At 72.8% G+C, this 57,097-nt stretch carries 46 protein-coding genes and 3 pseudogenes; 23 read left to right on the top strand and 26 right to left on the bottom strand.

The genetic code is table 11. The annotated features are described in order from the left end of the window. Positions 1-248: 248 nt before the first annotated feature. From WA762_RS30190 to WA762_RS30180, 3 genes are all read right to left on the bottom strand, one after another. Positions 249-1,505, bottom strand: a complete 1,257-nt coding sequence (locus WA762_RS30190) for an ABC transporter substrate-binding protein (protein WP_335939897.1) — start codon at positions 1,503-1,505, stop codon at positions 249-251. A 53-nt stretch (positions 1,506-1,558) separates the two neighbouring features. After that, positions 1,559-2,818, bottom strand: a complete 1,260-nt coding sequence (locus WA762_RS30185; RefSeq protein WP_335939895.1) for a Gfo/Idh/MocA family protein — start codon at positions 2,816-2,818, stop codon at positions 1,559-1,561. 256 nt (positions 2,819-3,074) lie between these two features. After that, entirely contained in the window at positions 3,075-4,238 is a 1,164-nt protein-coding gene (locus WA762_RS30180; protein WP_335939893.1) for an ROK family transcriptional regulator, read from the bottom strand. A 155-nt stretch (positions 4,239-4,393) separates the two neighbouring features. Between WA762_RS30180 and WA762_RS30175 the strand changes: the two genes are divergently transcribed. The 5 genes from WA762_RS30175 (at position 4,394) to WA762_RS30155 (ending at position 9,009) form a co-directional block, all read left to right on the top strand. Beyond that, a complete protein-coding gene (locus WA762_RS30175) occupies positions 4,394-6,976 on the top strand; it encodes a hypothetical protein (RefSeq protein WP_335939891.1) in 2,583 nt (860 codons plus the stop codon). A gap of 56 nt (positions 6,977-7,032) precedes the next feature. After that, the gene (locus WA762_RS30170) at positions 7,033-7,368 is read left to right on the top strand and encodes an SDR family oxidoreductase (protein WP_335939889.1); all 336 of its coding nucleotides are present in this window, start codon (positions 7,033-7,035) and stop codon (positions 7,366-7,368) included. 30 nt (positions 7,369-7,398) lie between these two features. Beyond that, on the top strand, positions 7,399-8,340 hold the full coding sequence (locus tag WA762_RS30165; protein ID WP_335939887.1) for a GNAT family N-acetyltransferase: 942 nt from the start codon (positions 7,399-7,401) through the stop codon (positions 8,338-8,340). Positions 8,341-8,440: 100 nt separating this feature from the next. Further along, a complete protein-coding gene (locus WA762_RS30160) occupies positions 8,441-8,776 on the top strand; it encodes a hypothetical protein (protein ID WP_335939885.1) in 336 nt (111 codons plus the stop codon). Further along, a complete protein-coding gene (locus WA762_RS30155; RefSeq protein WP_335939883.1) occupies positions 8,773-9,009 on the top strand; it encodes a hypothetical protein in 237 nt (78 codons plus the stop codon). Before WA762_RS30160 ends, WA762_RS30155 begins: the two co-directional genes overlap by 4 nt. Positions 9,010-9,098: 89 nt before the next feature. On the opposite strand, the gene WA762_RS30150 is transcribed toward WA762_RS30155, so the two are convergent. The 8 genes and pseudogenes from WA762_RS30150 to WA762_RS30115 form a co-directional block, all read right to left on the bottom strand. Then, positions 9,099-9,221 (bottom strand): hypothetical protein, encoded by a 123-nt coding sequence (locus WA762_RS30150; protein ID WP_335939881.1) that lies wholly within the window; start codon positions 9,219-9,221, stop codon positions 9,099-9,101. A gap of 47 nt (positions 9,222-9,268) precedes the next feature. Next, positions 9,269-9,610, bottom strand: a pseudogene (locus tag WA762_RS30145) (ATP-binding cassette domain-containing protein); the annotation flags it as partial. A 136-nt stretch (positions 9,611-9,746) separates the two neighbouring features. Beyond that, a complete protein-coding gene (locus WA762_RS30140; protein ID WP_335939879.1) occupies positions 9,747-10,676 on the bottom strand; it encodes a hypothetical protein in 930 nt (309 codons plus the stop codon). 85 nt (positions 10,677-10,761) lie between these two features. Next, complete coding sequence (locus tag WA762_RS30135) at positions 10,762-11,112, bottom strand: peptidase inhibitor family I36 protein (protein WP_335939877.1); 351 nt, start codon at positions 11,110-11,112, stop codon at positions 10,762-10,764. 515 nt (positions 11,113-11,627) lie between these two features. After that, positions 11,628-11,867: a hypothetical protein gene (locus tag WA762_RS30130; protein WP_335939875.1), complete on the bottom strand. Its 240-nt coding sequence runs from the start codon at positions 11,865-11,867 to the stop codon at positions 11,628-11,630. Between the two features lie 516 nt (positions 11,868-12,383). Further along, positions 12,384-12,794, bottom strand: coding sequence for an SDR family NAD(P)-dependent oxidoreductase (locus WA762_RS30125; protein WP_335939874.1), 411 nt, complete (start codon positions 12,792-12,794; stop codon positions 12,384-12,386). A 223-nt stretch (positions 12,795-13,017) separates the two neighbouring features. Beyond that, positions 13,018-15,543 carry an ABC transporter permease gene (locus WA762_RS30120; RefSeq protein ID WP_335939872.1) on the bottom strand — a complete coding sequence of 842 codons (2,526 nt, stop codon included), beginning with the start codon at positions 15,541-15,543 and terminating at the stop codon, positions 13,018-13,020. Between the two features lie 53 nt (positions 15,544-15,596). Then, positions 15,597-16,166: pseudogene (locus WA762_RS30115) on the bottom strand (hypothetical protein). Between the two features lie 410 nt (positions 16,167-16,576). On the opposite strand from WA762_RS30115, the gene WA762_RS30110 reads away from it, so the two are divergent. From WA762_RS30110 to WA762_RS30085, 6 genes are all read left to right on the top strand, one after another. Continuing rightward, the gene (locus WA762_RS30110; RefSeq protein WP_335939870.1) at positions 16,577-16,849 is read left to right on the top strand and encodes a hypothetical protein; all 273 of its coding nucleotides are present in this window, start codon (positions 16,577-16,579) and stop codon (positions 16,847-16,849) included. Positions 16,850-16,978: 129 nt separating this feature from the next. Beyond that, complete coding sequence (locus WA762_RS30105; RefSeq protein ID WP_335939868.1) at positions 16,979-17,323, top strand: hypothetical protein; 345 nt, start codon at positions 16,979-16,981, stop codon at positions 17,321-17,323. 656 nt (positions 17,324-17,979) lie between these two features. Then, complete coding sequence (locus tag WA762_RS30100; protein ID WP_335939866.1) at positions 17,980-18,696, top strand: LysR substrate-binding domain-containing protein; 717 nt, start codon at positions 17,980-17,982, stop codon at positions 18,694-18,696. A gap of 68 nt (positions 18,697-18,764) precedes the next feature. Then, positions 18,765-19,979 (top strand): MFS transporter, encoded by a 1,215-nt coding sequence (locus WA762_RS30095; RefSeq protein ID WP_335939865.1) that lies wholly within the window; start codon positions 18,765-18,767, stop codon positions 19,977-19,979. A gap of 504 nt (positions 19,980-20,483) precedes the next feature. Next, positions 20,484-20,996 (top strand): SigE family RNA polymerase sigma factor, encoded by a 513-nt coding sequence (locus WA762_RS30090; protein WP_335939864.1) that lies wholly within the window; start codon positions 20,484-20,486, stop codon positions 20,994-20,996. Positions 20,997-21,037: 41 nt separating this feature from the next. Then, entirely contained in the window at positions 21,038-22,312 is a 1,275-nt protein-coding gene (locus WA762_RS30085) for a hypothetical protein (protein WP_335939862.1), read from the top strand. A gap of 100 nt (positions 22,313-22,412) precedes the next feature. Here the strand turns inward: WA762_RS30085 and WA762_RS30080 are convergent, their stop codons facing one another. The 3 genes from WA762_RS30080 to WA762_RS30070 form a co-directional block, all read right to left on the bottom strand. Next, positions 22,413-23,156 carry a class I SAM-dependent methyltransferase gene (locus WA762_RS30080; protein ID WP_335939860.1) on the bottom strand — a complete coding sequence of 248 codons (744 nt, stop codon included), beginning with the start codon at positions 23,154-23,156 and terminating at the stop codon, positions 22,413-22,415. A 94-nt stretch (positions 23,157-23,250) separates the two neighbouring features. Continuing rightward, positions 23,251-23,580 (bottom strand): hypothetical protein, encoded by a 330-nt coding sequence (locus WA762_RS30075; protein WP_335939859.1) that lies wholly within the window; start codon positions 23,578-23,580, stop codon positions 23,251-23,253. 90 nt (positions 23,581-23,670) lie between these two features. After that, positions 23,671-24,042 carry a winged helix-turn-helix transcriptional regulator gene (locus WA762_RS30070; protein WP_335939858.1) on the bottom strand — a complete coding sequence of 124 codons (372 nt, stop codon included), beginning with the start codon at positions 24,040-24,042 and terminating at the stop codon, positions 23,671-23,673. A gap of 84 nt (positions 24,043-24,126) precedes the next feature. On the opposite strand from WA762_RS30070, the gene WA762_RS30065 reads away from it, so the two are divergent. Further along, positions 24,127-25,035, top strand: a complete 909-nt coding sequence (locus WA762_RS30065) for an NAD(P)-dependent oxidoreductase (RefSeq protein ID WP_335939856.1) — start codon at positions 24,127-24,129, stop codon at positions 25,033-25,035. A 284-nt stretch (positions 25,036-25,319) separates the two neighbouring features. Here WA762_RS30065 and WA762_RS30060 read toward each other — a convergent pair whose 3' ends face one another. The 8 genes from WA762_RS30060 to WA762_RS30025 form a co-directional block, all read right to left on the bottom strand. Continuing rightward, positions 25,320-26,387: a class I SAM-dependent methyltransferase gene (locus WA762_RS30060; RefSeq protein WP_335939855.1), complete on the bottom strand. Its 1,068-nt coding sequence runs from the start codon at positions 26,385-26,387 to the stop codon at positions 25,320-25,322. 100 nt (positions 26,388-26,487) lie between these two features. Next, positions 26,488-27,684 carry a glycosyltransferase gene (locus tag WA762_RS30055; protein WP_335939853.1) on the bottom strand — a complete coding sequence of 399 codons (1,197 nt, stop codon included), beginning with the start codon at positions 27,682-27,684 and terminating at the stop codon, positions 26,488-26,490. Next, positions 27,681-28,508, bottom strand: a complete 828-nt coding sequence (locus WA762_RS30050; RefSeq protein WP_335939851.1) for an alpha/beta fold hydrolase — start codon at positions 28,506-28,508, stop codon at positions 27,681-27,683. Before WA762_RS30050 ends, WA762_RS30055 begins: the two co-directional genes overlap by 4 nt. 3 nt (positions 28,509-28,511) lie before the next feature. After that, positions 28,512-28,838, bottom strand: coding sequence for an acyl carrier protein (locus WA762_RS30045; RefSeq protein WP_335939849.1), 327 nt, complete (start codon positions 28,836-28,838; stop codon positions 28,512-28,514). Continuing rightward, positions 28,835-33,286 carry a beta-ketoacyl synthase N-terminal-like domain-containing protein gene (locus WA762_RS30040; protein ID WP_443080718.1) on the bottom strand — a complete coding sequence of 1,484 codons (4,452 nt, stop codon included), beginning with the start codon at positions 33,284-33,286 and terminating at the stop codon, positions 28,835-28,837. Before WA762_RS30040 ends, WA762_RS30045 begins: the two co-directional genes overlap by 4 nt. Before the next feature lie 80 nt (positions 33,287-33,366). Beyond that, positions 33,367-40,287, bottom strand: coding sequence for an SDR family oxidoreductase (locus tag WA762_RS30035; protein WP_335939847.1), 6,921 nt, complete (start codon positions 40,285-40,287; stop codon positions 33,367-33,369). A 1,193-nt stretch (positions 40,288-41,480) separates the two neighbouring features. Beyond that, a complete protein-coding gene (locus tag WA762_RS30030) occupies positions 41,481-42,209 on the bottom strand; it encodes an alpha/beta hydrolase family protein (protein WP_335939844.1) in 729 nt (242 codons plus the stop codon). A gap of 379 nt (positions 42,210-42,588) precedes the next feature. Continuing rightward, on the bottom strand, positions 42,589-43,185 hold the full coding sequence (locus tag WA762_RS30025; RefSeq protein WP_335939843.1) for a CGNR zinc finger domain-containing protein: 597 nt from the start codon (positions 43,183-43,185) through the stop codon (positions 42,589-42,591). Between the two features lie 92 nt (positions 43,186-43,277). Here WA762_RS30025 and WA762_RS30020 point away from each other — a divergent pair, with 92 nt between their 5' ends. The 5 genes from WA762_RS30020 (at position 43,278) to WA762_RS30000 (ending at position 47,821) form a co-directional block, all read left to right on the top strand. Beyond that, positions 43,278-44,069 carry an MBL fold metallo-hydrolase gene (locus WA762_RS30020; RefSeq protein WP_335939842.1) on the top strand — a complete coding sequence of 264 codons (792 nt, stop codon included), beginning with the start codon at positions 43,278-43,280 and terminating at the stop codon, positions 44,067-44,069. Between the two features lie 179 nt (positions 44,070-44,248). After that, positions 44,249-45,259, top strand: a complete 1,011-nt coding sequence (locus WA762_RS30015; RefSeq protein WP_335939840.1) for an RNA polymerase subunit sigma-70 — start codon at positions 44,249-44,251, stop codon at positions 45,257-45,259. Positions 45,260-45,342: 83 nt separating this feature from the next. Further along, positions 45,343-45,864: a pyridoxamine 5'-phosphate oxidase family protein gene (locus WA762_RS30010; protein WP_335939838.1), complete on the top strand. Its 522-nt coding sequence runs from the start codon at positions 45,343-45,345 to the stop codon at positions 45,862-45,864. Beyond that, positions 45,864-46,553 carry an alpha/beta fold hydrolase gene (locus tag WA762_RS30005; protein WP_335939836.1) on the top strand — a complete coding sequence of 230 codons (690 nt, stop codon included), beginning with the start codon at positions 45,864-45,866 and terminating at the stop codon, positions 46,551-46,553. The genes WA762_RS30010 and WA762_RS30005 overlap by 1 nt, the downstream gene beginning before the upstream one ends. 473 nt (positions 46,554-47,026) lie before the next feature. Next, entirely contained in the window at positions 47,027-47,821 is a 795-nt protein-coding gene (locus tag WA762_RS30000; RefSeq protein WP_335939834.1) for a class I SAM-dependent methyltransferase, read from the top strand. Between the two features lie 123 nt (positions 47,822-47,944). On the opposite strand, the gene WA762_RS29995 is transcribed toward WA762_RS30000, so the two are convergent. After that, entirely contained in the window at positions 47,945-48,481 is a 537-nt protein-coding gene (locus tag WA762_RS29995) for a CGNR zinc finger domain-containing protein (RefSeq protein ID WP_335939833.1), read from the bottom strand. A 108-nt stretch (positions 48,482-48,589) separates the two neighbouring features. Between WA762_RS29995 and WA762_RS29990 the strand changes: the two genes are divergently transcribed. Then, positions 48,590-50,146, top strand: coding sequence for an FAD-dependent monooxygenase (locus WA762_RS29990; RefSeq protein WP_335939900.1), 1,557 nt, complete (start codon positions 48,590-48,592; stop codon positions 50,144-50,146). A 302-nt stretch (positions 50,147-50,448) separates the two neighbouring features. Here the strand turns inward: WA762_RS29990 and WA762_RS29985 are convergent, their stop codons facing one another. Then, positions 50,449-51,993, bottom strand: coding sequence for an FMN-binding glutamate synthase family protein (locus WA762_RS29985; protein WP_335939832.1), 1,545 nt, complete (start codon positions 51,991-51,993; stop codon positions 50,449-50,451). 398 nt (positions 51,994-52,391) lie between these two features. Here WA762_RS29985 and WA762_RS29980 point away from each other — a divergent pair. Continuing rightward, positions 52,392-52,556, top strand: a pseudogene (locus WA762_RS29980) (RNA polymerase subunit sigma-24); the annotation flags it as partial. Between the two features lie 161 nt (positions 52,557-52,717). On the opposite strand, the gene lpdA reads toward WA762_RS29980, so the two are convergent. Both lpdA and WA762_RS29970 read right to left on the bottom strand, forming a co-directional pair. Next, positions 52,718-54,130: a dihydrolipoyl dehydrogenase gene (gene lpdA / locus WA762_RS29975; protein ID WP_335939831.1), complete on the bottom strand. Its 1,413-nt coding sequence runs from the start codon at positions 54,128-54,130 to the stop codon at positions 52,718-52,720. Positions 54,131-54,324: 194 nt separating this feature from the next. After that, positions 54,325-54,735 carry a DMT family transporter gene (locus WA762_RS29970; RefSeq protein WP_443080717.1) on the bottom strand — a complete coding sequence of 137 codons (411 nt, stop codon included), beginning with the start codon at positions 54,733-54,735 and terminating at the stop codon, positions 54,325-54,327. Positions 54,736-54,797: 62 nt separating this feature from the next. On the opposite strand from WA762_RS29970, the gene WA762_RS29965 reads away from it, so the two are divergent. The 4 genes from WA762_RS29965 to WA762_RS35795 all read left to right on the top strand — a co-directional run bounded on the left by WA762_RS29965 (position 54,798) and on the right by WA762_RS35795 (position 57,088). After that, on the top strand, positions 54,798-55,520 hold the full coding sequence (locus WA762_RS29965) for a dienelactone hydrolase family protein (RefSeq protein WP_335939830.1): 723 nt from the start codon (positions 54,798-54,800) through the stop codon (positions 55,518-55,520). Between the two features lie 397 nt (positions 55,521-55,917). Further along, positions 55,918-56,430 carry a GNAT family N-acetyltransferase gene (locus WA762_RS29960; protein WP_335939898.1) on the top strand — a complete coding sequence of 171 codons (513 nt, stop codon included), beginning with the start codon at positions 55,918-55,920 and terminating at the stop codon, positions 56,428-56,430. Between the two features lie 160 nt (positions 56,431-56,590). Then, positions 56,591-56,806 carry a hypothetical protein gene (locus WA762_RS29955; protein ID WP_335939828.1) on the top strand — a complete coding sequence of 72 codons (216 nt, stop codon included), beginning with the start codon at positions 56,591-56,593 and terminating at the stop codon, positions 56,804-56,806. 6 nt (positions 56,807-56,812) lie between these two features. Then, positions 56,813-57,088 carry a DUF6796 family protein gene (locus WA762_RS35795; RefSeq protein WP_443080716.1) on the top strand — a complete coding sequence of 92 codons (276 nt, stop codon included), beginning with the start codon at positions 56,813-56,815 and terminating at the stop codon, positions 57,086-57,088. The last annotated feature ends 9 nt before the right edge of the window (positions 57,089-57,097 follow it).

Genomic DNA, 57,097 nt, shown 5'->3' with positions numbered 1-57,097 from the left:
TCCGGCCACGGCGGGGCCGAAGCGGAAGGCGAGGAAGAGCAGCAGGCAGGGGAGGACGAAGAGCAGACCTATACGGGCCTCGCGGCGCGCGTGCGGCCCGCTGCGACGGCCCCGGCGGGTGGGTTCCGCGACGACTGCCACGGTGACCTCCTCTGTGCGGGGTGCGGGGTGCGGGGTGTAGGGAATGGGAGCGGTGGTCCCCCGTCCGCCGGGTGTGTGGTTCGGCGGACGGGGCGGGGGTGCCGGTGTCAGCGGCCGAGCAGCGGGCCGGCCGCCTTGGCTGCGTCGTCGAGGGCCTGCTGGGGAGACTTCTTGCCGAGCATCGCGGCCTGGATCTCCGGGGCGAGGACGCCCATCACCTCACGGGACTTCTCTTCCAGCGGCCCGGCCGCCATGGCCGGGAGTGTGTCGGCGACGGCGGTGAGGATCTCGTCGTCGGGATAGAGGTTCCCGGCGGAGGTGCGGGCCGGGAAGTTACCGGACTGCTTCTGCAGTCCGGCGGCGTTCTTCGACTCGGCGACGAACGAGATCCACTCTCCGGCCGTCTTGACGTCGGCCCCCTTGAGCATGGACAGCGCCCCGACCGTGCCGTACCCGACCGATGCCGTCTCCTTGAGCGGCGGCTGGACGACGATGTTCTCCTTGCCCCAGAACGGCTCGACGTCGGCCGGGGTGTTCTGCCAGGTGCAGGCGATCTTGCCCCGGGCGACCGGGGTCTGCTCCAGCTTCGGCGTGGTGGTGATCAGGTCCTTGTCGGTGTAGCCGTGGTCGGCGAATTCCTTGAGGTAGGTCAGCGCCTTGACGCCGGCGGCGCTGTTGAAGGCGGGCTTCGAGCCGTCCTCGGAGAAGACGTCCCCGCCGGCCTGCCAGAGCAACGGGTAGAAGGTCATGTTGAGGGTCTGCTGGGTGTCACCGCTGTAGCTGGTGGCGTAGTACCCCTTCTTCTTCAGCTTCGGAGCGAGGTCGGCCAATTCGTCCCAGGTGGTGGGGTATTCGCGCTCGCCGATGGCCTTGAAGACGCGCTTGTCGCAGATGAGCGGGTTGGCGCTGGTGAGGACGGGGGTGCCGAGCACCTTGCCGTCGACGGTCACGGAGTCGAGGGCGAACTTGGTGTAGTCCGCCTTGGCCCTGGCCGGCATGTACTGGTCCGCGGGCACGATGCTCCGCTCGTACTTCGGCAGCTGGTCCGGGACCAGGTAGACGACGTCCGGGCCCTTGCCCGAGGCGATCGCGGTGGCCAGGGCGGTGTCGCGGTTGGCCCACGGGTAGGTCTCGACCTTCACCTTGGCGCCGGCGTGCTTCTTCTCGAACTCCTTGACCAGGCCGTCCCAGTACGCCTTGTTCTTGGCCTCGTCGAAGATGACCGGGTAGGTCCACATCGTGACGGTGCCGTCGTCCCCGGTCCCGGAACCGCAGCCGGCGAGGACGGTGGTGGCGAGGGCGGCTGAGAGCAGCGGCACGGTGACGGCACGGGGTCTCGGTCGGCGACGGGCGATACGGAACATGAGCGGAAGCCTCCTGGGGATGAGCGGGGAACGGTGTTGTTCGGGGACGTGAATCAGCGCGCCGGCACGCTCTGTACGGAGCCGGTGAGGCGGGCGCGTTCGGCGGCGAAGGCCGCCAGATGGCTGCCGAGCGTGGCTTTGGTGCCGGAGCGGACCGCGGCCGGGTCGCCGGTGGCGACGGCGTGGACGAAGGCATCGACCAACGCCGTGTCTCCGCCGCCGTGTCCCTCGGCGGCGTTGGAACCGCTCGTGTCGACCTCGTGGACGGTGACCTCGTCGGTGCGGAAGTCGTGGACGGTGACGCGCTTGCCGTCGCCGCGCAGCCAGCCGTGCGAGCCGAAGATCCGGGTCTGGCGGTCGGTCTGCTCGGTGAAGGCGACCATGGTGAACGTCGCGGTCATGCCGCCGGACAGCTGCATGGCGAGGACCTGGTGGTCGACCACGTCGTTGTCGCCGCGGTACGCGCACAGGCCGTACGGGCCTTCGCGCAGCGCGGTCAGCAGCTCGGTCTCGTCCGTGGAGTCCGTGACATGGGTGACCGGCCAGACGGAGCCGTGCTCGCGCAGCCTCGGCACGTACAGCTTGAGTGCGGAGTAGGGGCAGCCGTCCTCGACGGCGCAGTCCAGGCAGCGCTCCGCGGCACCGGCCGGGGCGTTCTCGGGCCGGAAGTGCTTGAGCCCACCGAAGCTGGCGACCTGTTCGATGCGCTCCCCGGTGACGTAGGAGATCCAGTCCAGGTCGTGGCAGGACTTGGCGAGCAGCATCGGCGAGGACGCCTGCTCGCTGCGCCAGGGCCCGCGGACGTAGGAGTGCGCGTAGTGCCACCAGCCGACGGGCTCCAGGTGATCGACGCTGACGAGTTCGCCCAGCACGCCCGAGCCGACGACCTCCTTCACCAGGTCGGTGTAGGGGGTGTAGCGCAGGACATGGCAGACGGCGAAGAGCACGCCCGCCTTCTCCACGCCCTCGATGAGGGTGCGGGTCTCGGCCTCGCTGGGCGCCAGTGGCTTCTCGGCGAGGATCGCGTACCCGGCCCGCGCCAGCGCCAGGACGGGCTCGACGTGATTGCGGTCCTGAGTGGCGACGATGACGGCGTCGGCGATGGCGTCCCCCTCGACGAGCGGCCGCCAGTCGTCGAACTCTAGCTCCGCCCCGGCCGCGGCGCGGGCCGCCGGCCGGGGATCGGCCACGGCCACGAGGCGGGCGCGTTCGGGGTGGGCCTTGATCCACGCGGCATAGGTGAGGCCGCGGTTGCCTGCGCCGACGAGTGCCACGCGGACGGGCCGATCGGATATCGGAAGGTGCATGGACATTTCCAAGAGCTCCCTGGAGGTGGAGGAGAGGCGGGCGACGGACAAGGCGTAGGTGGGGCCGGGAGGCGTCTCCGCGGCGATGCCTGGGCGCGGAGCGGTCAACGGTTGACGGGTGCGGAGGGCTGACAGGGGCCGGCTGCCGATGCATACGGCGCGTACCGGGGCCGTCTGAAAGCGGAAGGCGGACCGCGCAGCGGTCTCCGCGATCCGGGACGCGGACCGCGCGGGTCGATGACGGGAGGTCCGGAACGGCCGTTCACGGGCGCGCCGCCGTGGGCCGCCGGTTGTGCGCGAGATACGTCGTCTCGACGTGCTCGACGGCTCGCCAGATCGCACCGAGCGCGACCCGGTCGTCGCCGAGCGAGGACGGCTGGAGATCGGGGACCCGGATGCACAGCGGCTCCAGGCGGTCACGGAGGCGGGGGAGCAGGACGTCGGCGGACTGGGCCAGTCCCCCACCCAGCACGACCCGTTGCGGGTCGACGGTCAGCACCATGGCCGCGAGGCCGAGGGCCACGTCGCTGGCGTAGCGGTCGACGGCGCGCACGGCGGCGGTGTCGCCCCGGCGGGCGGCGGCCAGCACATGGGCGGCTGCGTTCCGCGGGGGTACGTCGGACGGGACGGCGGGACAACACGCCAGGCGGGTGGCGGCGGTCGCCCAGGGGGTGACGGGGAAGCTGCCGATCTCGCCCGCCGCGCCGCCGTATCCCCGGTGCACCCGGCCGCCGATGATCAGCGCCGCGCTGAGGCCGAGACCGGCGTGGATGTAGACGGCGTCCTCGATGTCCCGTGCCGCACCGAGGCGTTGCTCGGCGAGTGCGGCCAGCCGGGTGTCGTTGTCCACCAGGACCGCCCCGGCGCAGCGTTCGCCCAGGTGCTCGGCGAGCCGTACACCGGTCCAGTCGGCGGCCGCTCCCGCGAGCACGACGTCTCCCTCCGGGCCGACGACGCCGGTGGTGCCGGCGCTGATCGTCCAGATCCGGTGGGCGTCGATTCCCGCGTCGTCCAGGCACTCGGTCATCACGTCGCCGATGACGGCGAGCCGGTCGGCGCGCCGGATGTCCGGCGGCACCGTTCGGCGGGCCGTGGTGACGACCGTGCCGCAGAGGTCGGCGAGCACGGCGAGGACGCTGTGGGCGCCGATGTCCAGCCCGAAGACGTAACCGGACTCGGCCCGGAACCGGTAGCGGCGGGCCGGCCGCCCCACCGCGCCGGGCGCGGGCGGGACTTCGGCCGCCCACCCCTGGTCGGTCAGCTCGGTGGCGAGGTCCTCCGCCGAGGCGCGGGAGAGACCGGTGAGCGTGGCCAGCTCGGTCAGCGTCACCGGCGCGTCAGCGCTTCTCAGCGCCTGCAGCGCGCCGAACGCGTTGAGCCGACGGAGCTGCGCCAAGTCACCGCCGGCGGGTCGGGATGCGTCCATGAACTCCTCTTGACGTCGTTTCAGCCATAGGGATTAATCAGAGAGTCCACGAAAACATTGCGATGGTCAAGCGTCACGAGGACGCTGAGGTCGCTCAGGCCCGCACAAAAAGCGCCCACTTATTGGGAAGACTCTCATAATCCGGAGGGACCACGGTGGCTCGAAAACGCCCTAGACAGCTCCTCATCCTGCTGCTCACCTTGACCGTTCTGGTCGCGGGTCCCGCGCCCTTGGCCGCGGCCCGGGGAGGTGGCGGCACCAGTGGATCGGCACTGGACCGGACGTGGTTCGGCCCCGAGGCCGACCTCGGCGTCCAGCAGGAAACGGTCTCCATCAACGACGCCGTGGTGGGCACGGAGGACGGCCGGCCCACGATGTACGCGACGGTCTCCGCCGAGAACGCGATCTTCAACGTCATCGACATCCGGGACAACCGGCTGCTGCGCTCGTTCACGCTGCCTGGCGTGCAGCAGTCCTGGCGGCATGCGATCGGCCCCGACGGCATCGTCTACATCGCCGCCATCACCGGCGGCCAGACGGGACAGCTGTGGAGCTACAGCCCGGCCGACAAGGAGGTGCGCAAGCTCGGCACCGTTCCGGGCGAGAAGTCGCTGTGGTCGATGACCACGGACCCGCAGGGCAATGTCTGGATCGGCACCTTCCCCAACGGCAAGGTGTTCAGATACGACCCGCGGAGCAAGGACTTCCACGACTACGGCCAGATGGTGCCCGGCCAGCAGTACGTGCGCTCCATCGCCTACCACGACGGATCCGTCTACGCGGGCGTGGGCTCCGTCGGTGACGTCATCCGGCTCGACACCGCCACCGGTGCGAAGACCAAGATCTCCGGCCAGGTCCCGGCGCTCCTCGGAGTGGAGCCCCGGGAGGTGCCCTTCGCCTACGACATGGCGGTCGTCGACGGCTGGCTGTTCGTCAAGTTCGCCGACCCGCAGATGAAGCTGCTCTTCTACGACCTCGACGCCGGCAAGTGGAGCGACAAGTCCGTCGGCAAGAACACGCCTTCGGACGCGGGGGCCTTCTCCTTCAACCAGCTTCAGTCGCGGGACGGGAAGGTGTACGTCGTCAACAACCGCGAGCTGTACGAGATCGACACGGCGACGCTGGAGTCCCGCTCGACCGGAATCGCCTTCGGCACCTCGCTGCGCGGCGCCGCCTGGATACCGCTCAATGATCCGGACCTGCCCGGGACCTCGCTCGTCACCCTGCAGTCGGGCGGCACGATCACCGCTTTCGACATCGCGTCACGGCGGAGCAAGGCGCTGCCCTCGGTGGTGCAGGGCGCGCCGAACCCACTGCACAACCTGGAGGCGGCGCCGGACGGCACGCTGTTCATGAGCGGCTACCCCGGCGGCACCGGGTCCCGCTTCGACCCGCGCACCGGCCACACCACCCGCTTCCCGATGGGCCAGGCCGAGGGCATGGCGGGTCTGGGCGACACGATGTACTTCGGCATCTACCCCGGAGGCATCATCTCCTCGGCGAAGCTGGACGCCGCGACCCCGGCCGTCTCCGAGAAGTTCCGTCTCGGCTCCGAGCAGGACCGGCCGTACGTGATGAAGGCCCACGACGGCAAGCTGCTCATCGGCTCCGTCCCCGACTACGGAAAGCTCGGCGGCGCGCTGACCATCTACGACCCCGACGACGGGGAGAAGAAGACCTACCCCGACATCGTCCACAACCAGAGCGTCGCCGGGCTCGCCCAGCGCGGCGGACGGATCTACGGCTCCACCACCGTCCACGGCGGTCTGGGGACCGACGCCACCGAGCCCGAGGCCAAGATGTTCGTCTGGGACGTCGCCGGCGAACGCAAGGTCAAGGAGTTCACCCTCGACCTCCCCGGCCTCGACGGCCCGAAGATGATCAGCGGTCTCAGCTTCGGCCGCGACGGCCTGCTGTGGGGCGCGGCCGACGGATTCCTGTTCGCGATGAACCCGAGCACCCTCCGGGTCGTCAAGTACAAGAACGTCTACCCCGAGGTGAAGAACTACGGCATGTGGCGGCCCGTCTACCTCCGCTGGGGCGCCAACGGCCTGCTGTACACCACCCTGGCCGGCAAGCTCACCGTTGTGGACCCCAGGACCATGGACCACGTGACACTCGGCGACTACGACGAGGAGGTCTCCTTCATGACCCTGGCCCGGGACGCCGACGGCCACGAGAACATCTACTTCCTCGGCAAGGCGGCGGAGTCCCGGCTGCGGATGATCCCGGTGCGCCGCGGCCTGGCCCGCACCGTGGCCGTCGGCAACGCCGGCTTCGAGATGGCGCCGCGGAACGACGGCGCCGTCCCGGGGTGGCAGGGCGGCGGCGACCTGTTCACCCTCTCCCAGGAACGCGCGTACACCGGCAGACGCAGCATGAAGATCGTCGATGCGGCCCGGAGCGGCCCCGAGGCGTCGGCGGAGCTGACCGGTGAGCCGGTGCCGGCTGCCGCGGGGGCGTACTACCGGGCCCGTGCCAAGGTATACATCGAGGACGGAAGCGCCGACGGTTCGGTGCTGCTGCTGAGCTTCCTCGACGGGGCCGGCCGGCCGGTCGGACGGACGGCGAGCGCACCGCTCCGTGGCGCGGACCAGCGGCGCTGGCTCGACGCGCAGGCCAGTGGCACGGCTCCGCCTGGTACGGCGTCGGTCCGCGTCTCGCTGTACTCGTCCGCGTCGAACCTCATGACCGGATACGTCGACGCGGTGAGCCTTCAGCAGACCAGGCGCGGGTGACGCCCACGCGCGGACACCGGGCCACGGCGACCGTACGCCGTGGCCCGGTGTCGTCGATGCGGCGCTCAGCCCTCACCGTCGAACTCGCACCGCTCGGCATCACCGCCGGCGCCCTCGCACTCGGCACGGGCCGGACCCCGATCGACGGCGCGTTCCCCTTCGTCCGCGATGCGTTCGCGACGGCCCACCGGGAGCGTATTCCGCTCGGCCGCTCCTCGGCGCCCGACGAGAACGCGGGCGCGCTGCCGCTGCTCGCCTCGGACGCCGGGGCGTACACCAACGGCCGGACCGTTGTGGACGGCGGCGTGCTCGCCGAACAGACGCACCGGACGCGCTTCATCTCCCCCGCCGCGTACGCGGCGTACGACGCTCAGCTCTGCCACCTCGGGTGACCGGGCCGACACAGAAGGAAACTCGACGCCATGACACACACCTTGCGCACCCTCGCCCCGGCCGACGAGGCAGCCGTGCACGCGCTATGGGCGATCTGCTTCGACGCCCCGCACCTCCCGGCGCTGCACGCCCTGGACCCCGAGCGCCACCGGCGGACCTTCGTGGCCGCGCGCGGTGACACGGTCGACGCCGTCGTCTGCTACGTTCCGCGGCAGCTCCGCGACGCCCACGGCCAGGTCGAACGGGTGGGCGGTATCGGCAATGTCGCCACCCGCCCCGAGGCACGGGGCCGCGGCCTGGTTCGCCGACTGCTCACCCTTGCCGCCGAGGCCATGACCGCCGAATCCTGCGCATGGTCCCTGCTGTTCACTGGCACTCCCGGGGTGTACGAGCGCTCGGGCTGGACCGGCTTCCGCACCTCCTGGGTCGAGGGCCCGCTCACCGCTGCCAGCCCGCCCGAGCCGCGCTTCCGCATCCGTGCGGCCACCCCGACCGACGCCCCGCGGCTGGCAGAACTGCACGCCGGATTCAACGCCGCACGCCCACTCACCGCGGTGCGGACGGCCAACGACTGGATCCACCGCGTGCCCGCCTGGTACGGCCCCGGCGCCGAATGGCTGATCGCCGAGGACGACGCGGGGACGGCGGTCGGCTACACCGTGGCCCAGTACACCGGCGAGGCCGTCGAGGTCCGCGAGTGCGCGGTGACGGAAGCCGCACCGGCGGCCCTCGGTGAGTTGCTCGCCGCGGTGGCCCGCCGGGCCCGTGCGGCCGGCGCCGCAGTCGGCCGGGCCCACCTCCCCGAGGACCCAGCCGTCCGCGCCGCCCTGCCCCGGCTTCTCGCCCAGGATCAGGCCCGGGAGCGGACGGAGACGGTGGGTATGGCCCGCCCGCTCCTTGCCCCGCCGGAGGCGATACGCGCCACGCTGCGGGCCACAGGAGCAACCCACTGGCATGGTGACTCGTTCTGAGCCAACAAGCCCCCGGGCCCGGCGCGTTTGCCTGCCGTCCACCCAGCAGGGCACGTCGCCGGGACCTCGGCCGGAACCGAACGCGCTTCGACCCGAGCCCGTGGGTTCAGGAAAACCGACCGACGCGCTCGTCGATCTGCCCCGCTCCGGCCTGTCGGTCCGCCTACAGGCCCTCGACGACGACCGCTTCCACGACGCGATCGAACAGCTCACCACCGCCGACTCGGCCACCGGCGTACCCGCCGACGGCGATCTGCGCGAGGGCTTCGACGGCCTGCCCGCCGAGTACGCCGCCCTGGAGCAGGAAGACCTCCACGACGCGGGCTCCCGCCCGTCGTCCGCCGGGCTCGGGCGGCTCTCCCCTGGGGCACATTCGCACGCTTCTGCCCCGACGCATACCGCTCGTTCAAATGGATCGCGGAGCGCGCCGGCGTGAACGCCGCCGCCGTCAAGGCCCTGATCCGCGAATATGGCATGAAGCGCGACGGCAAAGGGACCCGCCGGTGCCAGATCGATCTCGACTGGCCCCGCGACCGGCGCGCCGCTGGACGCGCCTGCCGTGAACCCGCAGAGGAGACCGGCTTCTCACCCGGAATGATCGGCTGTCCGGGCCGGCAGCACGACATGCCCGGTCGCCGGACAATGGCCGAACCGCCCGCCAGTAGTTGATCAGCAAGGCTTGACGAATGCGCCCGGCAGGCCGGCCACGGGCACCACGTGCCCAGCGGCAGGCCCTGGAACGGATGAGGGCCGGCGGTCTATTCCCTGCGTCCGGCGACGAACTGCGTGGCGGCGGTGAACACGGCAAGGATCACCGCGGAGATCGCCGGCATGACGCCGGTGGGGGCGAGCAGTTTCGCCGCGTCGGGGGTCGTGGACATCAGGGTGAACAGGCGGTTGACCGGAGGCATGCCCTTGGCGAAGAGGGGGCCGGCGCAACCTTCTGCGCATTGCCCTTCGACAGGCTCCGCCGGGGGCCATGCTTGCCGCCCACCAGGGCGAGTCGATCAAGCAGTTGGCCGGCCCGCGCCGAGGCGACCGAGGTGGTCAGCCCGCGGACGCGGCCCATGTGCGTCAGGTACGCCGTGGCCGACATACGTTCGTTGGGGGAGAACCGGTCCGGAACGTACCCGACGACAGGCGGCCGGGCAGCCACCGTGCCGCAGGTCGGCCGGGACAGGCCCACCGCGATCCGCAGCAGCGTCGACTTTCCCGACCCGTTCCCGCCGGCGAATGCCACGACCTCACCGGCCGGGGCCTCCACGTCCACGTCTTGTCAGGCTCGGCCAGTGGCTCGACAACGTCCGCAAGCGCGCCGCCAGGCTCACCGAACAGCGCCGCGCGGACCTCGATGCCCTCGGCATGCGCTGGTGAACGGGCCGACGGCCCCGTATTCCGATGTCGCCTCAGGAAACCGGTGGGGGGACGGTGGCCGCCAGCCGTGCCGCCGCCTCGGCGTTGAGGCGGCGGAAGTCCGCGACTTCGGTGGGGTGGCGGTCGATCCAGTGGCGCGTGGCCTGCTCGTACAGGCTGCGGTGCGTCTTTGAACGGCCCACTTGGCGGTCGCACTCGGCCGTGGCGACAGCGAGCGCGACAGCCTGGTCCCGTGGCAGGGTGCTCGCCCGAGCGCGGGCGTCCTCCGGGGTGGCGAAGCGGCGGCCCCGGGCTTGCAGACAAGTGCTCCAGCGGGCGGTGGCCTCCTTGTACTCAAGGCTCTTCCTGACCGCCTCGTCCACCGGGCGGAAGCGCGCGTTCACGAAGGTGTCGGCTCGGGTCCACTTCTCGTAGTCGCCGAACAATCTGGTGCGGGCCTCTGCGAAGCACCCAGCAGTGGGGTGTTCCATGGTGCCCACGCCGGGAACGACGACCTTGATCCTCTCTTGTCCGGGCGGCCCCATCAGGGCCTTGTCCCAGGCGTCACGCCGCTGTCGGGACAGCCCCGCGAGGTACGCCTGCTCCTGGCGCTCCGCGCGGGAGGCCGCCCGCGCGGGAACATCGGGGGCGGGGCCGAAGCCCTCGCGCCGGGATCGGGGCACATCATCCAGGTAGCGCTCCGCATTGTTCCTGGCGGTCTCAGCCCGCAGTTCGGCGGGGTCGGCGGGGTCGTAGAAGAAGGAGAAGCCCTGGCGGGACATGCAGTCCCGTATCGTGGCCCGTTCCGCGTCCGCGAGTAGCGCCCTGATCTCGGCGGACAGGTCGAGGGCGTCGGGCCGCGCGGACGCCGGAACAGGTGCGGGTGCCGAGACCGGCGGGCGGGAACAGGCAGCGGCCGTGAGAACGAGTGGGACGGCGGCGAGGAGGGGGATCACGGCTCGGGCGATGGCACTGCGCGTCATGAGGGCCCTTTCAGTACCCGTTGTGGACGTGCGGGCGGTACGGGCCCGACGCGGCCCGTACCGCCCGCACGTGGACGTCGCGTCTTCAGCAGGTGGACACCTTGCTGAGCGACGCCAACTGCTTCGCCGGGTTGTGCTGGTACCACACGGTGCCGGGGCGGGAGCAGGCGTAGACGGAGCCGCTCGTCCGGCTGGGACTGGAGTGGAGCTTCATGGCGTACGACGACATGCGGTTGAAGGAGGAGTTGTCGTTCTTGTACACGACCGGCGGCACGAGATCGACGTTCCAGCTGAACTTCTCCCAGGCCCCTTCATGGTTGGGCTTGGTCCACACGCAGTAGTTGCCGGACGGGCAGTCGTGCACGGCCGCTTGCGCGGCGGGGGCGGACAGCAGAGCCCCCGCGGCAAGCCCCGCTGCAACAAGTACCGATGACACAGCTTTCCTGATCAGTGCACTCACCTCGATTGACGGATCCGCGCCGAAGGGCACGAAGGGCAGAGGGGGGCCGGGCGGCGCCGTTGCACCGCCCGGCCGTTCCGGGCGGCGAGGCACCCGGTTTTGGATACGCAGCCGACGATGCACGGCCGGCCTGGGGCGAACCTTTCAAGAAACTAGGAGGATCCTTGAGCAGCAGGTCACACTGGTGCCTTCCGGCCCGGTACGGTCCGTGGGCGGCGGCCGATCCCGGCCGCCTCACGCCCGCCTTCCGCCCGGCCGGCGCCGGGTCCGACACCCCGGGAGCGGGAGTCGCGGCGTCCCGCCCGGTGAGCCGCGCCGACCTCCTGGAGTTGGAGGATCTGCACGGCGTAGGTGGGTGAAGCAGGGGTGGTCATGTGCCGGACGCTGCCCTCGTACGAGGACCCTGAGGCATCGAGCCGGTTCTTGCTCTTCGCCGAGGACCGGCTCGACACCGCGTAAGCCGGAGGGATCGTTCAAAGCCCTGAGGTGCTCTACGAATTCAAGTCCACCAAGAGGTGCCACTTGGTGCCGATCTTCTGGCAGTACCAGTCGGAGTAGACGCTGGCCGACCCGAACGACTGGCACGCGCTCAGGGACGGGAAGCTACCGACGTCGACGTGCTGCGCCCCCGCCTCGGAGGGGGCGGGGGCCGCCTGTGCGGTGGCGACCGTGCCGCCCGTCAGCAGGGCGGCTCCCAGTGCGGCGCCGGTGAGCCATATTCGTGCACGCATACATTCTCCTTTTCTGCGGACCTTTCGCCCGATGCGGGCGCGGTCGGGTTCTGGATACGCCCCGAGCGGGGCTTGCCTCCTCCTGCTGCCCGGCAGGGGAGTTCTGCCGTGCCGTCTCCTGACGAGCGCTTGCTCGATACCCGGTCTCGGCTTCGGCGCGAACACATCGTCTTCGGCCCGGCGTGTGCTCGGCAAAGACCGTCGGCTATAGCCGAATTTCCCTCGTCAGCGCGCACCACGCTCAAAAGTTCGGACACCGGGGGCTTTATGTTGCGAATCCACTTCACCTCGGCAGATCTGGCGCGGGCGACGATCGGCTACAACAGCTCGCTGTCCGTGAGCGAGGCCGGCCATGATGAGAGGATCACCTGCCACACGGCTGACGGTGCCTCCGTCCCAGGACGGCGCTTCCGGACGCGACAGCCGCGTGTGACGGCGCCGGACGCGGCAACGGGCCGCCCGCCGTACGGTCCGGCACGGCGATCGGACGCGGGCGACGCCCCCGGGCCGGGGTTCTCACCCGTTCGGCGGCCGCGCCCCTTCCGCGAGCGGCGACGGGCCCCTCGTGCACGCCGCCGACCAGAGCGCTGTGCTGCCCCAGCAGCGGGCGCTGTCCGCGCACGCCCCCACCACGGCCGCCTCGAACGGGCCGCTACGGGGTGGTCCCGGCCCGCCGCCTGTTCCCACGTACGCGCAGGGCCGCCCCCGCGGCGGCGAGCGCGTGCGCCGACGAGGCGGGCAGAGCGTGCCGGGACGCAGGGGCCACGGCCGCCTCGGCGCCCATCTCCCCACTTCGTCCGCGGCGGCCCGCAACCCCGTGGGACCTCGCGCGACGAGCCCGACCCGGTCGCCCCGGCGCGCGAACTCGCGGGCGACGGCTCGTCCCACGCCGGCGCTCGCACCGGTGACCACGACCGTACGGGGCATGACGGCAACCTCTCCTGACGACGGCGGTGGCAAGGTGCGTCCCGGACGCCCGCGCGGGCCAGCTTCAACCGCCGTCCCCGCAGAACGCTCGGCCGGGAAACCTCAGCCGAACGTCTGCATGGACTGCTCACGACCTGATCAACACGACCACGTGTTGCGACGACCTCCGGAGACCGCCGCACGCGTGGCCCCGGGGCCCCTTCCCGGTGTGCGGGCGGCGCGGTCACTCGGCCTTGATGGCAGCCAGCATGTTCAGCTGCGCCGCGCGGCGGGCCGGCCAGACCGCGGCCAGCGTGCCGACCACGGCGGCCAGGGCGAAGAAGATGCCCATCCGGCCCCATGGCACGACCAGCTCGTACGTCGTGAGCGAGGCGCTGATCAGCTCACCGGCGGCCCAGCCGAAGAACACACCGAGCCCGATGCCGAGCACCCCGCCGAACAGGGAGATCACCAGCGACTCCAGGCGCACCATGCGCTTGACGCCGGAGCGGTCCAGGCCGATGGCGCGCAGCATGCCGATCTCCTGGGAGCGCTCGAAGACCGACATCGCCAGCGTGTTGACGACACCGAGGACGGCGACGATCACGGCCATGGCCAGCAGCGCGTAGAGCATGTTCAGGAGCAGGTTGACCGACTGGGAGATGCCCTCGGAGACGTCGTCCCGGTCCTGGACGGAGATCGCGGGGTTCTTGCCCAGCGCGTCGATCAGCTTCTCCTTGGCGGCCTCGGTGGCGCCGCCCTTCGTCCTGACCATCACCTGAAGGTCGCTGACGTGCTTCTGGTGCGTGCCGAGGACGCTGTTGTCGACGAGAATCTGCCGGATCATCTCGTTGCCCTCGTAGACACCCGAGACGGTCAGGGTCTCCTTCTCGCCGTCCTCGAACGTCACGAGGAGACGGGAGCCGACCTTCCAGCCCTTCTCCTCGGCCGTGCCGTCGTCGATGACCGCCTTCCCGCCGGCCAGGCCCTCCAGGGAGCCGGAGGAGAAGTCGAGACGGGTCAGCTCACCGAAGGCCACGCCGTTGACGCCGGTCAGGGACGTGGTCTGGCCGCCGATGCGGGCGGCGGAGCTGCGCAGCGCGCTGGAGGAGGTGACCTCGTCGAGGGAGGAGAGCTTCTTCTCCACCTCGGGCGAGAGCGGCGTCATGCCGACCATGGACACCACATAGTCGGCCTTGAGGGAATCCCTCGCCATCTTGTCGACGCCCTTCTGGACGCTGTTCCCGATCACCGTCAGACCCGTGATGAGGGTCAGGCCCACCATCAGGGCGGAGGCGGTGGCCGCCGTACGGCGGGGGTTGCGTACCGCGTTCCGCCGGGCGATGGCGCCCGCGACGCCGAACGCGCGGAGCGCGGGCCCGGCGAGGGCGATCAGCGGACGGGACAGCAGCGGCGTCAGGACGAACACACCGATCAGCAGCAGCGCGGCACCCAGGCCCATCACGGCCTTGCCGTCCTTCATGCCGGTGGCGACCAGCACGGCGGCGACGCCGACGCCCGCGAGGAGCGCGCCGACGGTGTTGCGAACGACCAGCGACTCGGTGGTGGCGGTAGCGTGCACGCTGTTCATCGCAGCGACCGGCGGGACCTTCGCGGCGCGGCGGCCGGGCAGCCAGGCGGCGAGGACGGTCACACCGACGCCGACCAGCAGCGCGGTGAGGACGGTGGAGACGGAGACGACCAGCGGGCCGTCGGGAACGATCGCGCCGGTGCTGCTCATCAGGGCGCGCATCCCGGCGCCGATGCCGACGCCGATGGCCAGACCCGTGACGGCGGCGACCGCGCCGACGACCACGGCCTCGATGAGCACGGAGCGGGTGACCTGGCGGCGGCTCGCGCCGACCGCGCGCATCAGCGCCAGTTCCTTGGTGCGCTGGGCAACCAGCATGGTGAAGGTGTTGGCGATGAGGAAGACGCCGACGAACAGCGCGATGCCGGCGAAGCCCAGGAGGCCCGTCTTCACGCTGTCCATGCTCTTCTCGGTCTGCTCGGCGTCGTCCTCGGCGAGCTTCTTGCCGGTGGCGGCGTCGGCGCCCTTGGCGGGCAGGACCCTCTCGATCTCAGAGAGCAGCGCGGCCTGCGAGGTGCCCGGAGCGGCCTTGACGTGGATCTCGCTGTAACGGCCGGGGCCGGTGAACAGCCTCTGGGCGGTGGCGTCGTCGAACAGCGCGAGGCTGCCGCCGGCGGTGACCGCGCCGTCGTCGGTGGTGAAGATGCCGGTCAGCGTGGTCTTGCGGACCGGTCCGTCGACGGAGACGCGGACGGTGTCGCCGACTTTGTAGCCGGCCTTGTCGGCGGTCCGTGAATCCAGGGCGATCTGGCCGGTGCCGTGCGGGGCACTGCCGTCGCGCATCGGGTAGCGGGGGTCCTTGCCGTCGGCGCCGGGGTAGTAGTTGCCGCCGCGCGTGGAAAACCCGTGGCCGATCAGCTTGCCGTTCTTGTCGGCGATGGCGGTGAACCCGGTGACCGTGCCGGAGGCCGATTCGGCGCCAGGCACCTGGGCGGCCTTGTCGAGCAGCTTCCGGTCGAGGGAGGGCCGGGCTTCGGGGCCGGTCCGGGAGCTGTCCGGCTGGATGGCGACGTCGACGCCGGCATAGCCCTTGAGGGCGCTGTCGCGGAGGGCTTCGGAGATGGTCGAGGTGAAGACCAGGGTGCCGGAGACGAAGGCAACGCCGAGCATCACGGCGAGGACGGTCATCAGCAGCCGGGACTTGTGCGCGAGTACATTGCGCGAGGCGGTACGGAACATGGGTGAATCAGTCCTGGAGAAGAGGGGCGAAGTACGGTCGGCTGCCGGGGGTGTCAGCTGGTGCGTCCCTCGGCGTCGAAGCGCTTCATCCGCGCCGGCGCCTGGTCGGCGCTCGGCTCGGGCATGTCATCGACGATCCGGCCGTCCGTGAGGAAGACGACACGTCCGCGCAGGAGGCGGCGACGGGCGCATGGGTGACCATCACGACGGTCTGGCCCGGTTCGGGTACGGAGTCGCGGAGGAAGCCGAGCACCTCGGCGCCGGAGCGGAAGCCGAGATTGCCGGGGGCTCGTCCGCGAAGGTGATCTCGGACCGGGAGGCCGGCGCGCGGGCGACCGGTGAGCTTCTTGTCCTTCGGACCGGTCAGCTTGATGTCGCCGATGCGGGCGGAGCCCCCCGGATATCGTGTCCCGCCCGGCCACGCAGTGCGTCGGCGTCGGCTTGCCGGACCCGGAGGGGCCCGCGATCGCGGTGAACCGGACCTGGTGGAATCCGACGGACACAGCGCCGAGCGCGACGACTTGAGTGTCCCCCTCCCCGTAGACCTTGACGAGTTCCGTGGCGCGGCCCACCACTGCCGTGGCGTAGCTCACAGCGGGGACGCCGAAGTGGGTGGGGGTCACGGGGAGGGGCTCCTGTCGGGATGTGCGGGCCGCCGGAGGGACACGAGGCCGGAGGAGCACGAGGCCGGATTTCGACGGGGGCTCAATGGGCCGTGTCACGCGGACCCTTCCATCGTCGCCGCGCAAACCGGCCCGGACGTCAATCCGGGTGACCGTCCTGGGGGCAGTCCTGGTGCGTAGCCGTCACCTGCGCGGTCGTTCCTGGGGATGAGAGGCACCCCTGACGAAAGTCACCCGCCGGTCGGGAGGCGCGGCATGCCGAGCAGGCCCCTGCCGCCACCTGCCCGCGGCACCAGCAGCGCGCCGGCGGCGCTGCGGCCGACGACGGGCCGGCCGTGCCCCGGCTGCTCGCTCCGAACCCGGCCACGCGGACCAACGCCCCGGGACAACTCGGCCCGAGCGGAACGCGGGTGGCCCTGACTGTTCGGCAGCAGTCGAACCGCGATGCACCGCACCGCATCGCCCACCACGAGAGCATCCGGCACCTGCCGCTCGAAGCCCGCCGGGATGACATCCGGACCGTCCTCGGCTTCATGGCGCCGGCCGCCGCGGCCTGGGTCTCCGACACCGCCCGCATCGACGACGTCCTCCCCCGCCGCCCACAGGGCGCTGCCCAGGGCAGCGGCCCCAGCCGAGAAGAACGCGGGAGCCTGGTCGCCGAGCGGCTTCCCGCAGTCTGGTGAGTGCCAAGGCCCGTGTCACAGGACGACCAGGATGGCGCAAGTGGTGCTGGTACTGAAGACCGCGTCACAGGACCCTGGGAGTGCTCCATACCGGATACCGGAACCGTCCAAGACGAGGGGAACGAAAGTATGCGCAAGATCGCGGTAGCCGCTACAGCTCTGTCACTCGCCGTAGGAACGGGGCTTGCCGTAGCACCCAGCGCCACGGCGGCGACGCCCTGCCCGAGCGGAGCATTCTGCATCCGCGAGACGAACGGCAGCATCCTGAACCAGAACATCTTCTACAGCTACGGCTACCACAACCTGTCGAACGTCACCGGACAGCGTGTGGTCGTCAACAACCAGACCGGCGGTGCCGGCTTCCAGGAATGCCGGGGGTACAACGGCACGAACTGCTCGGCTGTGTACCGCAACACGGGTGAGTACGCAGCGATCGACTACACGCCGTACAACTCCGTCGTTCTCGTGAAGTAGCCGGCATCGAGGGGGTGGCCGTCGCTGCCGGTGCGGGATCGGTGGTAGTCGTACCAGTCCAGCCCGTCGGGAAAGGCTGTCTGTCGTCGTGTGTCCGAGGTGAGTCCGGGCGGAAGTCGTCGTCCAGCCGGTGGCAACACGCCTCGCACAGTCCGGCCGGCCGCTGCCGCCGCGGTCCTCGCCGGGGAGAGTCCGGCGGGCCGCGTCGGCGGCGGCCGTGACCGCGACCGCGCGTACGTGCCGCTGGGAAGTCGATCAGTTACGCCGCCTCACCCGCGCGTCGGGGACGGTCGGGAGAACCGGCCCGGGCGGTGCGCTCGGTGCGAACGCACCGAAGCGCGGCGGGCCGGTCGCCGAAGCCTGTCGGCGGCGCTGGGCGGAGGCGTGCTCGATCGGGGCCTGCTCGGTCGGGGCCTGCGCATCGTCCGGGACGACGGTTTCGTGGGGCGCCTTCGGAAATCGAGTCCCGCCCGGTCCTCCCGGGGCACCGTTCTGGGGCCGTGGAGGACTTCGAGTTCGAGTGCTGGAGCCGCTGGGAGACCAGCTTCGTGCCGGACCGTCCTGCCGGACCGTAGGCAGAGGTCGAGCGCGCCGGTGTCCGAGTGGGTCCATAGGGTGCGGGAGCGAAGGCCCGTGCGGTGGAAGGCGCGGAGCGTGTGGCGCAGCAGCATCGCGGCGGTCTGCCGTTCCACCGCCTCCGCGATGGCGGGGCCCCCCGGGACGGCACCGCGGCCTCCTGGTGCGCGGCGAGCGCGCGGCGGTGGGCGCCGGATCGCCGTCGTCCGGTCGTGCTCCGGGTGCCCCGGATGCTCGCGGTCCCGGCCAATCACGCGCTCGCCAAGCGGCAGTCGGTGTCCCTGGAGGACCTGGCACGGGACCGGGTGTTCGCGTGCTCCGGCGATGTGCCGGACTACTGGCAGGAGCACCTGGCGCCGGCGTACACCCCGAGCGGGCAGCCGGTGCGGCGGGGCAGGTCGGCGGCGACCATGCAGGAGACCCTCGCCATGGTCGGCGCCGGGCAGGGGATCTCCCCCGTCGGCGCCGATGTCGCGGCGCACTACACACCGAGAGGTGTGGTGTACGTGCCGTTCAGCGATGCGGAGCCGGTGGAGTACGGGCTGGTGTGGCGTACGGCGGGCGAGACGGCGCGGGTGCGGGCCTTCGTCGAGACCGCCGCAGCACTGGGGACCGCCGGGCCCAAGGCCGACAGGTCGAAGGCCGCCGGACCGGAGACCGAGGGGCGGAAGGCCGACGGCCTGGAGACCGCCGACCAGGAGCCCCACGTGCCGAACACCCCGACCCCGACCCCGGCTCCAGCTCCGGCCCTCGCACCCGCACCCGCACCCGCACCCGCACCCGCACCCAATCGGTAAGCCGGGTTTACCGGTCGTTGCGCAGACAGGCGCTGTTCCCGGCAGGAAGCGGCGCGAGCCTGAATGGCGTGACAAACGATCTCGCAGCAACCCCGCTCCGTACGCGAGCGCCCGGCACCCGTCCTCGAACGGCGGGCACCGCCTCCCTGTCGGCCCTCGCACTCGGAGCTTTCGCCGTCGGCACCACGGAGGTGGTCATCGCCGGTCTGCTCCCCGAGGTGGCCACGGACTTCGGCGTCTCGCTGCCCACGGCGGGCCTGCTCGTTTCGGGCTACGCCGTGGGCATGGTGGTGGGCGCGCCCCTGCTCACGGTCCTCGGCGCGAGACTCCCCCGCAAGCACCTGCTTCTCTGGCTGGTCGGCCTCTTCACGGCGGCCGGTCTGCTCAGCGCGCTGGCCCCCGGATATGGAGTACTGCTCGTCGGGCGGGTGTTGTCGGCCTTCGCCGGAGGCGCCTATGTGGGGACGGCCGCGGTCGTGGCGGCGGGCCTCGTCGCGCCGGAGCGCAAGGCGAGTGCCATCGCCACGGTCTTCATGGGGCTGGGCCTCGCCAATGTGCTCGGCGTTCCCGGCGGCACCGCGCTGGGGCAGGCGCTCGGCTGGCGGGCCGCGTTCTGGGGGGTGACCGCCATCGGCGCAGTGCTGCTGGCCGCGATCGCGGCGCTGGTCCCGCCGATGCCCCGAGAACGAGGCATCGGCTTCCGCCAGGAGCAGGCGGTCTTCCGGCGCGGCCGGGTCTGGCTCGCCCTGGCGGCGACCGCCTTCGGCTGGGCGCCCTATCTCACCGTCCTCACGTACATCACCCCCCTGCTCACCGAGGTCACCGGTTTCGACGCCCGTACGGTCCCGCTCATGCTGGTCCTGATCGGCATCGGAATGGTCGTGGGCACCCCGCTGGCCGGGCGGCTCGCGGACCGGGCGCTGCTGCCCACGCTGTACGGGGCGCTCGCCGGGATCACGGTCGTCTCCGCGTTTCTGATCCTCGCCGTGCAGAGCAAGCCCGCCGCGATCGTCGGCTTCCTGCTCTTCGGCCTCGTGGGGGCCGCAGTGATCCCGCCCTCTCAGACGCGGGTCCTGGAGGCGGCCCGGGGCGCCGACAACCTCGCGTCGGCGGCCAATGTCTTGGCGTTCAACATCGGCAACGCGGGCGGCCCGCTGCTGGCGGGCGCGGCGCTCTCGGCGGGCCGGGGCTACACGTCGTCGCTGTGGACAGCGGCGGCCCTGGGCGCGACCGGCCTGGCCCTCGCACTCACCACGACGGCGCTGCACCGCCGCACGCGCTGACACCGCACGGACCCCGGCCCTGGAAGGCCGGCAGCCTCCGGTCGCCCGTCCACGGCGTTCCCTCCCCGGCCCCGCTCGCCCGCGCGAAACGTGGAACGACTGGGCGGTCAGGCCGTACTCATCCCCGAGGATCGGTCTGTTCGGCGCCGGCTCGTCGGAGTCGACGAGCGCCTTGACGATGCCGTGCACCGACTCCGGACCCCCGCGCACCGCCCTGCCCGCGAGGTCGGCCTTCGGGTTGGAGAACCAGGCGTTGCCGCCGGCCGCCTTCGCGTCGCCGGCCGCTCCCCGCATCTCCGTACTCAGCGTGTCGGCGACACTTGTGCGGCCGGTCCGAGGAGCCGGCCGACAGACCGATCCGCCCCACGCCGGGGACGGTGACGCTCAGGCGGCCACCCCGGTTCGCGCAGCACCTGGGCCGAGCACGGCGACTCGGGTGAAACATCCCGCCGCCTTCACCGCATCTACATGGTGTAGGCGACGAGGCAAGGGAGTGGGCAGCGGATGAGACGGTCCCAGGAGAGCGCCTTCCGGGAGTTCGCGGCGGCCCGCATGGGGCATCTCTTCCGTTCGGCGTGCCTGTTGACCAGCGGCGACACCTATCTCGCCGAGGATCTGGTGCAGGAGACGCTGGGGCGGATGTATGTGGTGTGGGGTAGGTCGTCGAAGCTCGGCAACCCGGCGGCGTACGCGCAGACCGTGCTTGTACGGGTCTTTCTGGCGCACCATCGGCGGCGCTCGGCGGGAGAGCGGCCGAGCGACGGGATTCCCGAGGTCTCGGAGACGGCCGCGCAGGGTGATGCCTCGCTGCGGCTCACGCTCCTGGACGCGCTGCGGCAGCTGCCGGCGAAGGACCGGGCGGTGGTCGTGCTGCGGTACTGGGAGGACCGGTCCGTCACGGAGACCGCGGACATCCTCAATGTCAGCTCGGCAGCCGTACGCACCCGCAGCACCCGCGCGCTCGCCCGGCTGAGGGTGCAACTGGGCGACAGCATCGGAGAGTTCGCCGCGCACTGATCAGCCCGACTGACTATTACGAGAAACGGTGGTGGTTTGACATGTCTGGAACGCAGGAGGACCTGGACGCCTTCGAAGGCGGGCTCGGTGACGCGCTACGCCGCACCGGGGAGACCTTCACCGTGGAGGGGCGCCCACTGGTGGACAGCGGCGTCGTGCGCGGCCGGCGGGCGTTGCGGCGCAGGCGGGTCGCGGCTGTGACCGGCAGCGTCGCGGCACTCGCCGTCGTGGGGTTCGGGGCGTCGTACACCACGGGGGCGTTCGGCGGCGGCTCTCGGCACGGCGGGGCGGGCGTGGCCGCGCAGCCGACGGCGCAGGAGATCGTCCCTTCGACGAAGTCGTCGCCCGGCAAGGGGCCGCAGCTCTCGGCGCAGCAGGTGATCGAGACGCTGGAGGGGCTGCTGCCGGAGGGGCAGGTCAGCGGGCAGGCAGGACGCGGTACGGCCGACCGGCTCGGTCCGTCGGCGCACCTCGTCTTCGACGACGGCGAGGGCAAAGCCGCGATCGGCGTGAGCGTCGGCGCCATCGACCCGGACGGCACGGAGGCGGAACAGCAGCTCGAATGCCCCGACAAGATCTTCGTGCCCCACGACTCCTGCGCGAATGAGACGCTTGCCGACGGTTCGAGCCTGATGGTGTTGCGCGGGTACGAATACCCTGACAAGCGCGTGGACACCAAGTGGTGGCACGCCTATCTCGTGACGCCCGACGGATACACGGTCGACGCCAGCGAGTGGAACGCGCCCGCGGAGAAGGGCGCCGCCGTTTCAAGGGCCGAGCCCCCGCTCACTGTTGGGCAGTTGAAGGAACTCGTCATCTCCGACGAGTGGCGGCCCGTGATGAACGCCCTGGAAAAGGCGGCCCCGCAACCGGCACGGCAGCCGTCGGCGCAGGGGCGGGACGGCCGGACGATCCTGAGGAGGCTCAAGTCGCTGCTGCCCGTGTCCGCGAAGGTGGTCTCCGAGAGCGGTGGCGACGGGTATGCGTACGTCGTCGTGAACGACGGCAAGGGCGCGAGCCTGGTGCAGATCAACGTGCAGCCGAACATGTCGGACGTGGAGGGGGAGCTGTTCGGGGCCGGGGCGGAGGTGCTGCCGGACGGGACGAAGGTCGTCACGCGTCAGGGCCCGGGCGAGAAGGGCGGCGCGGGCGTGGTGATGTGGACCGCCGACACCCTCCGTCCGGACGGTCTCCGGGTCGTGGTGTCCGCGTTCAACTCCGGGTCTCAGAACGCGAAGGCCACACGGCCGACACCGGCGCTGACCATGCGGCAGCTGAAGTCGATCGCCACGAGCGGGAAGTGGGCCGGAAAGTAGGGGGCCACCGGCAGCGCGCCTGCCCCTCGGGGTGGTTCGGCAGGCGGATCACCCTTACGGGGGCTCCGCGCCCTGCTTCGTCGCCACCGGCGGGCGGACGTCACAACGAGGGCACACCCTTGACCGCCTCGATGATCGCGGCGTGCGGCACGTCCAGGTACGGCTGGAAGAAAGCGACGTCGTCCGCCACCTCGTCGGACAGCTGGTGCGCAGGCCACGCGATGCCGGTGAATCCGGCCTCGGCAAGGGCCCTCTCCAGGGTCGGCGCACTCCAGTAGCGGGCGGTGACGTGTGTGTCGTGCTCGTTGAAGCGCAGATTGAGGGCGACCGGGGCGCCGTCCTCACGGGGGCCTTTCTCCGACAGGCGGAAGCCGTACGGCGCGTAGTAGTCCGGGTCGGGGTGGAAGGCCGGGTGCAGCGGCAGCGTCAGGAAGCGCCCGCCGGGACGCAGGGCGCCGCCGGCCACGCGGCACAGCGCGACGAGCTCGTCGTAGTCGGTGGCGTACGGCAGCACGTACACCGCCACGACCAGATCGAACGTACCCCTGAGCGCCTCGGGCAGCGCTCCCGCGACGTAGTCGATCCCGCGTCGCTCCCGCTCTTCGCGGCGGGCCGCATAGGCGATCATTCCGACGGACTCGTCGAGCCCGGTGACCGACGCCGTCGGACGCTCGGCCAGCCAACGGCTGTAGACACCACTGCCGCACCCGAGATCCAGCACGCGCGCTTCCGCAGCCGGGCCGACCAGGGACCGGACACTCGGGAACTCCAGGTGCTGACGGAACGGCAGACCAGAGAACTCCTCATATATATGGGCCAGAGCATCGAACTGACTAAATACCATGACAACCTCCCATATTTTATGTTGATCTCCCCAATGTCCGGTAGCTGAAACCCGATACCGGAACCTCGTAGATCAGAGGAGCGGGTCCTGCTTGTCAGGGCGCGCGCCGGTGCCGGCTCCGCTCGGGCGGCGAGGCGCTCGGCCCATTCGCCGGCCGTCGGCAGGCAGCCGCCAGGAGCACGGTGGGGGTCGCGGGGGCGTCGGGGACGACATCCAGGCAGCCGGTGTCCGCATCGAACGCCACGCCCTGGACGCGACCGGCGAGTTCCGGCGCGGTCGCGGCGAGGCTGTCGCCCCAGCAGGCGAGGGCGCGGGCGGCGTTGCGCCGGTACTCCGGGAGGGCTTGCTGGGCGGTGTGGAGGGAGCCGTAGGCGAGCACGGACGCGGTGCCCGCGGGGTCGGCTTGCCGGTCGGCCGGGTTCATGACGCGCAGGCAGTCGGCATGGACCCGGCCGCGAGTTCGCGTTCAGCTCTCAGGAGCGGCACGCGCTCACGGGGTCGGTGGCCGGGATGCTCACCCGTGCGAGGTCCCGGCTGCGTCGACCGCTTCGGATCCTTCGCGACGCATCCGCTCGGCCCCCCAGGCGCCGAGCGGCCCGAGCGCCTGATTGAGCGTGCGCCCGTGCTCGGTCAGGGAGTACTCCACCCGCGGCGGCACCTCGGCATAGACCTCCCGGTGCACGAGACCGTCCTCCTCCATCTCGCGCAAGTGCTGCGTCAGCATCTTCTCGCTCACTCCCGGCAGGCCGCGACGGAGCTCGGCGAAGCGGCGTACGCGATGGGTGTCGAGTTCCCAGAGGATCAGCCCCTTCCACTTGCCGCTGACCACGTCGAGCGCAGCGTCGATGCCGCAGATGTAAGGCCCGCGTCTCGGCGCCTTGGCCATCGCTGATCCTCCTTACGAAAAGGTGAGTACCGCAGAAAATAGTAGGTACTTCCGAGAGTGGTGACGCTCTTTGAGCATGGAGGGGTGAACGAACAACAGAACCGCACCACCAAGCGAGACAGCGCCGTCACCGTGATCGGGCTCGGCCCGATGGGCCAGGCGATGGCCCGCACCCTCCTCACCGCCGGCCACCGGGTCACCGTCTGGAACCGCACCGCCGGTCGGGCCGACGGCGTCGTCGCCGACGGGGCGGCGCTCGCGGCGACGCCCGGCGAAGCGGTCGAAGCGAGTGACCTTGTGATCCTCAGCCTCACCGACTACCAGGCGATGTACGACGTCCTCGGCAGCGCCACCGGATCGCTCGCCGGCCGGACGCTGGTCAACCTCAGCTCCGACACCCCCGACCGCTCACGCGAGGCGGCGGCCTGGGCGGCGGGCCACGACGCCGCCTTCCTCACCGGAGGCGTCATGGTTCCCGCGCCGATGGTCGGCACGGAGGCGGCCCATGTCTACTACAGCGGCGACGACCGCGTGCTGGAGCGCCATTCGGCGGCGTTGGCACTGCTGGGAACGCCGAAGCATCTGGGCGAGGACCCGGGCCTCGCCCAGATGATGTACCAAGCCCAGCTCACGGTGTTCCTCACCGCGTTGTCCGGACTGATGCACGCCACCGCGATGCTGGGCACCGCGGGAATGAAGGCCGAAGAAGCGCTGCCGGAGCTGCTCTCCCTCGCCGACTCGATCGGCGACATCCTGAGGGCCGGCGAAGAGAACCCCGGCATCGCGCTCGATGCCGGAGAACATCCCGGCGACCTCAGCACGGTCACCATGATGGGCGCGACGTCCGACCACATCGTCGAGACCAGCACGTCACTCGGCCTCGACCTCGCGCTCCCCCTGGCCGTGCAGGCCCACTACCGGCGCGCGATCGAGAACGGGCACGGCAGCGAGAACTGGACCCGCATCATCGACGGCATCCGAGAACCGCGCTGACCGGACGCGGGACCGGTGTACACCCGCCCGGCCGCGACTCCGCCGAGCCCCACCGCCTGCTCGCGCCCCTCGGCGGACCGGGCCCGCCGGACGTCCGTCACGCGTGCCCGTGACGGCGGCCGGGGCCCGGGCCTGCCGTGCGAGGCGTGCGGGAGGGCCGTCGCGGCCGGGCGTGCGGATTCCCGGCGCCGCGGGGCGCCGTGCCGGCAGCGGGCGTACCGGCGACGGATCGCAGCCCGGCGCGCCTGAGCGGCCGGGAGCGGGGCGGCGCCTCGCCCCGCCCGTCAGTCGCGCCGGGCCACGATCCGGTACGCGTTCGAGATCCGGAGCCGGGAGGACAGCGGCCGCACCGCGAACCGGTCGAGCAGGGTGCCCGCCACCAGCGCCGGAACCCCGGCGAGCAGCAGCGCCCCGCGCAGCGTGCGGCGCAGCCCGCTCGGTGGCTCGGGCAGCCACGGCGCGTCCTCGCGCGGCGCCGCGTGGTTCAGGGACAGCCATACGGCGGCCAGCAGGTCGACCGGATCATGCGGCTCGGCGTGCTGCTCGGCGACCACCGTGAAGCCCATCTCCGTGAGCCGCTCCCGCAGATTGGCCACCGGGACGAAGTGCAGGTGCTGCGGCTGGAGCCAGGGCAGCCACCAGCGGCCCAGGAGCCTCGCACAACGGCTCTCGGGGTCCGGCACCTCGATGAGGAGATGCCCGCCGGGCCGTACCGTCTCCCAGGCCGCGCGCAGTTCGCGTTCGGGCTCGGTACTGTGCTCCAGGTAGTGAAACATGCTCACCACGTCGTAGTCGCCGTGCAGTTCGGGTGCGAGGTCGGGGAAGCTGCCCCGGTGGCCGCGGTCCACCCGGCCCTCCCGCTCGGCCAGTTCGACGCCGTCGGTGAAGTCGAGTCCGTCGAACACGGTGTGGGGCAGCACGTCCCGCGCGACCGCGCAGAAGTGACCGTGCCCGGTCCCGACGTCCAGCCACTTCTTCGGCGCGGAGTCGTACGGCAGCATCGACTCCGCCCGCCCCCGGTACATCTTCGTACGGCCCCCGAAGGTGTCACCGAGCTTCTTCTCGCCGAGCCCGTCGTAGAAGTCCCGGTAGTAGAAATCCAGTCCCCGCGCACTCAGCCGAGGGTTCTGAAAGATGTGACCGCAGTCCCCGCACCGGTCGAGAACGAAACGGCCCGGCTTGTGCTGGAGCAGGTCGGTGGTGCGCAGACGGATGGTCAGCTGCCGTGAACCACACCATGGGCAGCTTGTGCGGCGCGGCTCGAAGAAGCACTCCGGACCGGCGGCGATGTCCGCCTGGTAGGCGAGCCGCAGCCGGGCGATCCGGACAGCGGGGTCGGTTTCTTCGCTCATCTGAACTCCCTGGCTGGTCACCGTACGCAGTGGGGTTGAATCGGCTGATCGGAGTCCGTGGGAGGGACACGAGGGCGCCCGGCTCCGCCGGCACAGGTGATCACGAACGTCGTCCCCTCGTGCCCGCGGGCTTCTGGGACGTCGCGTCCAGTTCACCGAGCCGGAGCGCGGCGGCACGCGCGCCGCCCGCGGAACGGAACGCCGTGCGGATCCGGCGGGCCCCGAGGCGGTATGCGGGGTCGTCCAGGACGGAGTCGACCGCCGAGACCAGCTTCTGGACGGTGACCCGCCCGAACCGGACCCGCACCCCTGCCCCGGCGTCCACGACCTGCCCGGCGACCACCGGCTGGTCGTCCCGGATGGGAGCCACCACGAGCGGGACTCCGTGCCACAGCGCCTCGCACACACTGTTGTGGCCGGCATGGCAGACGACCGCGCCGACGCCGCGTTCCAGAAGGGCGAGTTGCGGCACGGACGGCACGACCAGCACATCCTCGTCGTCGCCCCGCGCCGGGAGCACGCCACCGGGATCGGCGATCACCGCCTGCACCCGGTCGGCCCGCTCCCGCAGCGCGCTCCGGCACACGTCGAGGAACCGGCCGCCGGCGTCCGCGTTCGCGGTGCCCAGGGTGACCAGGACGGTGGTGCGGCCGGGGTCGAGCCACTCCCACGGGAAGCCGGCGGCCGGCGGACGCGCCGTGACCGAGGGACCGACCCAGCAGACCCCGTCGTGCGCCTCGCCCGCCAGCTCCGGCGTGCTGAAGGCGAGGACGAGATGCGGTGAGAAGCGGGGGTCGGCCGTGCCCGCCGGATCCCCGACGGCCTCCCGGAGCCCGGCCAGCCGCTGCCGCACCCACTGACCGACCTTGGGAAGCCCGGCGAGGGGGTCGGTGAACTCGGCCGACGTGGTCGCCGACGTCGCCCACGGCAGGCCCAGCCGCTCCGCGACCAGCCCGCCCGCGAACGCCTGCTGGTCGGCGACGACGACGTCCGGCCGGAACGCCTCGACGGCGGCCCGGACGCCGGGGGCCATGGCCTCGGCCAGCGGCAGCAGATACCGGTCCCACAGGAACTTCAGTGCCTCCGGGCCGCGCAGCCCGGTCGGCCGCTCGCCCCGGGGCGCCCCGGCGCACCCCATGACGGGCCCGGCCCCGGGGCCCGCCAGCCGGCCGACCAGCGGCGGGTCGGGACACACCCACGCCACCTCGTGTCCCGAGGCGACGAGTTCGGCGGCGACGCCGACGGTGGGGTTGATGTGCCCGACCAGCGGCGGGACGACGAAGAGGAAGCGGCTCACCCGGCCACCTCCGCCGCCACCCGCCCGGTGGGGCGGCCGGTCTCCTCGACGAGTGCCAGGACGTGCCCGCCGACCGTCCCGGATGCCTCCACCAGGACCGAGTGCTCGTGCCCCGGGATCACCACGGTCCGGCAGTCCGGAAGCGCCGACGCCAGCCAGGGCGCGAGCTCGGCGAGGTCGGAGTCGCCGCCGTACAGGCCGAGCACCGGGCAGCGCACCGCCGCGATCCGGTCGGCCGTCAGGACCCCGCTGGCCGGGATGTCCCGGCCCAGGGTGGTCTCACGGGCCAGCCGGGCCGCGCCCTTGGCCAGGCGCGCGGTGTTGTGCCCGCGGTGGGCGCCGATCCAGGCGATCGCGTCGGGCTCGTTGTGGGCGAGCTGGGTCATGACGCGGTCCAGGATGCCGCCCAGCTTCTTCGCCCAGGCGGCGGTGGCCGGTTCGGACTCGATGAGACTGACGCTCGCCGCCCGCTCGGGGCGCCGGGCCGCGAAGCCGAACGCGATCGTGCCGCCGAAGGAGTTGCCGACCAGATGCACCGGACCGGTCACCGCCAGCCGGTCGAGCAGCGCCTCCAGGTCGTCGATGTTGTGCTCCACCGTGTAGCCCTCGGCGGGGCGTTCGCTGCGCCCGTGGCCGCGCAGGTCGTACATGACGACGTCGAGACCGGCGGCCGCGAACGCCGGTGCGACGGTGAAGTAGTAGCTGGCCAGGCTGTCGGTGAGCAGGCCGTGCACCAGCACCACGGTGGCGGTGGGGGGCCGGCCCGCCCGGGGACCGATCCGTTGGACGTGCAACCGGACGGCGCCGGTGTCGACCATCGCCATGGCTCAGCTCGCCTCTCCGGCCTTCAGACTGGTCACGACGTACTCGACCAGCCGCCCGACGGTCAGCTCGATGATCTCGTCGAACTCCATGCCGGCCAGGAACTCCGCGAAGTTGACCCGGTCTCCGTACCGCTCCTGGAGCAGCCCGGCCAGGGTGACGAGGTCGATGCTCTCCAGCTCCAGGTCGCGGTTGAAGGTCGTCCCCATGCCGATCTCGGCGTCCTCGAGGCCGTACTCGTCCTCCAGGAGCCGCGCCAGCATGCCGGTGAGGTCGGCGAGGACGGACTCCTCGTCGGCGGTGACGGGGGTGCGGGGGGTGGGTGCTGTCATCGGACGTCGTACTCCTTGGCGGTCGGGGTTCCCGTCGTCCACGCCACCGTGTACGCGCGCTCCGGCAGCCGGGGCGGGTTGGTGGCCTGCACGCAGTGCACGGTGTAGGTGTGTTCCAGGCGGCCGGCGACGGCCAGCCGGTCGCCGGCCGGCGACGCGTCGCGCACGGCGAAGTCCCGCGGCCGGCCGCCGAGTCCGGTGCCCTCCGCCTTGGCGACGGACTCCTTGGCCGCCCAGAAACGGGTGAACCACAGGGCCTCGCTCTCGCCGGATTCGGCCGACAGGCGGTGGAGCAGCCGCAGCTCGTCCCCGTCGAGGACGGCGGCGAGGGCCTGCGGGGTGCGGTCGGCGACCTCCTCGATGTCGATGCCGGGGCCGGGGCCGGTCCGGTGCGGCCGGACGATCGCGACGGCCGCCTCCGCGCAGTGCGCCAGCGAGACGTCCAGCGCGGGCAGGTCCCGCCCGTGCACGCCGGTGACGTACGGGCGGCCCGCCTCGTCGTTGTGCACCCGCAGTTCCGCGGGGAAGATCGGGCCCTCGCCCCGGTCCCAGAGCCACTGCCGCACCGCGTCCTTGGCCGCGATGCGCCCCAGCAGCCACTGCCGACGGCCGCGCGGCGCGTGCCGTGCGTACTCCACGCGCTCCGGGCCGCCCAGGCAGTTGCGCATGATCAGCTCCCGGGACGCCAGGTCCGGCCACCTCTCGTGCACCAGCCGCCAGCCGCCCGGCCGCGCCTCGGACAGGGTGTTGCGATCCGGGAAGCGCTCGACGGGCCGGGTCCGCGGGTCGTTGTCGAAGCGGCGGTCCTGCCAGCCGTACAGCTCCGCCCACACGGTGTCCCCGGTCCTCAGCTGTACGTCGGCCTCCAGGAAGGCGTCGGTGAGCGAGGTGATCCGCACCAGGCACTCCACCTCCGTGCCGGGCGCCGGGTGCGGCCCGTAGAACCGCGTCTCGCGCATCCCGACCGGGAACACGACGCTGCGCTCGTCACGGGTCGCCATGATCCAGTAGCCGAGGATCTGGCCGACGCTGTCCAGCAGCGCGCCGGGCGCGGCCGGGGTGGTGAGACGCCCGCGCACATGGCGGTCGCCGATCGCGGTGAGTTCGCTGACGCCCTGGAACGCCGGGCCGTGGAACATCCAGCGCTCGGCGTAGAGCTGGGCGGCGGTGTGGGCGGGTGCGTGCTCGGCTCCGGGATCGGTGGTCCATGGCGCGGGGGGCGGGGCGGGGTACGCGGCGGCGAGCTCCACGGTGGCGCGGGCCCGCGGGCCGAAGGAGACGGCGAGAAGGCCCGGCTTCTTCGGCGTCACGGTCACGGGCACGTCGACGGCCGGGGTGGCGGTGAGCCACTCGTCGAACCGCGCGCCGTGCACGGCGACCGGCACCCCGCCGGGGGCCGTCTCCTGCGCGGCGTCCACGATGTGCTGCACGATGGTCGTGGCCGGGACGACCGGCCACCGGTCGGCGACTTCGGGCCAGCCGGGCCGCTGGGGGAAGAAGCAGTGGTCCAGGAGGTAGGGCATGGTGTCGGGCGAGACGCGGACGGTCGTGTGCCGCGGCCCGGGAGACCCGGCAGGCGCGGCAGGCGCGGCAGGCGCCGTCCTCGCGGACATGAGGGCGGCGGCCGTGTCCGCGGTCTCGCTCAGCAGAGCGCTCAGTTCGGCGGCCATCGGGGAGCTCTCGACGAGGGCGTCCAGCGGCGACGGACGGGCCGGGAGCGGCGCGTGCGCGGGCGTCCGCAGCTCGGCCCGGAGCCCGGTGACGCGCTCGGGCGCGAGGGACACCAGGGCGCCGCTCAAGTCCAGTTGTACGGGCGGGCGTCGAGATGCGGTCGCCGCCTCGACGGGTTGCAGGGAGGGCGTCACCGTCGAACCCGCCGTCCACAGCGCGGTGGCCACCCGGCGCAACTGGGCGAGGCCGGTGCGGTGGGGCGAGTTGGCGGCGACCGCCAGGTGGTCGTGACCGCCCAGGGTGTCGCTCACGAGCGAGCCGAGCCGGCCGGGGCCGACCTGGACGAACACCCGGTGACCGGCCGCGTGCAGAGCCTCGGTCAGCTGCCGGAACCGCACGGGTTCCAGCAGATGCCGGACGAAGAGGGCCCGGATCCCCGGCTCGTCCTCGGGGAACGGCGCGGCGGTCGTGCCCGACCAGAGCGGGGTGTGCGGCGGATGCAGCCGGAACCGGCGGGCGGCCTCCTCGATCGGTCCGAGATGGGGACGCAGCATCGGCGTGTGGAATCCCGAGCGGAACGGCAGAATCTGGCTGAGGACGCCCTCGGCGCGACGCGCCCGTACGAAGTCCTCCACCGCCGCCTGCGGACCGCACACCATCGACTGACCGGGTGCGTTGTCGTGGGAGAGGACCAGGCCCGCCCGGCTTCCGCCCTCGTCGCGCAGGGCGGCCAGGACGTGCTCGGCGGATGCGCCGATCGCGCCGAAGGCGAGACCGGGGACCGTCACCGAGTCGGGGTCGAAGGCGGCCATGAACGCGTCGACCTCGTCCCCGGAGTACAGCCCGGACGCGGCCATGGCCGTCCACTCGCCGACGCTGTGTCCGGCGACCGCGTCCGGCACGATCCCACTGCGGCGCAGCGCCGCGTCGAGGAGACGGCCGACGGCGAACACGCCGAGACCGTGCCGGCCCACGTCGCCGGTCCGGTTTCCGTCCACCGTGGGGGCGCGCAGGCCGAAATGGGCGGCCACGTCGTCGACCTGCGGGGAGAACTCGCCCTCCAGGCCGGGGAACAGGAACGCCGGTCCGCGGTGGCCGGCGCCCAGGAGGGGGCTCGGCCGGAACCAGACGTCGCCGCGTCCGTGCCAGCCTCGCTGCCGGGCGACGGCGCGGCGGGCCAGAGCGAGCCGTTTGGCCGTCGGGCCGACGATGCCGAGTCGGGCGGGGGCCGCCTCCGGGTGCGGGCGGCCGGGGTCGAGGCCGGCGGCCCGTACGGTGCGGTCGTCGGCGTCCAGCAGGGCGGCGAGGCGCGCCGGGGAGTCGGCGGCGAGCAGCAGGACACGCTCGGGCTCGGCGACCGCGAGGACCGGGCGGACCGGCGCGCTCGCTCGGGGCCCGCGGGCGCCCGGAGCCTCCTCCAGCACCACGTGCGCGTTGATCCCGCCGAAGCCGAACGCGTTGACGGCGGCCCGGCGCACGGGCCCGCGCGCGGTGGTCTCCCAGTCGGCGGCCTTCTCCAGGGTGCGGAACCGGGTGCGGGCCAGGGCGGGGTGCGGGTCCTCGCAGTGCAGCGTCGGAAGGAGCGTGCGGTGGTGGACGGCGAGCGCGGCCTTGACCAGACCCGCGACCCCGGCGGCCGGCATGGCGTGCCCGATCATCGACTTGACCGATCCCAGCACGGCGTCGCCGTCTCCAGGGCCGAACACCTCGGCGATCGTGGCCAGTTCGGCGCCGTCGCCTGCCGGGGTCGCGGTGCCGTGCGCCTCCAGCAGGCCGACCGAGGCCGGTTCGGCGGGGTCGAGTCCGGCCGCCCGCCACGCCTGCCGCACCGCCTGCGCCTGACCACCGGGGTCGGGGTTCATGAGCCCGGCCGCCCGTCCGTCGCTCGCCACGCCGGTGCCCCGGACCACGGCGTAGATCCGGTCTCCGGCTCGCTCGGCGTCGGCCAGTCGCTTGAGGACGACGACGCCCGTCCCCTCACCGATCAGGATGCCGTCGGCGTCCCGGTGGAAGGGCCGGATGCGCTGGCTGGGCGAGAGTGCGCGCAGCTGGGAGAAGACGCTCCACAGCGTGATGTCGTGGCAGTGGTGGACGCCGCCGGCGAGCATCACGTCGCACCGCCCGGAGGCGAGTTCGCCCACCGCCTGGTCCACGGCGACCAGTGAGGAGGCGCAGGCGGCGTCCACCGTGTACGCGGGCCCGCGCAGATCGAGCCGGTTGGCGACCCGTGAGGCGGCGAGATTGGGCACCAGGCCGATCGCGGACTCGGGGCTGTCGGGGCCGAGACGCTCGGTGAACGCCGCGCGCACCCTTCCGAGTTGGTCTCCCGTCAGGTCGGGGAGCAGCTCGGCCAGTGTGCGGACCAGCTGGCCGGCCGTGCGGACCCGCTGGTCGAGCCGGGCCAGGCCGGGCGTGAGATAGCCGCCCCTGCCCAGGACGACGCCGACCCGCCCCCGGTCGGGGAGGCGAGCCGCACCACCCGCGTCGTCGAGGGCGGCCGACGCCACGTGCAGGGCGATGAGCTGGTCGGGCTCGGTACCGGCCACCGAGCCCGGCATGATCCCGAACCGGGTGACCTCCACCCGCGCGAGCCCGTCCACGAACCCGCCGCGGCGGGCGTAGACCTGGTTCGCGACGGCCGGGCCGGAGGCGGTGCCCGGGTGGTAGTACTCGGTGTCCCAGCGCCCTTCCGGCGCCTCGCCGATCGCGTCCACGCCGTCGCGCAGGTTGCGCCAGTAGGCGTCCAGGTCCGCGGCGCCCGGCAGCAGCACCGCCATCCCGACGATGGCCACCGGCACCTGTCGTGCGGCCGTGGTCCGCGTGCCGGGGCCGTGTCGGGGCGGCGCCACCACGACCGTCACCAGCCCGAGGCGGTGTAGACGACGGCGGTGGCGGACTCCTCGCCCCAGGCGAGTTCCCGCAGCAGCGCCGCGGTCCCCTCCTCCGGATCGATCAGCCGGACGCCGCGGCGGGCGTACTCCCGGGCCAGCTCGGCCCCGACCATGCCGGTGTGACCGGCCGAGGGCGCCCAGGGGCCCCAGTGCACGGTCACCGCGCGCCGTCCGGTGCGGGCGGCGAAGGCCGCGCCGAGGGTCTCCAGCGCGTCGTTGGCGGCCGCGTAGTCCACCTGGCCGCGATTGCCCAGGACGGCCGATATCGAGCCGAACAGCACGGTGAACGCGGGCGGTTCGGGCAGTTCTTCCAACGCCATGAGCAGGGCGTCGGCGCCGGTCGCCTTCGTGGCGTAGACGCGTCGGAAGGACTCCGCGCTCTTCGCGGCGATGAGCTGGTCCTCGATCACACCGGCCGCGTACACCACGCCGTCGAGCCGGCCGTGCTCGGCGTGGACCTCCTTCACCGTCTGCCGTACCGCCTCCGGCTCGCGGAGGTCGACCGACCGGTAGCGGGCCCGGCCGCCCAGCGCGGTGATCTCGGTCAGGGTGGCCGTGATCTCCCGCTGGGCGAGCAGCAGTTCGGCGGCGCGGTTGATCTCGGCCGGCTTCAGTCCGCCGCGGGCGGCGAGCGCGGCGCGCAGCTCGGCCGGGGTGCGCGCGGACGCGGTGTCCGCGGCCTCCGGACCGTCCGGAGCGGGGGTGCGGCCGAGCAGTTCCAGGCGGCAGCGTGCGGCGCCGGCGAGCACGGCGGCGAACTGCGCGGTGATGCCCCGCGCCCCTCCTGCCAGCAGGACCACCGAGTCCTGGTCCAGGCCGAGCGCGGTGGCCTCCGCGACGCCTTCCCCGGCCGGTCCGGCGCCCGTGCTGCCGAGCGCGCCGAGCGGCGCCGACGTCAGTTCGAAGCCGTGCCGGCCCGCCGCCGTCCGCAGCACGACCGGTGTCCGGTCCGGCGCGACGGCCTCGGCGACCACGGCGTGCGCGAGCGCGGACGGCGAGGCGTCGGCGACCTCGACGGTCCGGGCCGCCGTCTGCGGATACTCGCGCGCCACGGTCCGGAACAGACCTCGCAGCCCCGCGGTCCGGGGGTCGGGCGCCTCGCCGTCGGCGGGGCGGACGGCCAGCAGCCATCGTGGGCCGCGTGCCAGGGCGGCCTTCAGCACGGGGAACGAGGCGGGCAGCGAGGGCACGTCGCCGGTGGCCGCGAGCGCTCCTGACCAGAGCACGCCGTCCACCGGGCCGTCGGCCTCCGACAGGAGGTGGTCCGGAGCGCGTACGCCGACCTCGGCGCCGTGGGACGCCAGGCGTTCGGCGGCCTCGGGCGCGTCACCGAGCAGGATCCAGCGGGTGCCCGCGAGCACGGTCGACGGGTCGGTGCGGGCGTCGGCCTGCTCGTCGAGGAGCACCGGACGCAGGAGGTACCGCCCGGGGGGCTCGCCGGTGACCGCGTCCTGTCCGGGCTCCACCGCCGCCGGGGCGGCGGCCCGCTCTGCCGGTCCGTCCTCGGCCAGTCCGTCCGGGGCCGGTCCGTCCATCCGCGCGGTCAGCCAGTCGGTCACCGCGGCGGCCGTCCGTGCCTTGGCCAGTTCCTCCAGCGCGTCGTCGTCCAGGGCGGCGAGGTCGGAGCCGGCCCCGGCGCCCAGGCGCCGGGCCAGTTCGCCCGCGATCTCCGCCCGCTTGATGGAGTCGATGCTGAGGTCCGCCTCCAGGTCGAGGTCCGGCTCGATCATGTCGACGGGGTAGCCGGTGCGCTCGCTGATGATGTCCAGCACGACCTGCTGGACGTCGGCCGTCCCGGCGGGCTCCACGGCCGCCGGTCCTGCGGCGGCGGCCGGCGTGTCCCGTTCCGGTTCCTCCGTCCGCGGCTGCGCCGGGGGGAGCTGCGGGACGGCCCGGATCACCTGTGGGGCCGCCGGGGAGGGGACGGACCGCGCGCCGGGGGCGGTTCCGAGGTAGGTGAGCAGCACGTCCCGCTGGGCGGCGATCATCTCCCGGCTGGTGCGCAGGAATTCGGAGATGAGCGTGTCCTGGTCGGACGGGGCGCCGTGCGGGGGGTTCGTCGTCACAGTCGTCTCCAGGGTCTCCGTGACTCGTCGGGCCGGTGCGAGCGCACCGGGGAGGAGGGCGCCGTCGGCGGTGCGGACCAGTTGTCCGTCGACCGTCCATCCGGGGGGCTTCGGCGCCGGGGTGCGTGTCGCGTCCACCGCGTTCCGGCCGCGCAGCAGCCACCCGGCGGACACCGGCAGCCCGGCGACGGCGAGCTCGGCCAGAGCGTCGAGCAGGCCGCGCAGGCCGCTGCCCGGCCGGGGTTCGCAGGCCACCGTGCGGTGCGCGCGGTCGCCGAGGATCTGCCCGACCAGCCGGGTCAGAACCGAGCCGGGACCGGCCTCGACGAAGACGCGGGCCCCCGCCTCGTACATCGCCTCGATCTGTTCGACGAAGGCGACCGGGGCGCCGATCTGGGCGGCGAGTTCGGCGCGCACCGCGTCGGCGTCGGCGGCGTACGGGGCGGCCGTGCGGTTGGACCACACCGGGAACTCGGGCGCGTGCACCGGCCGGGCCGCGAGCGCCTCGGCGAACCGGTCGGAGGCGGCGGCGACCAGAGGGCTGTGGAACGCGCAGGCGACGGGGACGCGCTTGGCGCCGAGGCCTGCCTCGCGCAGCAGCCGGACGGCCTCGGCGACGGCGTCCGTCGGTCCCGAGATCACCGTCTGCCCGGGCGAGTTGCGATTGGCGACGACGACGCCGTCCGGTGCGGACGCCGTCTTGAGCGCCTGCGCGACGTCCTCGGCACCGGCCGAGACCGCGGCCATGGTCCCGGGGTCGCCCCCGGCGGACCGCGCGGCCCGGAGAATCGCCGCCGCTCGCTCCGCGCTCAGTTCCAGCAGCGTCTCGGGGGTCAGCGCGCCGGCCGCGCACAGCGCCACCAGTTCGCCGTAGCTGTGCCCGGCGGCCATGTCCGGCTGCACCCCGGCCGCGGTGAGCACGGCGTGCACGGCGAGTCCCGCGACGCCGAGAGCGGGCTGTGCCACGCGGGTGTCGGTCAGCGCGGCCCGCTGCCTCTCGCGTGCGGTCTCGTCGAAGGCGGCAGGCGGATACAGGGTGTCGACGTGGGCGCGGGCGAGCTCCAGATAGGGGCGCAGCTCGGGGAAGGCGACGAACAGGTCGGCGAGCATGCCGGTGCGTTGGCTGCCCTGGCCGGGGAAGAGAAAGGCGACCTTGGCGCGGCCCGGGCCGCCGGGACCGGCCCGGTGGACGCCACGCGCCGGAGCGTGCCCGGCGGGGTCGGCCAGGGCCTGCCGCAACTTCTCGACCAGGTCGTCCACGTCCGTCGCCACGACGGCGACCCGGGCCGGGTCCCCGCTCGCGTCCGACCGCCGGGCCGCGCTCAGCGCGAGGTCCCGGAGCGGCCACGACCGGCCACGGGACCGAGCGGTTTCGAGGAGTTCCTCCATCGCCCGGTGTGCCGCGGCCTCGTCCCGTCCGCGGAAGACGAACAGTTCGGCCGGCCAGACGTCGAGTCCCCGCACGGGCGGTACGCCATCGGCGTGAGCGGCCAGCACCACGTGGAAGTTGGTTCCGCCGAAGCCGAACGCGCTCACCCCGGCCATCCGTTCCTCCGCGGGCGCCGCCCACGGCCGGGCCTCGGTGTGGAAGGCGAAGGGGCTGGTGTCCGCCTCCCAGGCCGGGTTGGGAGTCTCGACGTGCAGGGTGGGCGGCAGGACTCCGGTGTGCAGGGCCAGCAGTGTCTTGATCATTCCGGCGAGACCGGCGGCGCACTTGGTGTGACCGATCTGCGACTTCACCGACCCGAGCGCACAGCCGCCCGGGCTCGCCCCGGCCTCGGCGAACACCTCGCTGAGGATGCGCAGTTCGGTGCGGTCGCCGACGACCGTCCCGGTGCCGTGCGCCTCGACGAGACCGATGTCGGCCGGTGAGACGCCCGCGTTGCGATACGCGCGCTCCAGAGCCGAACGCTGGCCCTCGGGCCTGGGCGCGGTCAGACCGAGTGAGCGGCCGTCGCTGGAGGAGCCCAGGCCCTTGATGACGCCGTAGATCCGGTCGCCGTCCCGCTCGGCGTCCGCGAGGCGCTTGAGGACGACGCAGGCGATGCCCTCGCCGAGCGCGATGCCGTCCGCCGAGGCGTCGAAGGCGCGTGAGCGGCCGGTGGGAGACAGGGCGTGCACCGAGGAGAACAGGACGTAGTCGTTGATGCCGTTGTGCAGGTCGGCGCCGCCGCACAGCACCACGTCGGAGGTGCCGGCGGCCAGCTCCTTGCAGGCGACGTCCACCGCGGCCAGTGACGAGGCACAGGCGGCGTCGACGGTGAAGTTGGCGCCGCCGAGATCGAGCCGATTGGCGATCCTTCCCGAGATGACGTTGGCGAGCATGCCGGGGAAGGAGTCCTCGGTGAGCCTCGGGAGCTGGTCGTCCAGGCCCGCGGGGACGCGGCCGTAGTACGAGGGCAGCACCGCCCTCAGCGTGGCCGCGTTCGACAGGTCGCTGCCGGCCTCGGCGCCGAACACCACGGAAGTGCGGGAGCGGTCGAACCCACGTCCCCCGTCGCCGTATCCCGCGTCCTCCAGAGCGCGCCGGGCGGCCTCCAGGGACAGCAGCTGCACCGGTTCGGTGCTGCCGAGGGACGTCGGCGGGATGCCGTAGCGCAGGGGGTCGAAGGGGATGCGGGGCAGGAAGCCGCCCCACTTGGACGGGGTGGACTCGCCATGATGGACCTCCGGGTCCCAGCGTTCGGGCGGGACCTCGCTCACCGCGTCCACTCCGGAGACCACGTTCGCCCAGAAGGCGGGCAGGTCGGGCGCCTGCGGGAACATGCACGCCATGCCGACGACGGCGACGTCGAGCGGAGCGGGCGGGACCGGCTCCCGCGCCTCGCTCGCCGGGGCCGACCGCGACGTCCGCCGGGCGAGGTGCTCGGCGGCGCCCGTCGTCACCGACTCGTGCAGCGCCGCGACGGTGGTGGTCGCCGAGCGCAGCACGGCCACCTCGCCGGCCATGAACATCCCCTCGGCGAGCTGGCGCGGCTCGTCGACCGGAGTGAGGCGGCCGTCGGCGGACCGGTCGACGCCCTTGCTGGCGATGCGCAGCCGGCCGACGTTGAGTCTCTCCAGCTCCTCCCAGATCTGCCGGTCCGGCACGCCCTCGGCGCGCAGCCGGGCCTCCTGGTCGCGGAAACCGGCGGTGAACGGGCTGGGTACGCACCGCGTCGCGTGCCCCGGCGCGGACTCCAGCAGCGTGGTGCGCTCGGCCCCCAGCACCTGCTGCTGGAAGAGCGGCCGGATCGCCCCGAGGGAAACGGCCTCCTCGGTGAACAGATACGCGGTCCCCATCAGCACACCGACGGCCGCGCCGCGCGCGGTCAGCGGCGCGGCCAGGGCGGCGACCATCGCCGCCGACCGCTCGTCGTGCACTCCGCCCGCGAAGAACACCTCGAGGTCTTGGGCCTGGTGACCCTCCTCCAGGAAATCCTCCAGGACGGCCAGTTGGGCCTCCCAGAGCGCGAAGCTGCCGCGCGGCCCCACATGCCCGCCGCACTCCGAGCCCTCGAACACGAACCGGCGTGCCCCGGCTTGGAGGAACTGCCGCAACAACCCCGGCGAGGGCACGTGCAGAAACGTCCGGATGCCGTCCCGCTCCAGGGCCTGGGCCTGGGACGGCCGCCCACCGGCGATGATCGCGTGAGTCGGCCGCACCTCCCGTACGGCCTCCAGCTGAGCCGCACGCACGTCCTCCGGCGCGAAGCCGAGGACTCCCACTCCCCAGGGCCGGCCGGCCACCGCGTCCCGGGTCTCGGTCAGCATCGTCCGCGTCCGCGTGCCGTCCGCCAGCGCCAGGGCGAGGAAGGGCAGTGCTCCGTCCGCCGCCACCGTCGCGGCGAAAGCGGGCCCGTCGCTCACCCTTGTCATCGGCCCCTGCGCGACGGGAAGCCGGGTGCCGAGCGCCCGGCTCATCGGCGACCCGGGCCGCAGCGCCCGTGCGGCCGTGCCGTCCCGGACGGCGCCCGCCGCCGCCTCCCGCAGCGCGCGCACCGTCCGGCGCACATCGCCCCACCGCTCGGCGAACAGGGTGGCGAGGAAGCCGTCCTGGCCCACCGGGAGCAGCTGGGTACGCGGATCCCGCCCGCCCAGCAGGGCCGCCACCTCCTGCGGTCCGGCGTCGTCCGTGAGGCGCGGGGCGTCCGGACCTCGCCGCAGCAGGACACGGTGACCGGCCCGGACGACGGTTTCCGAGCCGTCGACGGCGCGCAGCGCGGCGGAGGCCGGTTCGGGCAGTGCCGACTCGGCGAGCAGCGCCAGTTGGCCGTCGAGGACGACGCCGGCCGCTCCGCCGGCCACCGCGGCGGCGGCCGTCCGGGGGCCGATGCCGCCGCACGCCCACACGGGCCGGTTCACCTCGGGTGCGGCAAGGAGCCGCTGGAGCAGGACGAAGGTGCTCGATTCGCCGATCCGGCCGCCGCACTCGGCGCCGCGAGCGATCAGGCCGTGCGCCCCGGCGCGTAACGCGTCCCGTGCGTCCTCCAGGCCGGTGACCTCGACGAGCACGCGAAAGCGCGCCGCGAGCCCGGCGGCCGTCCAGGCCTTTCCCGCCTCCCCGGCCGCCGCTCCGGCCGCGAGCACCACGGTGTGCGGCCCGTCCGGATCCAGGTCGGCCGGGGTGAGCCGGCATGGTGCGTCGACCCGGACGCCGAACCTGCCCGGGGCCGCACGCCGCACCCGGGCGAGGGCCTCGCGGGCCCGCCGGTCGCCGGACCCGAGGTCGAGCACGCCGAGACCGCCGGCCCGGCAGACCGCCAGGGTGAGCCCGGCATCGGGCTCGCCGAACGGAGTGATGCCGATGATCACGTCTTCGGAACGCACAGCGGAGTTCATGATTCTCCGAATCAAGGGTGGGACTGCACGGTGGGGGGTTCTGGACAGACAAGGCGGCTCACCCGCTTCCCGCGGGGAAAAGCCCGCCGCGGAATGCCGCTATGAAGCGCGTGCTCGAAGCGGATTTGAAACGTAGTGGCCTTATTACTCACCGGTCAAGGTTCGGGTGAGCGGCGAGTAACCGCCTTTATCGATCAGGCCGGTCGCGAAGGAAGGGCGACGAGGGAGGGAAACGGCTGAATTCTTTTCCGGCGAGGCGCCGTTCACCAGGCGTGTTGCTACTCCCTTTGCTACGCCTTTAGTTGGGGAGTGGCCGATTGGGGTCCATGGCGGAGCAGCCACGGACTTCGCGATCACTGTGGCGCGGCGCGGGCGAGCAGCGGTCGGCGGACGGCGGTCGGCGAGGCGCGGTACTCCGTCCGGGCGCCGGCCGGCGGCCTCGGAGGCTTGGGCCCGGTCGGCGTACCTCGCGGACCGGCGCCTTTCCCGTATCCGGGCAATACGTCGAAGAGGCAGCCGGCCCCGACGACGAACCGGTGGCTCCACTCCCCCACCCGGCCCGGTCGGGGCGGTCCTCTCGGTCGTACCGCAAGCAGGCCGTCGCCTGCTCGACGGCCTGCTGCGGCGCTCGGGGACCGACGGGCGCAAGCAGGCGGTCATGCGCCGATTGCCCGTGGCGTCCCCCCGTGGGACGCCGACCGCGCCCAGCGCGCGGACGTGCGGGTGGACTGCGCGGCCCGCCGCGAATACGAACGCCTCCACCCCGCCCCGACCGGTCTGAAAGGATTCGGCCCTCCCAATGGAACGTGGCAGGAGAAGTCCGACACGGCCGTCACGAACGGGCAGGGTGACAACTGGCGCTCCGCCGAGTGGGAGATGGCCGAAATCGAGCGCCAGTATCGGATGAGAAACCTCGATGGGGAAAAATGGAATTCTACGATGTCAATGACATCAAGAGGGACATCGCTCCGCCGAAGCCTCCGGAGAAAGCAGAAATAGCAGTGGACACGGTATGAGCGAGACCTTCCGGTCCGAACGGACCTTCGTGGTGAATGGCGGTGCGCCGTCGCGCACGGCGGCGGCCGGGGGATCCCGGTCGGCGGCGAGGCGGTCGCGTCGTCACCGCGCGCCCGCCCCGGTACCGTCCCGACGTACGCGGTGGGCGCGAGGCCGCGCGGTACCGAGGCGTCGGGTCATCGGGTCAGGGAGTCGCGCAGGATGTAGCGGCTGGTCTGGGAGGTGAGGCTCCCGTACGCGTCGTCGAAGGCGTGCTCCGCGAAGGGCAGTTCCTTGACCGTGGTGTCGACGCCCTCGGCGCGCAGCGCGGTGACGAGGTCCTGGGAGGCCTTGCCCCAGGTGGGGCGGTCGGGGGTGGCCAGGCGGTAGTCGACCGCTATCGCGGCGACGCCGTGATCGGCCGGCCGGCGTCCGGTGCCGCGCGGGTCGCTCTTGTCGAAGGTGTGGAAGCCGCCCGCGTGTGCGAGGACAAGCGCCGGAGCCCTGCCCGCCGTGCGCCACTGCGGGCGCTTTTGGGCAGGTAGACGTCCGCCCTCAGACGCTCGCCGTCGCGCACCGCGTACACGGGTGAGGGGTCGGGGGCGGTACCGGGGAGGAGAGCTGGGTGAAGAAACGCCGCCGAAGGAGACATCCGTGCCCTCCTCCTTCGCCGCGGTGAACTGGACGGCCCCGATGACGAGCGCGGCGGTCGACAGACGAGCGGTCAGGTCCGCGCCGGTCGCCGCCAGTGCGACGGCGACCAGGACCACCAGGGTCTGGGGCAGCCAACGCAACCAGCGGGGCCGGGCCGGCGGTGGCAGTGGCTGGGCCCGCACGGCCGGCAGATCCGCCCTCGGCCTCCACGGTTCCGGTCGGCAGGGCGTCACCGGGACAGCCGTGTCCTCGACGCAGACGTTGTCCGGCATGACGGTCATCCTTCACTCGGGTCGGTGTGCTCCCCGCCCGACGGTAGGAGGCTACGCGGGGATCCGCGTCCCTCCGGCGAGCTCACTCGGCGCCTGGCTCCCCGGAGCCAGAGGCCGCAGCCGGCCGGTGCCACGAGAAGGCGCGCCACGGATGAGCGGCGGACGACAGGCCGAGAGTTGACGGTGCGTCCGGGCGCGGGGCACGCGATCGCGCATGCGCGGCCGCGCCCGCACACGGCGCTCCTGCGGGCCTTCCTGCCGGACAAGCCCCTCCCGGTCCCGGTGTCGTGATCCGCGGGCACGGGTACGCCGAGACCGGGAATCTCGTACACCCACAACAGCCGGGTGCGCCGCGTCCCGGCCCCGCTGCCGAACGGCGTCAGGTCTGACCCTGGGTGCGGCGGGCGTAGGCGCGGGCGGCGCGGGCCCGGTCGCCGCAGCGGGTGGAGCACCAGTGGCGGCGGCCGCGCCGGAGCAGGTACCGGTTGCAGGGGGCGGAGCCGCACGCGGTCAGGCGTTCGGCGTCGGGGCCGGTGAGCAGATCGGCGGCGTCGGCGGCGAGGGCCGCCAGGGCGTGCTCGACGAGCTGGGTGACGGGGTGCGGAACCGCCCGGTAGGGGCCGTTGCTCTCGTCCCAGCGCAGCAGCGCGACGGTGGGGGTCCTGATCAGCGCGTCGTTGACGGCGGACAGGGCCGCGGGCAGCGCGGGAAGTCCGGCGACGCGGCAGGCGAACAAGGACCTGATCTGCTCACGCAGCGAGCGCAGCTGCGCGGTGCACATCTCTTGAAGTCCCGCGTCGACGGGCGCGAGACCGTGCTCGGCGAGCCACTGGTTCGCCGACGCGGGGGTGCCGAGGAGATCCACGCGCTGCCCCCCGGGCAGTGCGACGGCGCTGTTGGCGAAGTCGAGGGCGGGGTACTCCTCCGCGCCCGAAGCGGGCGGCGGAACGGGCTCGGCGATCACGTCCTCCTTCATGGTTCTCATGGTACCGCTTGTTCTATCCGTGAGAAACCCCGTACGATTGCCTCACGGATACAGCAAATTCATCCATGAGAAAGTGGTGCTGCGTGACTCCCTCCGGCGCGCCTGCTGGCGACCAGTTCCCCGTCCACGTCTTCGGTGGCCCGACCGCCCTCTTCGAGTACGGCGGCCTGCGGTTCCTGACCGACCCCACCTTCGACGCTCCTCGTGACTACCCGTCGGACGGACCGCTCCTGACCAAGACGGCGCCCTCCTCGGGCAGCCCTGCCGACCTGGGCCGCGTCGACGTCGTTCTGCTCTCCCACGACGAGCACGCCGACAATCTCGACGACTCCGGCCGGGCCCTGCTCGCCGACGTCCCGCTCACGCTCACCACTCCCGGCGGCGGGCGACGCCTCGGGGAGCGGGCCAGGGCGCTGCACGACTGGGAGTCGATCGAACTGAACCGCCCCGAGGGCGGCACCGTCACCGTGACCGGCGTGCCCGCCGTCCACGGTCCCGGAGCACGTGAGGCGGTCGAGCCGGTCACCGGCCAGGTCGTCGGCTTCGTCCTGACCGGCGAAGGCCTGCCCACCGTCTACGTCAGCGGCGACAACGCCTCTCTCGGCCTGGTCGAGGAGATCGCCGCGCGCTTCGCTCCGGTGGACACCGCGATCGTCTTCGCCGGCGCCCCGCGCTTCCCCGTCCTCTTCGACGGCGCGTGCATCGTCCTCGACAGCGCCCAGGCCGCCGAGGCCGCCGCGATCCTCGACGCCCGCCGCGTGGTCCCCGTCCACTACGACGGCTGGGCCCACTTCACCGAGGGCCGTGATCAGCTGCTGGCCGCCTTCACCGCGGCCGGCCTGGCCGACCGCCTGGACTTCGGCCGCCGGGACTGACCGGAAAGTCCGGTGGCGGTCGCCGCCGGGACCGCACGGCTCGCCGGCCGGGGGACGACCATCCGTACTCGCGGCGGACCGTGCGCCGGGCCGGGACCGCCGGGACGCCCAGCGCTCGTCCCGGCGGCGTCCCCGCAGCACTTAGGGTTGCCGGTGGCGGCCGGATCGGGGAGTGGGGCGTGGACGGACGGACGAGTGCGGACAGCGAGGCGCTCGCCGCCGTACGAGCGGCGGACGGGGCGGCGTTCGCCGGGCTCGCCGAGCGGCATCGGTGGGAGTTGCGGGTGCACTGCTACCGGATGGTGGGCTCGTTCGACGACGCGGAGGACCTGGTACAGGAGGCGTTGCTGCGGGCGTGGCGCTATCGCGCCAGTTTCCAGGGCCGCTCCGGGTTTCGGGCGTGGCTGTACCGGATCGCGACCAATGTGTGCCTGGACTTCCTCGACCGGCAGCCGCGGCAGCCGACGCCGGGTGAGCCCGGCCGGTCGGCGGAGGTGGGGTGGCTGCAGCCGTTCCCGGACCGGTTGCTGGAGCCGGTGGCCGCCCGGGAGGCGGAGCCCGAGGCCGTGGTCGTCGCCAGGGAGACCATCGAGCTGGCCTTCGTGGTGGCGATCCAGCATCTGCCGCCTCGCCAGCGGGCGGTGCTCATCCTGCGGGACATGCTCGGCTGGTCGGCGGCGGAGACCGCCGCGCTGCTGGACACGAGCGTGGCCGCGGTGAAGAGCGCGTTGCAGCGGGCACGCCCGGTGCTGCGGGAGCACTTGCCGGAACGCCGCGCCGGACGGGTCCCGGCCACGCCCCTCGCCGACCGGGGGCGGGAACTGCTGCGACGTTTCCTGGCCGCCCACGAGCGGGCCGACGTCGCGGCGCTGGCGGAGCTCCTGAGCGAGGACGTGCGGCTGTCCATGCCGCCGTTGCCGTATCGCTTCACCGGCCGGGCGGAGGTCGTCGCCTTCGTCGGGAACGCGCTGGGGCCGGGGTCGCCCTTGCACCGGGGGCGGTGGCGGGGTGTGCCGGTGGCGGCGAACCGGCAGCCGGCCATGGCCGGCTACGTCCGGCTGCCGGGAGAGGCGGACTACCGGGCGCAGGTGCTCGACGTGCTGCGGGTCGAGGCGGGGCGGATCACCGAGATCGTCGCGTTCGAGCCCCGTGTCTTCGGCGCGTTCGGCCTGCCGGCGACCCTGCCCTGACGGCTCCGATTCCTTTTCCGCGCGCGGGTGGTCTCACAGTGGCCGACCGCAACCGGTGCGGTCGAGGAGGCAAGGAGCTGAATGTGAGCACACCGACCCACGAGGAACCGGCGGCCCTGCGGCAGGGAGATGTCCGTCTGCTGGACGGCGACATCGCGCAGGGCCTGCTGGCCTCGACCGAGCTCGCGCGCGTGGCGTACGTGGCGGCCGACGGCACACCGCGGGTGTTCCCGATGCTGTTCCACTGGACCGGGCAGGACGTCGTGCTGTCCACGTTCTTCCCCGCCCGGAAGATCGCGGCGCTGCGGTCCCGGCCCGATGTGGCGATCACGATCGACGCCGCCGGGACCCCGCCGCGGGCGCTGTTGATCCGTGGCCGTGCCGAGGTCACCGAAGTCGACGGGATCGTCCCGGAGTACGCGCTGGCCATGCGCCGCTACGGTGGCGAGGAGGAGGGCGCGGCCCAGGTCGCGGCCGTCGACCGGCCCGGTGTGCGGATGGCCCGGATCGCGGTGCGCCCCGCCTGGGTGGGGGTCCTGGACTTCCGGACCCGATTCCCCGGCGGCTCCACGGCCGCCGAGTTCACGCGGCGGGGGCAGGCGTGATGACCGAGTACGTGTTCATCCCGGGCGCCGGATCCGATTCCTGGTACTGGCACCCGCTCGCCGACGAACTGCGCGCCCGCGGCCACCGCGTGGCCACGCCCGAGCTGCCCTGCGACGACGACGCGGCCGGGCTGCCCGAGTACGCCGACGCGGTGGCCGCCGAGATCGGCGACCGCACCGGCACCGTGCTGGTCGCCCACTCCTTCGGCGGATTCACCGCGCCGCTGGTCTGCCGACGCGCCCCCGTCGGGCGACTGGTGCTGCTGACCGCGATGATCCCGCGGCCCGGCGAGGCTCCCGGCGCCTGGTGGGCCGGCACCGGTTACGAACGGGCCCGGCGCGAGCAGGACGAGCGCGACGGCCGGGACCCCGATGACGAGGACGCCCTGTTCTTCCATGACGTCCCGCCCGCGCTGGCCGCCCAGGCGCGCGAGCACGGCCGCCGGCAGTCCGCGACCCCGTTCGCCGCGCCCTGGCCGTTGTCCGCGTGGCCTTCGACGCCGACGTCGTTCCTGCTCTGCCGGGACGACCGCTTGCTGCCTGCCGCGTTCATGCGCCGCGTCGTCGCCGAACGCCTCGGGATCGTTCCCGACGAGATCGACGGCGGCCACATGGTCGCTCTCGCCCGGCCCCGACAACTCGCCGACCGATTGGAGGCGTACACCGCCACGGACTCGACAACGCCCTGACCGGCGCCGGCCGTGAACGAGCACTGGACCCGGCCGTGCTGCCCGTCCCTGTTCACCGGCCGGAACGTCCACCGGCCGGTGACACGCCTTCTCCGCGCCGGCCGGCGGACGCCCGAAAGGGGCCGGCACCGGGCCTTCGCCGGCGCCGGGGCCGTCCGGACGGCGAGCACCGCCTCATCGCGGGCCACAGCGGAACCCCGCCGGTCCTCCGCCGGCCGGCGGAGGACCGGGACGACGTCACCCGGCTCGCCGGGGGCGCGCCGAGGTGCGCCGAGTTCCGCCCCGCGCGCCCTTCCCTCCGGGTTCGCCCGCCCGCAGGCTGAAGGGCGCACGGCGCGACGGCGCCGGGCGCGGCGCAGCGGCCCGGACCGATGCGCGGGGAGGATGTCATGGAGCGGGCAGCGGATCAGGGGCCTTCCGTGCAGGAGGTCGGAGCGTGGTACGACCGCTTGGGAGGTCTGTACAGCCTGACGATGGGCGACAGCATGCACCTGGGCATGTGGGACGGCGGGGTGCGCCCGGAGCCCGGGCGGGCGCTGTCGGCGGAGGAGGCGTGGCAGGAGCTGACGGCGGCGCAGGACCGGTGGACCGACGAGCTGATCGACGAGCTCGCCCTGGGGCCCGGGCAACGGGCGTTGGACGTGGGCTGCGGCACCGGACGGCCCGCGGTCCGTCTCGCCCGGGCCTCCGGCGGGCGGGTCCTCGGCATCACCGCCAGCGGCGACCAGGTCGAGCAGGCCCGCGATCGTGCCGCCCGTGCCAGCGTCGCCGACCGCACCGCGTTCCTGCGGGCCGATGCGATGAACCTGCCGTTCGAGGACGCGTCGTTCGACGCCGTGTGGGCAATCGAGTCGTTCGCCCACTTCGCCGACCGTCCCCGTGCCCTGCGCGAGGCCGGGCGCGTGCTGCGCCCCGGCGGCCGGCTCGTCCTGGCGGACTGCTTCGAGCACGTCCCGTTCACCGAGCAGGATGTGGCGCTGTTCCGCGCGGGCTTCGCGCTCGCTCGTCTGCCCGGCTCCCTCGACGACTTCCCGTCCCTCGCCCAGGAGGCCGGCTTCACCGTCGACCGCGTACGTGACAGGACCGGTGACTTCGCGCCCACCTACCAGCTGATCCCCCAGATCTTCGCGGAGCGTCGCCGGGAGATCGAGGAACTCCTGGGCGCCGACGTCGCCGCGCAGCTGGACTCGGCCTATCCGCTGGTCCTCGGCCTGTGCCGGGACAAGATGGGCTACGTCATGGTCCGTGCCGGCAAACCCGCCCCATGACCGCGCACCCGCCGACCGCTCGTCCCGGTGGCGGAGGCGCCCGCCGCGTCGGCGGGCCGCGAGGGCGTCCGGTGGACGGCTGCGACACGGCGATCCGAACGCCGTCAGGGGCGCCGACGCGGATCAGCGGCTCCGATCGCGGTGGGCGGCGACCCGGACCCGGGTGCCGCAGCGGGTCGAGCAGTAGCGCTGCGGCGAGCGGCGCCCCGTGTCGATGAAGTAGCGGTCGCATCCGGGGGCGGCGCAGCGGCCCCAGGCGCAGTAGCCGCGCTCGCTGAACCAGAGCGCCAGGGCGAGGGCGGCGGTGGACAGCAGCCACTGGGCCGGCCGTGCGTCGCGGGGGGCCCGGGTGTGGAGCGACCAGGGGCGCTGCGGCAGGCGGACCAGCCGCGGCCGGGCGGGGTAGCGGTCGAGCAGGGTGTTGATCGCCTCGGCGGCCCTGTCCTCGTCCTTCGTGTCCAGGATGCCGGCGATGGCCGCCGCGGCCTCCCGCACCTCTTCGGCGGTGGCGTCGGTGAGCCGCAGAGGCGGGCCGCCGTGGCGCTCCACCACGCCTTCGAGTCCGGCCGGTGTGGCCGCGGTCCCGTCCCGGACGGCGTTGACCAGGTCGGTCAGGAAGTACAGGCCGCGCGGGTTGTCGTCGGTGAACCGCTGGTCCATGGGCATCTCCCGATCCGGAGTCGGCGTCACCCACCATGGTAACGTCTAAATCGAATTTATCCGTTACTCCATTGATCTCGCAGGTGAAAGGAGGTTCGCCGTGACCGAATCGCAGACGTCCGTGCTGGTCGTCGGAGGCGGGCCTGTCGTCTGGCCCTGTCCTGTCTGCTGTCGGGCCACGGCGTGGACCATGTGCTGGTCGAGGCCCGCTCCGCGACCTCGCGCCATCCCAGGGCCCGGGGCGTCTCGGCCCGGTCCATGGAGATCTTCCGGCGCATGGGGCTGGAGGGGGCGGTCCGCGCCGCGGGGCTGCCGGCCGAGCAGGTCCACTTCTACCGGGGCCGCGACCTGGTCGATCCCGACTACGTCCGCACCGGTCTTGTCCAGGAGCCCGGCGAGGGCCCCGAGCACACACCGTCGCCGGGAGTCATCTGCTCCCAGGACGCCCTGGAGCCCGTGCTGCGGCGGCGCGCCGAGGACCTGGCCGGCCCCCGGATCCGGTTCGGCACCCGCCTGGTCTCCTTCACCGACGACGGCCTGGGCGTACGGGCCGACCTGGAGGACTCGGCCACCGGCCGCCGGCACCGCGTGCGGGCGGGCTGGCTCGTCGGCTGCGACGGCGCCGCGAGCGCCGTGCGGGCCGGAGCCGGGATCGCGATGGAGGGCCCGACCGGCCTGGGGCGGTATCTGAGCATCCGCTTCGAGGCGCCCCTGGGCCGGGTGGTGGCCGACCGCGCCAGCGCCTCCTATTTCCTCACCGTCCCCGGGCGGGGCGGGTTCATGGCCGTCGACAACGACCGCCACTGGATCTACCAACACCCGCTCGCCCCCGACGCGGCCACGGCGGTGGATCCGACGGGCCATCGGCTCCTGGCCGGGCTCGTCCGTACGGCGGCCGGCATTCCCGACCTGGACGTGACGGTCCGCGACACGATGACCTGGCGGATGGACGCCCGACTCGCCGACGCCTACCGCCGCTCACGCGTCCTGCTGGCCGGCGACGCCGCCCATGTCGTCCCGCCGACCGGCGGGCACGGCATGAACACCGGCATCGGCGACGCCGACAACCTCGCCTGGAAGCTCGCCGCCGTCACGACGGGGTACGCCGGCGAAACCCTGCTGGACACCTACGAGGCCGAGCGGCGTCCCGTCGCGCGCCAGGTCATCGACGTCTCCACGGCCAACGCGGCGAACCGCGCCGGTTACCGCATCGACGACGAACTCCTCCTGACCGCGGCCTACCGTTCCGCCGCCGTCGTCCCCGACCCCGGATCGGCAGCCGGCCGCGGCGCCCTGGACGCGGCCGGCTGCCGGCCGGGCGAACGCGCACCCCACGTCCGCCTCGTCGGCGGTCCGCCGGGCGTGACGTCGACCCTCGACCTCGTCGGCCCCGGCTTCACCCTGCTCGCGGCGGAGGACGATCCCCGGTGGCGGCGGCAGGTCGAGGCCACACGGCAGACGGGGGTCCCCCTCGCCCTCCGGGCCGTCCGCACCGGCGCGCAGCGGGAGGCGGAACCCGGGCAGTGGGCACGCCTGATCGGCCCCGGCCACGCGGGCGCCGTGCTCCTGGTGCGTCCCGATGGACATATCGCCTGGCGCGGCGCCCGTCCGACGGCGAACCTCACGGCGCTCGTACGACGCGTCCTCGCGACCGCGCGGCCCTGACCGGAGCGCCGGGCACGGAGCAGCGGTGCGACGACACGGCCCGGAGCGTGCGACGACACGGCCCGGAGCCGCGTCACGTCGGGCGGCGTTCGCCTCGCCGGTGGAGCGCGGAGAAGTGAAATCGGCGGGGTGATGCGTCGGACGCGGTGGCGGCCGGACGCTCCGGCCGCGCCCCGACCGGGCCCACCGGAACCGGGACGGCCCGCGGGTTCTCCGGTGGCGGCGGCGCCCTCCCCCGCTGCTGCCGGGTCGATCGCTCCGGCGGGCGGGCAGCGGGGGCGGTGCTCGTCGTCGACGGCGCGTCAGACGGCCGGCTTCCGGGGAGCGGCCGGCTTGGTGGTGAGCAGTGCGGTGATCTCCTCGGCGAGGTGCGGGCCGAGTTCGCCCCAGCCGTCCTTGTAGCCGTAGACGCCGGCCAGGGTGCGGGCGTCGTAGTCGCCGTTCATGATCTCGATGTCGGTGGCTGTGATGAGCGCCGGGTGGGCGACGCCGACGGCCGCCGAGACCTTCATCAGTTCCTTGCGCAGGGTGCGCAGATAGGCAGCGGCCCGGGTGGCCTTCGAGGGCTGGTCGAGGCCGCGGGCCAGCCACGGGTTCTGGGTGGCGACGCCGGTGGGGCACTTGTCGGTGTGGCACTTCTGCGACTGGATGCAGCCGATCGACAGCATCGCCTCACGGGCCACGTTGATCATGTCGGCACCCAGGGCGAAGGCGACCGCGGCGTTCTCGGGCAGGCCGAGCTTGCCGGAGCCTATGAAGGTCAGGTCGTCGGTCAGCCCCAGCTCGGCGAAGGTGCCGTAGACCCGGGAGAAGCCCATCCGGAACGGCAGCGACACCGAGTCGCTGAAGATCAGGGGCGCCGCCCCGGTGCCGCCCTCGCCGCCGTCGACGGTCACGAAGTCGACGCCGCGGTCACCACGCGCCATCAGCGTGGCCAGCTCCCGCCAGAAGTCCATCTCTCCCACCGCGCTCTTGATCCCGACCGGCAGACCGGTCTCGGCGGCGAGCAGCTCGACGAAGTCGAGCATCGAGTCGACGTCGCTGAACGCGGTGTGCCGCGACGGGGAGGCGCAGTCCTTGCCGGGCGGGATCCCGCGGATCTTGGCGATCTCCGGGGTCACCTTCGCGCCCGGCAGCATCCCGCCCAGGCCCGGCTTGGCCCCCTGGGAGAGCTTGATCTCTATCGCCTTGACCGGGGCGCCGGCGACCACGTCCTTCAGCTTGTCGAGGTTGAAGCTGCCGTCCTCGTTGCGGCAGCCGAAGTACGCCGTACCGATCTGCAGGACGAGGTCCCCGCCGTTGCGGTGGTACGGCGAGAGGCCGCCCTCGCCCGTGTTCTGCATCGTGCCCGCCAGCGCCGCCCCCTTGTTGAGCGCCGTGATCGCCGCGCCGGAGAGCGATCCGAAGCTCATCGCCGAGACGTTCACCACGCTCGCCGGCCGGAACGCCTTGGCGCGCCCGCGCGGCCCGCCCAGCACCTTGGCCGAGGGCAGCGGGGCCTGCGGGTCCCGCGCGTCGGGCAGCGTGGCGGCGAACGTGCGCTGCTTCACATATGCGTGCCCCTGCACGTGCTCGACGTCGACGTCGGTTCCGAACCCGAAGTAGTTGTTCTCCTCCTTCGCCGACGCGTAGATCCAGGTGCGCTGGTCACGGCTGAACGGGCGCTCCTCCTCGTTGGAGGTCACGACGTACTGCCGCAGCTCGGGCCCGATCGTCTCCAGCAGATACCGGGCGTGCCCGATCACCGGGAAGTTCCGGAGCAGCGCGTGCTTCTTCTGGATGAGGTCGCGGGCGGCCACCAGCGCCAACGCTGTCGCGGCGGCCGTGCCGATGCTCCGGGCTCGCATGAACGTTTCCTCTCCTCGATGCTCGGCTCCATCGCCATGCGGTGCACGTCGTCGTGTCGTGTCGGACGTCGGGCGGCAGGTGCGGCCGAGCGGGCGTCAGCATCCGCCGAAGAATGTCACACGATATTAGAGGCCGTGTGGATGGGCGCATGGCCGGGGCGGCGGTGCGGGCGTTCATCCCGGCGGTGAGCCGTCCGCGCCCGGCCGGCTCGCGGCGGCCGCCGCGTGTGATCGCCGCCCACGTCGACACCCGGCGGATCGCCTTCGTGCGGCGATCCGGCCCACGCCCGGCAGCTGTCCGCGCCGCCTCGCGCTCTCCGTGTGACGGGGATCACGTCGAGGAGAAAACCTGCCGCCCGGCCCGGGCGACCAGCCGGTGTGAGATCAGTCGGGAAGGGGCCGCGCGCTGGACGGACGCCTTCCGGCGCAGGGCCCACCACGCCGAGCCGCCGACGGCCGCCGCTCTCCCCGACGCGGCGCCCGCCGCCCAGGAGGAGGCGCTCGCGACGACCGTCGACGGCGACGTCGGCGGCGCGCTGCGGCGCGCTGCGCCGGACGAGCGCGCCGACGCGGGTGGCGACCTGGATGCTGCTGCCGCCCGGCACGGCAGCGGGCGCCTGGACGGCCCTGGTCCTCGCGGTCGCCGGCACCGCGGCCTATGCCGTCGCGGAACCGAGACGGTGACGGCCGCTTCCGTGAGGTTCCGACAGGTTCCGGTGGCGGCTCACATGTTGATCATGTGGCCGGCCAGCCCGTGCACGGCTTCCTTGACGGCCTCGCTCAGGGTCGGGTGAGCGTGCACGTTGCGGGCGACCTCGTGCACGGTGAGATCCCACTGCTGAGCCAGGGTCAGTTCCGGCAGCAGTTCGGTGACGTCCGGGCCGATCAGGTGGCCGCCGATGAGCTCGCCGTGCGTGGCGTCGCTGATGAGTTTGACGAAGCCGGTGGTGTCACCGAGACCATGGGACTTGCCGTTCGCGCTGAACGGGAAGGTGGCGACCTTGACGTCGTAACCGAGGTCGCGGGCCTGGGCCTCGGTGTAGCCGAAGCTGGCGACCTGGGGCTGGCAGAAGGTGGCCCGCGGGATCATCGCGTAGTCGAGTTCCATGGTCTCGGCGCCGGCGATCGTCTCGGCGGCGATGACGCCCATGGCCTCGGCGGCGTGCGCGAGCATCAGCTTGGCGGTCACGTCGCCGATGGCGTAGAGGTGCGGGACGGAGGTGCGGCAGCGGCCGTCGACGTCGATCGCTCCGCGCTCGGTGAGCGCCACGCCCGTGTTCTCCAGGCCGTAGCCGGTGGTGTTGGGGGCGAAGCCGATGGCTTGGAGCACCTTGTCGGCTTCGAGGATCTGCTGTGCGCCGTCCTTGCCCGTCACGGTGACCCGGACCTGGGGGCCGGACTCGTCGATGGCGTCGACGCGGGTGGAGGTCAGGACGTCGATGCCCAGCTTGCGGTACTGGCGGGCCAGTTCGGCCGAGACCTCGGCGTCCTCCAGGGGCGCCACGCGATCGAGGAACTCGACGACGGTGACCTTCACCCCGTAGTTGTGCAGCACGTAGGCGAACTCGACGCCGATGGCTCCGGCGCCCGCGATGACGATCGACCGCGGAAGCTCCTCGGCGAGGATCTGCTCCTCGTACGTCACCACGCGTGCGCTGCGTTTGGTGCCGGGCAGCAGCTTGGGGGTGGCGCCGGTGGCGATGACGCAGTGCTCGAAGCCGATGTTCCGGGTGTTGCCGTCGTAGCCGCTGACCTGGAGGGTGTGCGGGTCGAGGAAGGCGCCGCGGCCGTTCAACTCGGTGATCTTGTTCTTCTTCATCAGGTAGTGGACGCCCTTGACCCGGCCGTCGGCGACCTTGCGGCTGCGGCGGAAGGCCTCTCCGTAGTCGAAGGAGACCTGGCCGTCGACCTTGATGCCGAAGGTCTTCGCCTCCCGGGTGAAGATGTGGGCCAGTTCCGCGTTGCGCAGCAGGGCCTTGGTGGGGATGCAGCCCACGTTCAGGCAGACGCCGCCCCAGTACTTCTCCTCGACGACGGCGACGCGCCGCCCCAGCTGGGCGGCGCGAATGGCGGCGACGTAGCCTCCGGGGCCGGCGCCGAGTACGACAACATCGAACCGATCGTCCTGCTCGACCATGAATCGTTCCTCTTTCCTCTCGCCTGTCGCTCCATGATGCGTGCCGGTCAGGCGGTGTGCCGAATGGCGAAGCCGGCGACCGTGTCGCGCGTGGCGTCACCCCCGGTCTTCGAGGGGGCCGTCGGGGGTGTTCCCGGAGGAGCCTCGGGACCCCGCGCACCACGGGGGCGGCGGCGACGATCAATGCCCGGTTCTCATGAGGGCTCGCGTATCGAGGGCGCTCCCGCGGGGCACTCGCCGGACACCGGATGGGGAGGCGTCCGGCTGCCGTCGCGCCGCCCGGCACGTCCGGGTCGGCCGAGGACGACTCCGGCCAGGACCAGGGCCAGTCCGCACAGTTGCTGAACAGTCACCGTCTCTCCGGCGACCGCCGTGCCGAGCAGTACGCCTGTGACGGGGTTGAGCAGTCCGATCAGTCCGACCGTCCCGGCGGGCAGGCGCCGCAGCCCGGTGAACCAGGCGACGAAGGCCAGCGCGGTGGCGACCAGGGTGACGTAGCCGAACGCGAGGAGGGTTGGCGGGGAGAGCGCGGGCGGAGGGCCCTTCACCGCCGCGGCGACCGGGAACAACGCAGTATCGACATGGGTGCTCCCCTCCGGGGTCACGGTCGGGCGATAGACAGGTCGTCCGGGAGCGCCGTTCCAGCGCACTCCCGAAAGGCACGACCATGCGATTCACTTCCGAACAGCGCCTCGACGACGGCGCCCTCGAACGCGAATTCACCCTCGGCGGGATCCCCGGCATCCTGTGGACGCCGGGATCCGCACCGGCCCCGCTGATCCTGAGCGGCCACAACGGCGGCCTGCACAAGCGGGAGCCCCGGCTGGTGGCCCGGGCCCGGCACTTCGCGGCGCGGTACGGCTTCGCGGTGGCCGCCATCGACCATCCCGGGCACGGCGACCGGCCCCGTTCCGCCGCCGACGAGCGGGCCCGCGCCGACCTCCGCCGCGCGATGCGGGCCGGCGAGCCGGTCGACGAGATCTTCGAGTCCTTCGTCGCCCCGCTGGTCGAGAAGGCGGTCCCGGAGTGGCGGACCGCCCTGGACGCCCTCCTCTCGCTGCCCGGGATCGGCGGCCCGGTCGGGTACTCGGGGATGACCGCCGTCGGCATTCGGCTGGCGGTGGCCGAACCGCGCGTCTCGGCCGCCGGTTTCTTCGCCGGGGGTTTCGTGCCCCGCGCCCAGCGCGAGGAGGCCCGACAGGTGACCGTTCCGCTGCAGTTCCTGCTGCAGTGGGACGACGAAGGGAACCCCCGGCAGCGGGCCCTGGACCTGTTCGACGCCTTCGGCGCCGAGGAGAAGACGCTGCACGCCAATCCGGGCGGGCACGCCGGTACCCCGTGGTTCGAGGTGGACGACGGCGCCCGGTTCTTCGCCCGGCCCCTGAAGTGAGGCCGGGCCGCCGGGCCGACAGCAGACGGTAGACGGCGCCGGCCGGGATGCCCCTCGCCGAAGGGCGGAGAGGTGCGGCCGGGGGACGCCGTCGGGGCGAGGTGGTCGGTGAGTCCCCGTCGCGCGGGCGCGCTCGTACGAGGGCGAGGCGCGCGTGGCGGGCTCGTCGTGCTCCGCGGTCGCCGGTGCGGAGGCGATGCCGACGGCCCCGCCCGGCCCGGCCGGAAGCTCAGCGGGTGCGGAGTGACGCGGAATCAGGCCGATCTCGCGCCGACGCCACCACGGATGACGGGACAGCCCTCGGGGCGGGTGCCGAGAGCGCCCGGTGCGGATGACGGAGAGCCCATGCGTGATCCAGAATGACTGGATGGTCACGCTTGAGACTCCCCGGTTGATCATGCGTCGCTGGCGCGAGGAAGACGTTGCGCCCATGGCCGCCGTCAACGCCGACCCCGAGATCATGCGGTGGATCCGTGACGGCAGCGTCCGTGACGAACGGCAGACCCGCGACGGGGTCCGGGCGTGGGAGAGCGAGTGGGAGTCACGGGGCTTCGGCCTGTTCGCCGTGGAGATCCGGTCCACTGGCGAACTGGCCGGGTTCACCGGCCTCTCGGTGCCCGGCTTCCTGCCGGAGGTGCTGCCCGCGGTCGAGGTCGGCTGGCGGCTGGGACGTTCCCACTGGGGGCAGGGCCTGGCGACCGAGGCCGCTGCGGCCGCCGTACGGTTCGGGTTCGAAGAGCGAGGGCTGGAGCGGATCGTCAGCATCATTCAAGTGGGCAACGTCGCCTCCGAACGGATCACGGCCAAACTGGGGATGCGCCTGGCCCGTGAGACCGTCAATCCCACCTGCGGTCGGCGAGTACGGGTGTTCGAGTTGTCATCGGACCAGTACGTCACGGCCACTCGTTGACGGCCGCGACGAGGACGGCAGCCTCGTGGCGGACCGCGAGTCCGCCGTGCCCGGCGGCCGCGGCGCGGCTCGCGTGGGGGGCGCTGCTCGGCGTGCTGACCGGCCCGCTCCATCTGGTCGCGTGCCGGCGCCTGCGCCAAGGCTCCGGCCGGCCCGCCGGTTGCTCTCCCCGCCGCCGTTCCTGCTGCTGACCGCGGGTTTCTCCCTCGCCCCCTTCGTCCATGGCTCGTTCTTCTACTGGGGCCGGGCGGCCAAGGCGATCGACGCCTCCGGGGACCGGTCCGCCGCTCTCGCCGCTCTGCCGGGCGACATGGCGGACGTGCTGTTCACCGTCTACCCGGCGCTGATGGTCTGTTGGGCGCTGGGGTCCGTCTGAACGGCCGTGCGCGTGCTGCGCGGCGGCGCCGCGCTCCCCCGGTGGGCGTGGTTCGTGAATCCGCTGGTCTGCCTTCCCGTCGGCGGCCTCGTCGCGATGCTGACGCCGGGTCCGGTCGGGACCGCCCTTCAGGGAGCGCAGTTGAGCATCGGCAACCTGCTGCTCTTCTCGCTGTCGACCGCCGTGCTGTGGAAGGCCCGGCCGGGGACCGCGGGCCGGCCGGCGCCGGGGACCGCGCCGGCCGCGCACGGGGCGCGGGAGCCGAGGACCTCACCGGCCTGACCGTCCGGG

The sequence above is a fragment of the Streptomyces tyrfis genome (genome assembly GCF_037034285.1).
Lineage (GTDB): Bacteria > Actinomycetota > Actinomycetes > Streptomycetales > Streptomycetaceae > Streptomyces.
This window is presented reverse-complemented; position numbering and strand designations above follow the sequence as displayed.

What these genes read in the sequence shown, in the direction of transcription:
- WA762_RS30190 (WP_335939897.1), bottom strand. Translation starts at nt 1,505, where the DNA reads ATGTTCCGTATCGCCCGTCGCCGACCGAGACCCCGTGCCGTCACCGTG.
- WA762_RS30185 (WP_335939895.1), bottom strand. Translation starts at nt 2,818, where the DNA reads ATGTCCATGCACCTTCCGATATCCGATCGGCCCGTCCGCGTGGCACTC.
- WA762_RS30180 (WP_335939893.1), bottom strand. Translation starts at nt 4,238, where the DNA reads ATGGACGCATCCCGACCCGCCGGCGGTGACTTGGCGCAGCTCCGTCGG.
- WA762_RS30170 (WP_335939889.1), top strand. Translation starts at nt 7,033, where the DNA reads ATGCGGCGCTCAGCCCTCACCGTCGAACTCGCACCGCTCGGCATCACC.
- WA762_RS30165 (WP_335939887.1), top strand. Translation starts at nt 7,399, where the DNA reads ATGACACACACCTTGCGCACCCTCGCCCCGGCCGACGAGGCAGCCGTG.
- WA762_RS30150 (WP_335939881.1), bottom strand. Translation starts at nt 9,221, where the DNA reads ATGTCCACGACCCCCGACGCGGCGAAACTGCTCGCCCCCACCGGCGTC.
- WA762_RS30140 (WP_335939879.1), bottom strand. Translation starts at nt 10,676, where the DNA reads ATGACGCGCAGTGCCATCGCCCGAGCCGTGATCCCCCTCCTCGCCGCC.
- WA762_RS30130 (WP_335939875.1), bottom strand. Translation starts at nt 11,867, where the DNA reads ATGCGTGCACGAATATGGCTCACCGGCGCCGCACTGGGAGCCGCCCTG.
- WA762_RS30125 (WP_335939874.1), bottom strand. Translation starts at nt 12,794, where the DNA reads ATGCCCCGTACGGTCGTGGTCACCGGTGCGAGCGCCGGCGTGGGACGA.
- WA762_RS30120 (WP_335939872.1), bottom strand. Translation starts at nt 15,543, where the DNA reads ATGTTCCGTACCGCCTCGCGCAATGTACTCGCGCACAAGTCCCGGCTG.
- WA762_RS30105 (WP_335939868.1), top strand. Translation starts at nt 16,979, where the DNA reads ATGCGCAAGATCGCGGTAGCCGCTACAGCTCTGTCACTCGCCGTAGGA.
- WA762_RS30090 (WP_335939864.1), top strand. Translation starts at nt 20,484, where the DNA reads ATGAGACGGTCCCAGGAGAGCGCCTTCCGGGAGTTCGCGGCGGCCCGC.
- WA762_RS30085 (WP_335939862.1), top strand. Translation starts at nt 21,038, where the DNA reads ATGTCTGGAACGCAGGAGGACCTGGACGCCTTCGAAGGCGGGCTCGGT.
- WA762_RS30080 (WP_335939860.1), bottom strand. Translation starts at nt 23,156, where the DNA reads ATGGTATTTAGTCAGTTCGATGCTCTGGCCCATATATATGAGGAGTTC.
- WA762_RS30075 (WP_335939859.1), bottom strand. Translation starts at nt 23,580, where the DNA reads ATGAACCCGGCCGACCGGCAAGCCGACCCCGCGGGCACCGCGTCCGTG.
- WA762_RS30070 (WP_335939858.1), bottom strand. Translation starts at nt 24,042, where the DNA reads ATGGCCAAGGCGCCGAGACGCGGGCCTTACATCTGCGGCATCGACGCT.
- WA762_RS30060 (WP_335939855.1), bottom strand. Translation starts at nt 26,387, where the DNA reads ATGAGCGAAGAAACCGACCCCGCTGTCCGGATCGCCCGGCTGCGGCTC.
- WA762_RS30050 (WP_335939851.1), bottom strand. Translation starts at nt 28,508, where the DNA reads ATGGCGATGGTCGACACCGGCGCCGTCCGGTTGCACGTCCAACGGATC.
- WA762_RS30045 (WP_335939849.1), bottom strand. Translation starts at nt 28,838, where the DNA reads ATGACAGCACCCACCCCCCGCACCCCCGTCACCGCCGACGAGGAGTCC.
- WA762_RS30040 (WP_443080718.1), bottom strand. Translation starts at nt 33,286, where the DNA reads ATGGCGGTGCTGCTGCCGGGCGCCGCGGACCTGGACGCCTACTGGCGC.
- WA762_RS30035 (WP_335939847.1), bottom strand. Translation starts at nt 40,287, where the DNA reads ATGAACTCCGCTGTGCGTTCCGAAGACGTGATCATCGGCATCACTCCG.
- WA762_RS30030 (WP_335939844.1), bottom strand. Translation starts at nt 42,209, where the DNA reads ATGCCGGACAACGTCTGCGTCGAGGACACGGCTGTCCCGGTGACGCCC.
- WA762_RS30025 (WP_335939843.1), bottom strand. Translation starts at nt 43,185, where the DNA reads ATGAAGGAGGACGTGATCGCCGAGCCCGTTCCGCCGCCCGCTTCGGGC.
- WA762_RS30005 (WP_335939836.1), top strand. Translation starts at nt 45,864, where the DNA reads ATGACCGAGTACGTGTTCATCCCGGGCGCCGGATCCGATTCCTGGTAC.
- WA762_RS30000 (WP_335939834.1), top strand. Translation starts at nt 47,027, where the DNA reads ATGGGCGACAGCATGCACCTGGGCATGTGGGACGGCGGGGTGCGCCCG.
- WA762_RS29995 (WP_335939833.1), bottom strand. Translation starts at nt 48,481, where the DNA reads ATGGACCAGCGGTTCACCGACGACAACCCGCGCGGCCTGTACTTCCTG.
- WA762_RS29985 (WP_335939832.1), bottom strand. Translation starts at nt 51,993, where the DNA reads ATGCGAGCCCGGAGCATCGGCACGGCCGCCGCGACAGCGTTGGCGCTG.
- lpdA (WP_335939831.1), bottom strand. Translation starts at nt 54,130, where the DNA reads ATGGTCGAGCAGGACGATCGGTTCGATGTTGTCGTACTCGGCGCCGGC.
- WA762_RS29965 (WP_335939830.1), top strand. Translation starts at nt 54,798, where the DNA reads ATGCGATTCACTTCCGAACAGCGCCTCGACGACGGCGCCCTCGAACGC.
- WA762_RS29960 (WP_335939898.1), top strand. Translation starts at nt 55,918, where the DNA reads ATGCGTCGCTGGCGCGAGGAAGACGTTGCGCCCATGGCCGCCGTCAAC.